Origin of the sequence: Xanthomonas codiaei (genome assembly GCF_002939785.1) — a bacterium.
Classification (GTDB): Bacteria; Pseudomonadota; Gammaproteobacteria; order Xanthomonadales; family Xanthomonadaceae; genus Xanthomonas; species Xanthomonas codiaei.
Genome location: NZ_MDEC01000004.1, coordinates 114,139 through 171,809 on the forward strand (window position 1 = coordinate 114,139; position 57,671 = coordinate 171,809).

The 57,671-nt window shown below is 66.0% G+C and carries 44 protein-coding genes, 8 tRNA genes, 1 other RNA gene and 1 pseudogene (1 of these 54 running past the window's edge); 18 read left to right on the forward strand and 36 right to left on the reverse strand.

Features of this window, described 5'->3' with window-relative positions; genetic code table 11:
- Positions 1-250 precede the first annotated feature (250 nt).
- The 9 genes from XcodCFBP4690_RS04185 to XcodCFBP4690_RS04225 form a co-directional block, all read right to left on the reverse strand.
- Positions 251-327 (reverse strand) — tRNA-Asp (locus XcodCFBP4690_RS04185).
- 93 nt (positions 328-420) lie between these two features.
- Positions 421-497 (reverse strand) — tRNA-Asp (locus tag XcodCFBP4690_RS04190).
- A 28-nt stretch (positions 498-525) separates the two neighbouring features.
- Positions 526-600, reverse strand: a tRNA-Val gene (locus tag XcodCFBP4690_RS04195).
- An 11-nt stretch (positions 601-611) separates the two neighbouring features.
- Positions 612-884 carry an HU family DNA-binding protein gene (locus XcodCFBP4690_RS04200; RefSeq protein WP_002806049.1) on the reverse strand — a complete coding sequence of 91 codons (273 nt, stop codon included), beginning with the start codon at positions 882-884 and terminating at the stop codon, positions 612-614.
- 214 nt (positions 885-1,098) lie between these two features.
- Complete coding sequence (gene lon / locus XcodCFBP4690_RS04205; protein ID WP_104539795.1) at positions 1,099-3,570, reverse strand: endopeptidase La; 2,472 nt, start codon at positions 3,568-3,570, stop codon at positions 1,099-1,101.
- A gap of 144 nt (positions 3,571-3,714) precedes the next feature.
- Complete coding sequence (gene clpX, locus XcodCFBP4690_RS04210) at positions 3,715-5,001, reverse strand: ATP-dependent Clp protease ATP-binding subunit ClpX (RefSeq protein ID WP_005920420.1); 1,287 nt, start codon at positions 4,999-5,001, stop codon at positions 3,715-3,717.
- 125 nt (positions 5,002-5,126) lie between these two features.
- A complete protein-coding gene (gene clpP / locus XcodCFBP4690_RS04215) occupies positions 5,127-5,753 on the reverse strand; it encodes an ATP-dependent Clp endopeptidase proteolytic subunit ClpP (protein ID WP_002806026.1) in 627 nt (208 codons plus the stop codon).
- A gap of 92 nt (positions 5,754-5,845) precedes the next feature.
- Positions 5,846-7,138: a trigger factor gene (gene tig, locus XcodCFBP4690_RS04220; RefSeq protein WP_104539796.1), complete on the reverse strand. Its 1,293-nt coding sequence runs from the start codon at positions 7,136-7,138 to the stop codon at positions 5,846-5,848.
- A gap of 197 nt (positions 7,139-7,335) precedes the next feature.
- A tRNA-Leu gene (locus XcodCFBP4690_RS04225) sits at positions 7,336-7,420 on the reverse strand.
- 782 nt (positions 7,421-8,202) lie between these two features.
- On the opposite strand from XcodCFBP4690_RS04225, the pseudogene XcodCFBP4690_RS04230 reads away from it, so the two are divergent.
- Positions 8,203-8,391 (forward strand): annotated as a pseudogene (locus XcodCFBP4690_RS04230) (alpha/beta hydrolase); the annotation flags it as partial.
- Between the two features lie 237 nt (positions 8,392-8,628).
- Here the strand turns inward: XcodCFBP4690_RS04230 and XcodCFBP4690_RS04235 are convergent.
- The 4 genes from XcodCFBP4690_RS04235 to XcodCFBP4690_RS04250 form a co-directional block, all read right to left on the reverse strand.
- Positions 8,629-8,704, reverse strand: a tRNA-Lys gene (locus tag XcodCFBP4690_RS04235).
- Between the two features lie 91 nt (positions 8,705-8,795).
- Positions 8,796-8,872 (reverse strand) — tRNA-His (locus tag XcodCFBP4690_RS04240).
- A gap of 32 nt (positions 8,873-8,904) precedes the next feature.
- Positions 8,905-8,981: transfer RNA gene (locus tag XcodCFBP4690_RS04245), tRNA-Arg, on the reverse strand.
- A 42-nt stretch (positions 8,982-9,023) separates the two neighbouring features.
- Positions 9,024-9,100, reverse strand: a tRNA-Pro gene (locus XcodCFBP4690_RS04250).
- Between the two features lie 153 nt (positions 9,101-9,253).
- Between XcodCFBP4690_RS04250 and XcodCFBP4690_RS04255 the strand changes: the two genes are divergently transcribed.
- Positions 9,254-10,015, forward strand: coding sequence for a Bax inhibitor-1/YccA family protein (locus XcodCFBP4690_RS04255; RefSeq protein ID WP_104539797.1), 762 nt, complete (start codon positions 9,254-9,256; stop codon positions 10,013-10,015).
- A 140-nt stretch (positions 10,016-10,155) separates the two neighbouring features.
- On the opposite strand, the gene XcodCFBP4690_RS04260 is transcribed toward XcodCFBP4690_RS04255, so the two are convergent.
- The 3 genes from XcodCFBP4690_RS04260 to grxC all read right to left on the reverse strand — a co-directional run bounded on the left by XcodCFBP4690_RS04260 (position 10,156) and on the right by grxC (position 12,123).
- Entirely contained in the window at positions 10,156-11,163 is a 1,008-nt protein-coding gene (locus XcodCFBP4690_RS04260; protein ID WP_104539798.1) for an isocitrate dehydrogenase, read from the reverse strand.
- A 262-nt stretch (positions 11,164-11,425) separates the two neighbouring features.
- Positions 11,426-11,821 (reverse strand): carboxymuconolactone decarboxylase family protein, encoded by a 396-nt coding sequence (locus XcodCFBP4690_RS04265; protein ID WP_104539799.1) that lies wholly within the window; start codon positions 11,819-11,821, stop codon positions 11,426-11,428.
- On the reverse strand, positions 11,818-12,123 hold the full coding sequence (gene grxC, locus XcodCFBP4690_RS04270) for a glutaredoxin 3 (RefSeq protein WP_104539800.1): 306 nt from the start codon (positions 12,121-12,123) through the stop codon (positions 11,818-11,820). Before grxC ends, XcodCFBP4690_RS04265 begins: the two co-directional genes overlap by 4 nt.
- A gap of 149 nt (positions 12,124-12,272) precedes the next feature.
- On the opposite strand from grxC, the gene XcodCFBP4690_RS04275 reads away from it, so the two are divergent.
- The 8 genes from XcodCFBP4690_RS04275 to lpxH all read left to right on the forward strand — a co-directional run bounded on the left by XcodCFBP4690_RS04275 (position 12,273) and on the right by lpxH (position 23,482).
- A complete protein-coding gene (locus XcodCFBP4690_RS04275; RefSeq protein ID WP_104539887.1) occupies positions 12,273-13,919 on the forward strand; it encodes a M48 family metalloprotease in 1,647 nt (548 codons plus the stop codon).
- Between the two features lie 200 nt (positions 13,920-14,119).
- Positions 14,120-14,809, forward strand: coding sequence for a phosphate regulon transcriptional regulator PhoB (gene phoB, locus XcodCFBP4690_RS04280; protein WP_104539801.1), 690 nt, complete (start codon positions 14,120-14,122; stop codon positions 14,807-14,809).
- Between the two features lie 79 nt (positions 14,810-14,888).
- Positions 14,889-16,217: a phosphate regulon sensor histidine kinase PhoR gene (gene phoR / locus XcodCFBP4690_RS04285; protein ID WP_167394468.1), complete on the forward strand. Its 1,329-nt coding sequence runs from the start codon at positions 14,889-14,891 to the stop codon at positions 16,215-16,217.
- 121 nt (positions 16,218-16,338) lie between these two features.
- A complete protein-coding gene (gene ppk1 / locus XcodCFBP4690_RS04290) occupies positions 16,339-18,441 on the forward strand; it encodes a polyphosphate kinase 1 (RefSeq protein ID WP_104539888.1) in 2,103 nt (700 codons plus the stop codon).
- Positions 18,442-18,499: 58 nt separating this feature from the next.
- Positions 18,500-20,026, forward strand: coding sequence for an exopolyphosphatase (gene ppx / locus XcodCFBP4690_RS04295; RefSeq protein ID WP_104539803.1), 1,527 nt, complete (start codon positions 18,500-18,502; stop codon positions 20,024-20,026).
- A 775-nt stretch (positions 20,027-20,801) separates the two neighbouring features.
- Positions 20,802-21,944 (forward strand): glycosyltransferase family 4 protein, encoded by a 1,143-nt coding sequence (locus XcodCFBP4690_RS04300; RefSeq protein ID WP_104539804.1) that lies wholly within the window; start codon positions 20,802-20,804, stop codon positions 21,942-21,944.
- Positions 21,925-22,467, forward strand: coding sequence for a phosphatase PAP2 family protein (locus XcodCFBP4690_RS04305; protein WP_104539805.1), 543 nt, complete (start codon positions 21,925-21,927; stop codon positions 22,465-22,467). The genes XcodCFBP4690_RS04300 and XcodCFBP4690_RS04305 overlap by 20 nt, the downstream gene beginning before the upstream one ends.
- Positions 22,468-22,738: 271 nt before the next feature.
- Positions 22,739-23,482 carry a UDP-2,3-diacylglucosamine diphosphatase gene (lpxH, locus tag XcodCFBP4690_RS04310; protein ID WP_104539806.1) on the forward strand — a complete coding sequence of 248 codons (744 nt, stop codon included), beginning with the start codon at positions 22,739-22,741 and terminating at the stop codon, positions 23,480-23,482.
- A gap of 124 nt (positions 23,483-23,606) precedes the next feature.
- Here lpxH and XcodCFBP4690_RS04315 read toward each other — a convergent pair whose 3' ends face one another.
- The 11 genes from XcodCFBP4690_RS04315 to XcodCFBP4690_RS04370 all read right to left on the reverse strand — a co-directional run bounded on the left by XcodCFBP4690_RS04315 (position 23,607) and on the right by XcodCFBP4690_RS04370 (position 35,760).
- On the reverse strand, positions 23,607-24,026 hold the full coding sequence (locus tag XcodCFBP4690_RS04315) for a hypothetical protein (RefSeq protein WP_104539807.1): 420 nt from the start codon (positions 24,024-24,026) through the stop codon (positions 23,607-23,609).
- Between the two features lie 130 nt (positions 24,027-24,156).
- A complete protein-coding gene (locus XcodCFBP4690_RS04320; protein WP_104539808.1) occupies positions 24,157-25,410 on the reverse strand; it encodes a zinc-dependent metalloprotease in 1,254 nt (417 codons plus the stop codon).
- Positions 25,411-25,952: 542 nt separating this feature from the next.
- Positions 25,953-26,759 (reverse strand): ferritin-like domain-containing protein, encoded by an 807-nt coding sequence (locus tag XcodCFBP4690_RS04330; RefSeq protein WP_104539810.1) that lies wholly within the window; start codon positions 26,757-26,759, stop codon positions 25,953-25,955.
- On the reverse strand, positions 26,756-27,307 hold the full coding sequence (locus tag XcodCFBP4690_RS04335; RefSeq protein ID WP_104539811.1) for a hypothetical protein: 552 nt from the start codon (positions 27,305-27,307) through the stop codon (positions 26,756-26,758). Before XcodCFBP4690_RS04335 ends, XcodCFBP4690_RS04330 begins: the two co-directional genes overlap by 4 nt.
- A gap of 28 nt (positions 27,308-27,335) precedes the next feature.
- On the reverse strand, positions 27,336-28,802 hold the full coding sequence (gene purF / locus XcodCFBP4690_RS04340; RefSeq protein ID WP_104539812.1) for an amidophosphoribosyltransferase: 1,467 nt from the start codon (positions 28,800-28,802) through the stop codon (positions 27,336-27,338).
- Positions 28,803-28,832: 30 nt separating this feature from the next.
- A complete protein-coding gene (locus tag XcodCFBP4690_RS04345; protein ID WP_104539813.1) occupies positions 28,833-29,582 on the reverse strand; it encodes a CvpA family protein in 750 nt (249 codons plus the stop codon).
- 227 nt (positions 29,583-29,809) lie between these two features.
- Complete coding sequence (locus XcodCFBP4690_RS04350) at positions 29,810-30,874, reverse strand: SPOR domain-containing protein (RefSeq protein WP_104539814.1); 1,065 nt, start codon at positions 30,872-30,874, stop codon at positions 29,810-29,812.
- Between the two features lie 68 nt (positions 30,875-30,942).
- Positions 30,943-32,211: a bifunctional tetrahydrofolate synthase/dihydrofolate synthase gene (gene folC, locus XcodCFBP4690_RS04355; protein WP_104539815.1), complete on the reverse strand. Its 1,269-nt coding sequence runs from the start codon at positions 32,209-32,211 to the stop codon at positions 30,943-30,945.
- Positions 32,212-32,551: 340 nt separating this feature from the next.
- Positions 32,552-32,623, reverse strand: a non-coding RNA gene (locus XcodCFBP4690_RS04360) — sX9 sRNA.
- Between the two features lie 60 nt (positions 32,624-32,683).
- Positions 32,684-33,328, reverse strand: coding sequence for a histidine phosphatase family protein (locus tag XcodCFBP4690_RS04365; protein WP_104539816.1), 645 nt, complete (start codon positions 33,326-33,328; stop codon positions 32,684-32,686).
- 350 nt (positions 33,329-33,678) lie between these two features.
- Complete coding sequence (locus XcodCFBP4690_RS04370; protein WP_104539817.1) at positions 33,679-35,760, reverse strand: phosphocholine-specific phospholipase C; 2,082 nt, start codon at positions 35,758-35,760, stop codon at positions 33,679-33,681.
- A gap of 104 nt (positions 35,761-35,864) precedes the next feature.
- Here XcodCFBP4690_RS04370 and XcodCFBP4690_RS04375 point away from each other — a divergent pair, with 104 nt between their 5' ends.
- Both XcodCFBP4690_RS04375 and tdh read left to right on the forward strand, forming a co-directional pair.
- Entirely contained in the window at positions 35,865-38,279 is a 2,415-nt protein-coding gene (locus tag XcodCFBP4690_RS04375; protein ID WP_104539818.1) for a TonB-dependent receptor, read from the forward strand.
- Between the two features lie 745 nt (positions 38,280-39,024).
- Positions 39,025-40,059 (forward strand): L-threonine 3-dehydrogenase, encoded by a 1,035-nt coding sequence (gene tdh, locus XcodCFBP4690_RS04380; protein ID WP_167394470.1) that lies wholly within the window; start codon positions 39,025-39,027, stop codon positions 40,057-40,059.
- A gap of 159 nt (positions 40,060-40,218) precedes the next feature.
- On the opposite strand, the gene XcodCFBP4690_RS04385 is transcribed toward tdh, so the two are convergent.
- The 5 genes from XcodCFBP4690_RS04385 to XcodCFBP4690_RS04405 all read right to left on the reverse strand — a co-directional run bounded on the left by XcodCFBP4690_RS04385 (position 40,219) and on the right by XcodCFBP4690_RS04405 (position 45,267).
- Positions 40,219-40,935 carry a TorF family putative porin gene (locus tag XcodCFBP4690_RS04385; protein WP_104539819.1) on the reverse strand — a complete coding sequence of 239 codons (717 nt, stop codon included), beginning with the start codon at positions 40,933-40,935 and terminating at the stop codon, positions 40,219-40,221.
- Positions 40,936-41,395: 460 nt separating this feature from the next.
- Positions 41,396-42,427 (reverse strand): sulfate/molybdate ABC transporter ATP-binding protein, encoded by a 1,032-nt coding sequence (locus tag XcodCFBP4690_RS04390; protein WP_104539820.1) that lies wholly within the window; start codon positions 42,425-42,427, stop codon positions 41,396-41,398.
- 7 nt (positions 42,428-42,434) lie between these two features.
- Positions 42,435-43,388, reverse strand: a complete 954-nt coding sequence (gene cysW, locus XcodCFBP4690_RS04395) for a sulfate ABC transporter permease subunit CysW (protein ID WP_104539821.1) — start codon at positions 43,386-43,388, stop codon at positions 42,435-42,437.
- Positions 43,385-44,248, reverse strand: coding sequence for a sulfate ABC transporter permease subunit CysT (cysT, locus tag XcodCFBP4690_RS04400; protein WP_104539822.1), 864 nt, complete (start codon positions 44,246-44,248; stop codon positions 43,385-43,387). Before cysT ends, cysW begins: the two co-directional genes overlap by 4 nt.
- A 2-nt stretch (positions 44,249-44,250) precedes the next feature.
- Positions 44,251-45,267 (reverse strand): sulfate ABC transporter substrate-binding protein, encoded by a 1,017-nt coding sequence (locus XcodCFBP4690_RS04405; protein WP_104539890.1) that lies wholly within the window; start codon positions 45,265-45,267, stop codon positions 44,251-44,253.
- Positions 45,268-45,437: 170 nt separating this feature from the next.
- Between XcodCFBP4690_RS04405 and kbl the strand changes: the two genes are divergently transcribed.
- The gene (gene kbl / locus XcodCFBP4690_RS04410; protein WP_104539891.1) at positions 45,438-46,646 is read left to right on the forward strand and encodes a glycine C-acetyltransferase; all 1,209 of its coding nucleotides are present in this window, start codon (positions 45,438-45,440) and stop codon (positions 46,644-46,646) included.
- A 2-nt stretch (positions 46,647-46,648) separates the two neighbouring features.
- Positions 46,649-47,053 (forward strand): HNH endonuclease, encoded by a 405-nt coding sequence (locus tag XcodCFBP4690_RS04415; protein WP_104539823.1) that lies wholly within the window; start codon positions 46,649-46,651, stop codon positions 47,051-47,053.
- Here XcodCFBP4690_RS04415 and XcodCFBP4690_RS04420 read toward each other — a convergent pair.
- The 3 genes from XcodCFBP4690_RS04420 to XcodCFBP4690_RS04430 all read right to left on the reverse strand — a co-directional run bounded on the left by XcodCFBP4690_RS04420 (position 46,992) and on the right by XcodCFBP4690_RS04430 (position 49,676).
- Positions 46,992-47,852, reverse strand: a complete 861-nt coding sequence (locus tag XcodCFBP4690_RS04420) for a pseudouridine synthase (protein ID WP_104539824.1) — start codon at positions 47,850-47,852, stop codon at positions 46,992-46,994. The genes XcodCFBP4690_RS04415 and XcodCFBP4690_RS04420 overlap by 62 nt on opposite strands.
- 19 nt (positions 47,853-47,871) lie before the next feature.
- Positions 47,872-48,378, reverse strand: a complete 507-nt coding sequence (locus tag XcodCFBP4690_RS04425) for a hypothetical protein (protein ID WP_104539825.1) — start codon at positions 48,376-48,378, stop codon at positions 47,872-47,874.
- 200 nt (positions 48,379-48,578) lie between these two features.
- Positions 48,579-49,676, reverse strand: a complete 1,098-nt coding sequence (locus tag XcodCFBP4690_RS04430) for an OmpA family protein (protein ID WP_104539826.1) — start codon at positions 49,674-49,676, stop codon at positions 48,579-48,581.
- 414 nt (positions 49,677-50,090) lie between these two features.
- On the opposite strand from XcodCFBP4690_RS04430, the gene XcodCFBP4690_RS04435 reads away from it, so the two are divergent.
- The 4 genes from XcodCFBP4690_RS04435 (at position 50,091) to XcodCFBP4690_RS04450 (ending at position 56,327) form a co-directional block, all read left to right on the forward strand.
- On the forward strand, positions 50,091-51,113 hold the full coding sequence (locus XcodCFBP4690_RS04435) for a zinc-binding alcohol dehydrogenase family protein (protein ID WP_104539827.1): 1,023 nt from the start codon (positions 50,091-50,093) through the stop codon (positions 51,111-51,113).
- 291 nt (positions 51,114-51,404) lie between these two features.
- Positions 51,405-53,444 carry an NADPH-dependent 2,4-dienoyl-CoA reductase gene (locus XcodCFBP4690_RS04440; RefSeq protein WP_104539828.1) on the forward strand — a complete coding sequence of 680 codons (2,040 nt, stop codon included), beginning with the start codon at positions 51,405-51,407 and terminating at the stop codon, positions 53,442-53,444.
- A 362-nt stretch (positions 53,445-53,806) separates the two neighbouring features.
- Positions 53,807-55,117 (forward strand): MFS transporter, encoded by a 1,311-nt coding sequence (locus tag XcodCFBP4690_RS04445; RefSeq protein WP_104539829.1) that lies wholly within the window; start codon positions 53,807-53,809, stop codon positions 55,115-55,117.
- Between the two features lie 748 nt (positions 55,118-55,865).
- On the forward strand, positions 55,866-56,327 hold the full coding sequence (locus XcodCFBP4690_RS04450; RefSeq protein ID WP_064508663.1) for a cell wall hydrolase: 462 nt from the start codon (positions 55,866-55,868) through the stop codon (positions 56,325-56,327).
- Positions 56,328-56,370: 43 nt separating this feature from the next.
- On the opposite strand, the gene XcodCFBP4690_RS04455 is transcribed toward XcodCFBP4690_RS04450, so the two are convergent.
- On the reverse strand, positions 56,371-57,671 hold the 3' portion of the coding sequence (locus XcodCFBP4690_RS04455; protein WP_104539892.1) for a chloride channel protein. The gene runs 493 nt beyond the window's last position; 1,301 of the gene's 1,794 nt are visible here — the last part of the coding sequence; its start codon lies off the right edge, out of view — the gene reads right to left on this strand; its stop codon occupies positions 56,371-56,373.

Consider the following 57,671-nt stretch of genomic DNA (forward strand, 5'->3'; position numbering starts at 1 on the left):
CCGCGCAGTGTAACCCGCCTGACGCCACGCACCCAGCCCGGGGCCGGTCACTACGGGCCCGCAGTACAAAAACCGCCGATCCGGAGCGATGCAGGCGCATTCGGCGCATCGAGACGGACGCGCGCCCACCGTATGGTCGAGCGATGCCACTGCCGATTTCCAAATGCGGCGCTGCACACCGTCTGGCTTGGAGCGCTGCCCGAAGGCCAAAAAAAAGCCCCCGGCACAAGGCCAGGGGCTTTGGTGTAACTGGCGGAGCGGACGGGACTCGAACCCGCGACCTCCGGCGTGACAGGCCAGCATTCTAACCAGCTGAACTACCGCTCCGCTTTAAACTTGGACATCTGCCCCACGACATTCGCAGCACGAATGTGGTGGAGAAAGCGAAGCCCCCAATCGCTCAGGGGCTTTGCGTGTAACTGGCGGAGCGGACGGGACTCGAACCCGCGACCTCCGGCGTGACAGGCCAGCATTCTAACCAGCTGAACTACCGCTCCGCGCTTGAAACTTTTGCCTGGTGCTTAGTGGTGGGTGCTGAGGGTTTCGAACCCCCGACCCTCTCCGTGTAAGGGAGACGCTCTACCGCTGAGCTAAGCACCCTAGCGAGTCGATTAGTTTACTGCATCCTTCAGGGCTTTACCAGCCTTGAATGCAGGATTCTTCGAAGCGGCGATCTTGATGCTGTCGCCCGTCTTCGGATTACGGCCGGTACGCTCGGCGCGCTCGCGGACCTGGAAGGTGCCGAAGCCAACGAGGGTGACGGCGTCGCCCTTCTTCAGCGCCTTGGTGATTTCGCTCACAACCGCGTCGACAGCACGGCCAGCTTCAGCCTTGGAGATGTCAGCGGCAGCGGCAACGCCATCGATCAATTCGGTTTTATTCATTCTTGAAACTCCCTTTGCGGCAGATGCCGCGGAATCGACAATCGGCGCTCTTGCCGTTAGCGAAGAACCCGACACAAGTGGTATCGCGTGACGCATCACATTTTGCCGCGCCCACGAGTCGTGCATTTATACCAGCGCCCCCAACAGCACGCAAGCCAAAACCCAATAACGACGCGGGTTTTGGCTTGTTTCGGGACGTCTTAGACAGCGCACGTTAGTGCTTGACGCGGGCTCCTGGAGTGGTGCGCGACTTGCCGCGGACAGCCACGCGCGAAGCGGTCTTGCGCGCCTTTTCCTTGCCGACCTTCTTGGGCGCCAGCGGCCGCTCCAGCGCCAGATCCAGCACTTCGTCGATCCACTTCACCGGTACGATCTTCAGGTCGCGGGTGACGTTGGCAGGAATGTCGGCCAGGTCCTTGCGGTTCTCATCCGGAATCAGCACCGTGCGGATACCGCCACGCAGCGCAGCCAGCAACTTTTCCTTCAGCCCACCGATGGCCGACACGCGGCCGCGTAAGGTGATTTCGCCAGTCATCGCCACATCGGCCCGGATCGGCACGCGGGTCAGGATCGACACCAGCGAGGTCACCATCGCGATACCTGCGCTGGGGCCGTCCTTCGGCGTAGCGCCGTCGGGAACGTGCACGTGCACGTCCTGCTTCTGCAGGAAATCCACGTCGATGCCCAAGCGCTCGGCGCGCGAGCGCACCACCGACAGCGCCGCCGATGCGGATTCCTTCATGACATTGCCGAGCTGGCCGGTGAGGATCAGGTTGCCCTTGCCCGGCACCAGCGTGGATTCGATCTGCAGCAATTCGCCACCGACCTCGGTCCAGGCCAGACCGGTCACCAGGCCGATCTCGTTTTCTTCCTCGGCGCGCCCGAAGTCGAAGCGACGCACACCGAGATACTTGTCGAGATTCTTCGAGCCCACCGTCACCAGCGCCTTCGGCTTGCCCTTCTTGGCGACCGCTTTCTTGACGGCCGGCTGCGGGCCGGCCAGCGCGATTTCCTTCACCACCTTGCGGCAGATCTTGGCGATTTCGCGCTCCAGATTACGCACACCCGATTCGCGCGTGTAGTAGCGCACGACGTCCTGGATGGCGTCGCCGCCGATCTCGATCTCTTCGGGCTTCAAGCCATTGGCCTTGATCTGCTTGGGCACCAGATAACGCATGGCGATGTTGAGCTTTTCGTCCTCGGTATAGCCGGGGATGCGAATGACCTCCATGCGATCCAGCAGCGGGCCGGGGATGTTGAGCGAGTTGGACGTGGCGACGAACATCACCTCCGACAGGTCCAGATCCACTTCCAGATAGTGATCGTTGAAGGAGTTGTTCTGCTCGGGGTCGAGCACCTCCAGCAGCGCCGACGACGGGTCGCCACGGAAGTCCATCGACATCTTGTCGATTTCGTCCAGCAGGAACAGCGGATTCTTGCTGCCGACCTTGTTGAGGTTCTGCACCAGGCGGCCGGGCATGGACCCGACATAGGTCCGGCGATGGCCGCGGATCTCGGCCTCGTCGCGGATGCCGCCCAGGCTCATGCGCACGAACTTGCGATTGGTGGCCTTGGCGATCGACTGCCCGAGCGAGGTCTTGCCCACGCCCGGCGGCCCGACCAGGCACAGGATCGGCCCCTTCATCTGCTTCACGCGTGACTGCACCGCCAGGTATTCGAGGATGCGTTCCTTGACCTTGTCCAGGCCGTAGTGATCGGCGTCCAGGGTGTCCTCGGCCACCTTCAGATCCTTGCGGACCTTGGTGCGCTTCTTCCACGGCACGCCCAGCAACCAGTCCAGATAGTTGCGCACCACCGCCGCCTCAGCGGACATCGGCGACATCTGCTTGAGCTTGTTGAGTTCGGCCTTGGCCTTGGTTTCCACCGGCTTGGGCATGCCCGCCTCGGCGATCTTGCGGGCCAGCTCCTCCAGTTCGCCCGGCGCGTCGTCCAGGTCGCCCAGCTCCTTCTGGATCGCCTTCATCTGCTCGTTGAGGTAGTACTCGCGCTGGCTCTTTTCCATCTGTGACTTCACGCGGCCACGGATGCGCTTTTCCAGCTGCTGCACGTCGATTTCGCCGTCCACCAGTCCGACCAGCAACTCCAGCCGCTCGCCGATGTCGGTGATCTCCAGCAGACGCTGCTTGTCGGCCAGGCGCACGCCGATATGCGCGGCAATGGTGTCGGCCAGGCGACCCGGCTCGTCGATACCGGCCAGGGTCTGGAGCAGTTCGGGCGGCAGCTTGCGGTTGGTCTTGACGTATTGCTCGAACAGCGACATCAAGGAGCGCGCGATCGCCTCCACTTCGCGCGGCTCGCGCGCATCGCTGGCTTCCACCTCGATGCCCTGGCCCTGCAACGCGCCATCCAGCTCGACCACCTTGTCGACGGTAACGCGCGACAGGCCTTCGACCAGCACCTTGATGGTGCCGTCGGGAAGCTTGAGCAGCTGCAGCACCTGCGCCAGGGTGCCGACGGTATACAGATCGGCCGCCGCAGGGTCGTCGGTTTCGGCCGACTTCTGCGCCACCAGCAGGATGCGCTTGTCCGCCTCCATGGCCTTTTCCAGCGCGCGCATCGACTTGTCACGGCCGACGAACAGCGGGATCACCATGTGCGGAAACACCACCACGTCGCGCAGCGGCAACACCGGCAGATCGAGAACTTCTGGTTGGGACTGGGCCATGGGGCGCTCCGCAGGAATGGGAATTCAAGGCGTAAAAAAAGCCGATGGCCCCGTTATGGGGCCATCGGCTGGACGTTGCAAGTAGCGCTCGGAAACCCTTTAGCCGCCAGCGAGGACACCGCCTGGCTGGCTGGCTGGCGGGGCTCAGTCCCCGGACGCAGCCTTGGCCGGCGCCGGTTGCGCCTGGTAGATCAGATACGGCTCGGACTTGTGCTCGATCACCGACTCGTCCACCACCACCTTGCTGACATTTTCCTGCGACGGCAGCTCGTACATGGTGTCCAGCAGCACCGATTCGACGATGGTACGCAGGCCGCGGGCGCCGGTCTTGCGCTTGAGCGCCTTCTTGGCGATCGCCGACAGCGCGTCGGGGCGGAACTCCAGCTCCACGCCTTCCATGTCGAACAACTTCCTGAACTGCTTGGTGATGGCGTTCTTGGGCTCGGTCAGGATCTTGATCAGCGCCGGCTCGTCCAGCTCCTCCAGCGTGGCGACCACCGGCAGGCGACCGACGAATTCCGGAATCAGGCCGAACTTGATCAGATCTTCCGGCTCGACCTCGGCCAGGATCTTGCCCACTTCCTGCTTGCGCTCGCTGCTCTTGACCTTGGCACCGAAGCCAATGCCGCCGGCATCGTTGGACCGCTGCTGGATCACCTTGTCCAGCCCGGCGAACGCGCCGCCGCAAATGAACAGGATGTTCTTGGTGTCCACCTGCAGGAATTCCTGCTGCGGATGCTTGCGGCCGCCCTGCGGCGGTACCGACGCCACCGTGCCTTCGATCAGCTTCAGCAGCGCCTGCTGCACGCCTTCGCCGGACACATCGCGGGTGATCGACGGGTTCTCGCTCTTGCGCGAGATCTTGTCGATTTCATCGATGTAGACGATGCCCTGCTGCGCCTTCTCGACGTCGTAGTCGCACTTCTGCAGCAGCTTCTGGATGATGTTTTCCACGTCCTCGCCGACATAGCCGGCTTCGGTCAGCGTGGTGGCATCGGCGATGGTGAACGGCACATTGAGCAGGCGCGCCAGCGTCTCGGCCAGCAGGGTCTTGCCCGAACCGGTCGGACCGACCAGCAGGATGTTGGACTTCGCCAGCTCGACGTCGTCGTTCTTGCTGCGGCTCTCGATGCGCTTGTAGTGGTTGTACACCGCCACCGCGAGCGTGCGCTTGGCACGCAGCTGTCCGATCACGTACTGGTCCAGCACCTCGAGGATCTCGCGCGGCTTGGGCAGGCTGGACCGCGCCGACTGCGCCTTCTCTTCGAGCTCCTCACGGATGATGTCGTTGCATAACTCAACGCACTCATCGCAGATGAATACGCTGGGACCGGCAATCAGCTTGCGGACCTCATGCTGACTCTTACCGCAGAACGAGCAGTAGAGAATCTTGTTGCTGTCGCCGGAACGACCTTGGCGGTCTTCGCTCATGCTTCTGTTACCCAGTTACCCCACCCGATGCACGGGGGTTCGATTTCGAGAATAGCACAGGGCCGGGAGGACATTCGCCCTGCCCGACCCTGCCGGATTTTCCTGCAATTTCAGCGACCTGGCGATCAAGACGGCTGGATCGACTCTTCCGGACGACGCTCCAGCACCTGATCGACCAGGCCATAGGCCTGGGCGTCGACGGCACTCTTGAAGTTGTCGCGCTCGGTGTCGCGTGCGATGGTCTCCAGCGACTGGCCGGTATGCTTGGCGAGGATCTCGTTCAGACGCGAACGCAGGGTCAGGATCTCGCGGGCGTGGATGTCGATATCCGTCGCCTGACCCTGGAAGCCGCCCAGCGGCTGGTGGATCATCACGCGCGAATTCGGCAGCGCATAGCGCTTGCCCGCCGCACCCGAGGCCAGCAGCAGCGCGCCCATGGAGGCCGCCTGGCCGACGCAGATGGTGCTCACGTCCGGCTTGATGTACTGCATGGTGTCGTAGATCGCCATACCGGCGGTGACCACGCCGCCTGGCGAATTGATGTAGATGCTGATGTCCTTCTCCGGATTGTCCGCTTCCAGGAACAGCAGCTGGGCCACGATCACATTGGCCATATGGTCGTCGATGGGACCGACCAGGAAGATCAGACGCTCCTTCAGCAGACGCGAGTAGATGTCGTACGCACGCTCGCCACGGCTGGTCTGTTCGACCACCATCGGCACCAGGTTCAGGGCTTTGGTCACAATGCTCATCAGTCTTCCTGTTGTGGCAACGGCCTGTGCCGCTGCCCGTGTTCGATATCCGCGCCCCGACGACGGCGGGTCGCGGTTCTCTTGCTACCGCCTCAGACCCGGATGGCGTCCTGGAACGACAGCGACTGCTCGGTGTGCTGGGCGCGCTCGGCGATCCAGTCGATCACCTGCTCTTCCATCACACGGCTCTGCAGCCCACCCATCAACTGGGGATCGTTGCGGTACATCTCAATGACCTGCTCGGGCTCTTCGTAGGTCGAGGCGATCAGACGCAGCGTTTCGCTGACGCGCTTGGATTCCAGGCGCAGCTCGTTGCGACGGGCCACCTCGCCCACCAGCAGGCCGACCAGCACGCGCTTGGCGGCGGCGTCCATGAAACCCTGATAGGCGTCGTCCGGCACCTGGCCCGGATCGCGGCCACTGCGGCGCACCTGCTCGACCTGCTGGGCCAGCATCGAACGCGCTTCGTTCTCGACCAGGCGCGGCGGCATTTCGACATGCGCGTAGGCGGCGATCAGCTGCTCGCCCACTTCGCGGCGCAGGCGGTTCATCAGCGCGCCCTTGAGCTCGCGCTCCAGGTTGGTGCGAATGTCGGCGCGGAACTGCTCGGCATCGCCACTCTTCACCCCGAAGCTCTTGATGAACTCCTTGTCCACCGCCGGCAACACCGGTTCGGACACTTCGACCGCCTTGACGTGCACCTGCACGGTCTTGCCGGCCAGCTGCGGCACGCGCCATTCGGCCGGAAAATCCACGCTCAGAGTCTTTTCTTCACCCTTGGACAGCCCTTCCAGCCCCTTTTCGATCTGGTCGAACATCACGCCCGAGCCCAACACGCTGCTGCCGGTCTCCACGCCTTCGGCGGGCAAACGCTCGTCGCCGGCCTGCGACCAGGTCTCCAGCGCCACCAGGTCGCCGACCTGCGCGCCGCGCGCGACCGGGTTCCAGGTACGGCGCTGCAGACGCAGGTTTTCGATCATCTGGTCGATGTCGGCATCGGTCACTTCGGCGGTGTGACGCACCACCGACAGCTTACTCACATCGATGTCGCCGAAATCCGGCACCACTTCGAAGGTGGCGACGAAATCGAAGTCGCTTTCGCCCTGGTCGATGCGCGGGTTGCCGGCCAGGCGCAACGAGTGCTCACGCACCGCCGAATCGAAGGTCTCACGCAGCAGGCCTTCCATCGCTTCGGCACGCACCTGCTGCCCGAAACGCTGCTCGATCACCTTCGGCGGCACCTTGCCCGGACGGAAGCCCTTGATGCGCGTGGTCCGCGCAAGCTCGCGCAGGCGGCCACCGACATGCGTCTCCAGGCGCTCCTGCGGCAGGGTGAAGGTCAGGCGGCGTTCCAGATTGCCGGTGGATTCGATCGAAGCTTGCATGTTGACTCCTGCCACCGACAGCGCATGGCGTCGGCACGAGATGGAAGATGCGGGTTGACGGATGGCGAGAAAGCCGCCGAGCCTTGTAGTTTCGCCGATAACGGCGGCCGCTGCCAGCGGGGCGGGCGCCCCAGAGAGCAAAAAGCGAGGGTATGACGGGCGCTGCAGCGGCCGGAGTGCTCACGGCCGCACTGCAGTGGTGCGAAAGGGGGGACTCGAACCCCCACGCCTTGCGGCGTCAGAACCTAAATCTGGTGCGTCTACCAATTCCGCCACTTTCGCAATGCCGCAGGCACCCAACTATTGTTACAGGGACGCCGACAAAGAAAAAGCACCACTGCCTTCCGGGGCCCGGCTGCCCCTGCTGCGCCACTCAGCGGAGCCTGGCGCTTCCTCGCGCCGCTGCTGACGGCGAACCCGGCACTGGAACCCGGTGAACGGTTCATTGTCGAGCCCGCATCAGGCGGTACCCGCAGATCGCGGCCTTGCCGCGGGACTGCCCCGGAGACATCGACCTCGAAGAGCGGATCATGTCAGTCAACGCCGATGGCTTGACACCTACCCTTGTCGCCCGCCACCAGGAGATGCTGGCGCACGCGCAAGCATGGCCTACCGACCGCATCGCACACCCAGCGCGCTCTGCAAGAGCGCACCGAAGGCGATCTAGACGTCGTGGGCGCAGCGCAGGACGTTGCGGAAAAGAACGCCGATAGGCGCAAAGGGGCGATGTGGCCCGACAACTCCTGGCCTGCGTCGTTCACGATTGCGCTGCGACATGCTGGACCAGAAGACAGCGCCCCACCGCCACCATCGGATGAATCGACGTCTGCGATGGTGTGCGGGACGTTCGCGCGGAGAGCGTGCGCTTCGTTGTTGCCGAATGCCGCCCCGATCTACAGGCACATAGTCTGCCCACCCGCACAGCCAGGGCTTCGCCAGCACCCATCTACTGGCTGTTGCCGCGCAATCCGCCGTCACGCGCGCCTTGATCCACGCGCCTTGTGGATTGCCTGCAGCCAACACCTTCAAGCGCCTCACCACTCCCCCACACAGCCGCATTCGCCGACGCTACCGTCCCGTTGAAGAACGCAACCACGGCCATCGCCGCCTTCAAACGTCGCGGCGGCACGCAGGTGTCGGTAGTGGATGTGGGAAGCGGCAACCCTGCCGACAACGATGCCCTGGTACATCTGGCCAGCAAGGAAAGCTGCATGATCGCCGTGCGCCAGCAGTTGCTGGACAAGCAGCGCTAAGAGGACCGACGACACCAAAGACGGCGCGCAGGATGTTGCCGCCGTCTGCAGGAGTGCGGGCCACAGAAGATCTGTAGCTCCATTGCGCAGCTGAGAGGACGCCGCCAGTGTCTGGCGCAAGACGCGCCCCACTTGCACTGGCAACAGAAGAACGCACTGGTCACGACTGCTTCGCCGGAAACACACATCAGCACAAATAAAAACAGCCACTCAACTTGCGCTGAGTGGCTGCCTGTCTGGTGGGCCGTCAAGGATTCGAACCTTGGACCTATTGATTAAGAGTCAACTGCTCTACCAACTGAGCTAACGGCCCTGAAACTGGTCGCACATTGTATGCGCGTTTTTGCTTCGTTGCAACACCCGCGACGCGTCGGGTCAAACTTTCCTGCAATCGCCTGTTTCAGTGGGGTGGCTGAGGGGACTCGAACCCCCGACATCTGGAATCACAATCCAGTACTCTAACCAGCTGAGCTACAGCCACCACTGAAAACCTGCTTCCTACCGTACCGCCGATGGCGCGCCCGACAGGACTCGAACCTGTAACCGCCGGCTTAGAAGGCCGGTGCTCTATCCGGTTGAGCTACGGGCGCCCGGACCGAACTTCGCATTCCCACGCCGCAAGGAGCTCGGAATGGTCGGGGTAGAGGGATTCGAACCCCCGACATCCTGCTCCCAAAGCAGGCGCGCTACCAGACTGCGCTATACCCCGGCGGGACCTTTCAATCCCGAAGGCTGGAAAGGCCGGCTATTTTGGGAATGATTGGCTTCGCTGTCAATCACCCTGTGTAAATTGGGAGATCACGTATCCTCCCACTATCGCTCGCCGGCAAGGCGGGCACCCTTTAACATATGGAGAACGCGCATGCGTAGCGGTAACCCGGCTCTTCGGGAATCCACTTTCCTCGACCTCGGCTCCGGCTCGGTGGTCACCCGCGACGGCCAGGCGATGACCCTCAATGGCACCGTCAACAAGATCGGGCTGCTGTTGTTGATGGCGGTGGTCACCGCTGCGTTCGCGTGGTCGCAATCGATCGGCGCCGACGGCACACCGCTGCCGGCGGCACGCCTGTACATGATCGCCGGCGCGATCGGCGGGCTGGTGTTCGCAATCGCGACCTGCTTCAAGCCGACCTGGTCACCGGTCACCGCGCCGCTGTACGCACTGGTGGAGGGCCTCTTCCTGGGCTCGATCTCGGCGGTCTACGAGGCGCGTTTCGACGGCATCGTGTTCCAGGCGGTACTGCTGACGTTCGGCACCATGTTCGCGCTGTTGTTCGCGTATCGCAGCGGATTGATCAAGGCTACCGAGAACTTCAAGCTCGGCGTCGTCGCAGCCACCGGCGGCATCGCACTGGTGTATCTGGCGACCATCGTGCTGGGCATGTTCGGCGTGCGCATTCCCTTTATCCACGACTCGGGCCTGATCGGTATCGGCTTCAGCCTGTTCGTGGTGGTTGTGGCTGCGCTGAACCTGGTACTGGACTTCGACTTCATCGAAAGCGGGGTCGCGCAGGGCGCGCCCAAGCACATGGAGTGGTATGGCGCGTTCGGCCTGATGGTCACGCTGGTGTGGCTGTACATCGAGTTCCTGCGCTTGCTGTCGAAGCTGCAGTCGCGGAATTGAGCTGGGAGTCGGGAATCGGGATTGGGGAATCGTAAAAGCGGTTTTCTGCAGTCGATGAGCGGATGCGGCTTCTCAGCAACTTCCGAGCAAAACAAAAGGCGCCTAGGCGCCTTTTGTTTTTGTGCATTCGACCCGCCCACTCAGAGGCGGCTGGCGATGGCCTTGGCGAAGCCCATGGTGTTGCCGGTGCCGCCTAGGTCGGGGGTCAGCGAATCCTTGGCTTCCAGGGTAGCCACGATAGCCTCGCGCAGGCGCTCGGCGTTCTGCGGCTGGCCGATATGGTCCAGCATCTGCGCCGCGCCCAGCAGCAGCGCACACGGGTTGGCCTTGCCCTGCCCGGCGATATCCGGCGCCGAGCCGTGCACGGCCTCGAAGATGGCCGCGTCGACACCGATATTGGCGCCCGGCGCCAGACCCAGACCGCCCACCAGACCGGCGCACAGGTCGGAGATGATGTCGCCGAAAAGGTTGGTGGTCACGATGATGTCGAACTGCTCCGGACGCATCACCAGCTGCATGCAGGTGTTGTCGACGATCATTTCCTGGAATTCGATTTCCGGGTATTGCGCGGCCACATCGCGGGCCACCTTCAGGAACAGGCCCGAGGTGGACTTGATGATGTTGGCCTTGTGCACCGCGGTGACCTTCTTACGGCCGGTGGCGCGCGCCAGGTCGAAGGCGTAGCGCACTATGCGCTCGGAGCCCTTGCGGGTGATGCGGGTGCCGGAGAACGCGGTCTCGCCATCCTCGGACACGGTCTGGCCTTCGCTCAGGTACGCGCCTTCGGTGTTCTCGCGCACGGTGATCAGGTCCACGCCATCGGCGAAGCGCGACTTGGTGTTCGGGAATGACTTGGCCGGACGCACATTGGCGTACAGGTCGAACTTGCGACGCATGGCCACGTTGATCGAGCTGAAACCCTCGCCGACCGGCGTGGTCAGCGGGCTCTTCAGGGCGACCTTGTTCTTGGTGATCGAGGCCAGGGTGGACTCGGGCAGCAGATCGCCATGCTTTTCCAGCGCGACCAGGCCGGCATCGGCGTATTCGTAGGTCAGGCCAGCCTGCAGCGCGTCGAGCACGAACAGCGTGGCATCCATGATCTCCGGGCCAATACCGTCGCCGCGGATGACCGTGATTGTCTGCGTCATAACGTTGGGTTTCCGAACTTGAAGGGGGGAGCGCCAGCCGGAAGCCCGGCTCACCGGCGCAAGGAGGTTTCACAGGCAATTATGCCCGATGCCGGTGAAGGCGCCCAAACCGACCTTGGTCTAAGGCATGGACGGCATGCGGGCAGCCCGCCCGGGACCGACCATCCAAACGCAACGCGCCGCCTCGACTGCGGCGCGATCGGCCCTTCGCGAATCCCCAATTCCCAATCCCGAACGTCAGTCACCCGCTCAGCCGCAGCCATCAACCATGCGCGTGCTGGACCGGTGGCGGTGCGCCGCCTTCGAGCTGGTCGAGGAAATCCACCGCGCGGCGCAGGTGCGGGATCACGATCGAACCGCCTACCACCAGGCCGACCGAGAAGGTCTCGAAGAACTCCTCACGGCTCACCCCGGCCTCCTTGCACTGGGCGACGTGATAGCTGATGCAGTCATCGCAGCGCAGCACCATCGAAGCGACCAGGCCAAGCAGTTCCTTGGTCTTCACGTCCAGCGCGCCGGCCTGGTAGGTCTGGGTGTCAAGCGCGAAGAAGCGCCGCACGACCTGATTGGGCTCGGCCAGGATGCGCTGGTTCATGCGCTGGCGGAACTCGGTGAACTCGCGCAGGCGGTCGGCGCTGCCGTCGTCGGAACCACTCATGCCTGACCGCCCGTGCCGGTGAACAGCGGCTCCAGCTTGCCGGCGCGATGCATGGCCATCATGTCGTCGTAGCCGCCCACGTGGACGTCGCCGACGAAGATCTGCGGCACGCTGGTGCGCCGCGCCAGCGCGACCATCTTCTCGCGCTCGGCCGGGTCCAGGTCGATCCGCACCTCGGTCCAGGTCTGGCCCTTGCTCTTGAGGAAATTCTTGGCCGCCACGCAGTACGGGCAGATGGCGGTGGAATACAAGGTGATCTGCGGGCCGGCGGCCGCGTCCTGCCCGGTGTGGTCTTGGCTCACAGGAAACTCCGTGGTTGGTCTGAGGTCTGACACATGGTAACGGGCGACTGGAATTTCCACCTCGCCACCGCAACACTGTGGATTAATAGCCGATTCACGCCGCCGTGCCTGCTGCCCCGCATGCTCCGCGCACCACCTGGGAGTTCTACTTGCGCCTGCTTCCGCTCGCTACCGCCCTGACCCTGGCCGTCGCCATGGGCGTGGCACCCGCGCAGGAGAACCGCCTGCCCGATATCGGTTCGTCGGCCGGCGAACTGCTGACGCCGGCGCGCCAGGCCGAGTACGGCAAGATGATGCTGGCCGAGCTGCGCAACTACGACTACGTGCTGGACGACCCGTTGATCAGCGACTGGCTGCAGACCATGGGCACCCGCCTGGGCGCCAACAGCGATCAGCCGCAGCAGCCGTTCACCTTCTTCATGCTGCGCGACCGCCAGATCAACGCGTTCGCCACGCTGGGCGGCTACATCGCGGTCAACGCCGGGCTGGTGCTGACCGCCGAGCGCGAGGACGAAGTGGCGGCGGTGCTGTCGCACGAAATCGCCCATGTCACCCAGCAGCACGTACTGCGCGGGGTGGAACGCGCGCAGCGCGACCAGATTCCGATCCTGCTCGGCATGCTGGCCGCGGTGGTGGCGGCGCAGCAGGCCGGTGGCAACTCCAAGGGCGATGCCACCATGGCCACCATCACCAGCGCCATGGGGCTGATGCAGCAGCGCCAGATCGACTACACCCGCTCCAATGAATCCGAGGCCGACCGACTGGGCATCCGCACCCTGGTACGCAGCGGCTACGACGTCGATGCGATGGCCGGCTTCTTCGAACGCATGTCGGTGGCGATGCGCGCCAACGAGGGCGGCTACAGCGCACCGGATTTCCTGCAGACCCACCCGGTCACCACCACCCGCATCAGCGAAGCCAAGGCGCGCGCCGAGCAGATGAAAAAGAACACCGTGGTGCTGACCACCTCGGTACCGGGCGGCACGCGCCATGAACGCGTGGACCCGGCCGACCCGTCGCTATCGGAGCCGTTGAGCCGCAACGGCAACGCACTGCTGCCCTACGCGCTGCGGTTGCCGGTGGACGCGCTCAGCCGCGGCGGCGACCAGCAGGGCTTCGATTGGGCCAAGGAGCGCCTGCGCGTGCTCAGCGCCACCACGCCGGATGCGGCCATCCGCGAATACGAGAACCTGCGCCGCAGCGCCAAGCATGGCCTGAGCGATGCGCAGCGCTATGGGCTGGCGCTGGCCAGGCTGCGCAACAGCGGCGGCCGGCCCGGCGAACCGGTGTCCGAACTGACCAGCCTGCTGGAGACGCACCCGGACAATCTGTGGCTGGCGCTGGGCCTGAGCGAGGCGCAGGCACGCGTCGGCCAGCGCGAGGCGGCCAATGCGCGTTTCGATGCCTTGCTCAAGCGGTTGCCGAACAATCGCGCGGTGGCGCTGACCTACGCCGGCGCGCTCAACGAGCAGGCCAACAAGCAATCCGGCCAGCGCGCACGCCAGGTGCTGGAGCCGCTGCTGCATCGCAGTGGCGAGGACCCGTTGCTGCAGCAGACCTATGCCCGCGCCTGCGAGCTGGCCGGGGACCATCTGCGCGCCAGCGAGGCCTATGCCGAGTCCGCGTATCTGAACGGGCGCCCGGAGCAGGCCTTGCTGCAGCTAGAGGCGCTGAAGAAGAAGGATCTGGACTATGTGACACGGGCGCGGGTGGATGCGCGCATCGCCGCGATCACGCCCACGGTGCTGGAACTGCGCCGGCAGGGAATTCGCGACCCGGATCTGTCGACGCAGTGACGCTTTGGCGGGATTTGGGATTTGGGATTTGGGATTCGGATGACAGTGTGCCGTGCGACGTACTGGACCTTGTCACGCTTTTCCAGTCCAGTTTGTTTGCTAGGGCCGTGCGCCGCCCATAGGCTGCGCCGACCATGTCACATTAGAGTCACAAAACCGTAGTCTACTGGCGACCACCAAAGCCAGACGGTACGCCCCGCGTGCAGAAACGCATTCTGATCGTCGATGACGAACCCGCGATTCGCGACATGGTGGCGTTCGCGCTGCGCAAAGGCGAGTTCGAGCCCATCCATGCCGGCGACGCGCGCGAGGCGCAGACCGCCATCGCCGACCGGGTGCCGGATCTGATCTTGCTGGACTGGATGCTGCCCGGCACCAGCGGCCTGGACCTGGCACGGCGCTGGCGCAAGGAACAGCTGACGCGCGAGATTCCGATCATCATGCTGACCGCGCGCGGCGAAGAGAACGACCGTGTCGGCGGCCTGGAAGCCGGCGTCGACGACTATGTGGTCAAGCCGTTCTCGGCCCGTGAGTTGCTGGCACGTATCCGTGCGGTGATGCGGCGTACCCGCGATGACGATGAGGACGGCAGCGTGGCAGTGGGCCGCCTGCGGATCGATGGCGCGGCGCACCGCGTGTTCGCCGGCGATGCGCCGGTGCCGATCGGCCCGACCGAATACCGCCTGCTGCACTTCTTCATGACCCATCCCGAGCGCGTGTATACGCGTACCCAGCTGCTGGACCATGTCTGGGGCGGCAGCGTGTACGTGGAAGAGCGCACCATCGACGTGCACATCCGCCGCCTGCGCAAGACGCTGGAACCGTTCGGCCTGGAAAACATGGTGCAGACCGTGCGTGGCTCGGGCTATCGCTTTTCCTCGGCAACCTGATCGTTGCCGCACAGCCGCCGGGCCGCCACATTGGATGGCCGGGCAGCTGCCTACCTGACGCTTCGTGGTAACGCCTTCCATGCCTCAACATATCCGTTCCGCCTGGCTCAAGACGCTCGGCACCCTTGCGCTGTTGTTGGGCGCTGCCGTCGTGGTGGGCGTGTTGATCGAGCATGTGTGGATGGCACTGACGCTCACCGCGCTGGGCGTGCTGAGCTGGCATTACTGGCGGCTGCGCCAGGTGCTGCGCCGGCTCACTGCGCGCCAGCGCGCCGAACCCGCCGCCGGCGTCGGCGCCTGGAACGAACTGGACCGCCTGCTGTACCGCAGCCAGGCCGAAATGCGCGGGCGCAAGCGGCGCCTGATCGACATGCTGCGCACCTACCGCGCCGCCGCGCAGGCGCTGCCCGATGCGGTGGTGGTGGTAGACCGCAACAGCCAGCGCGTGCAGTGGTTCAACAAGGCCGCCGGCGGCCTGCTTGGCCTGCACCATCCCGGCGACATGGGCGTGTCGGTGGTGGAACGCCTGCAACCGCTGCCGCTGGCACATTGGCTGGCGGCCGGGCGCAATGCAGAACCAATGCTCGATGCGGCCTCGCCGGTGGATCCGGACCTGCGCCTGAACCTGCGACTGATCCCTTATTCGGACGATTACTGGCTGCTGGTGGCGCGCGATGTCAGCAAGCTGCTGCGCCTGGAGCAGGTCCGCCGCGACTTCGTGGCCAATGTCTCGCACGAGCTGCGCACCCCGCTGACGGTGGTGCACGGCTACCTGGACATGCTCGACCCGGAGGACTTCCCGGACTCGGGCCCGATGCTGGCGGAGATGCGCAAGCAGTCCCAGCGCATGGCGCAGCTGGTGGAAGACCTGCTGACCCTGTCGCGACTGGAATCGCAGGAAGAACTCGGCGAAGAACACGTGGCGATGGCGCCGATGCTGTCCACCCTGCGCCGCGAGGCCGAGGCGCACAGCCAGGGCCGGCACACGGTGGAAGTGATCGACGAGGCCGGCGTGGATCTGCTCGGCTCCAACAAGGAACTGCACAGCGCTTTCTCCAACCTGGTGACCAACGCGGTGCGCTACACGCCCGGCGGCGGCACGGTCACGATCCATTTCCTGCGCGAAGGCGACGGCGCGGCGCTGGCGGTGCGCGACACCGGCTACGGCATCCCCGCCTCGCATCTTCCGCGCATCACCGAACGCTTCTATCGCGTCTCCAGCAGCCGCTCGCGCGAGAGCGGCGGCACCGGGCTGGGGCTGTCGATCGTCAAGCACATCCTGGGCCTGCACCAGGCGCGGCTGGAGATCGAAAGCGAGGTGGGACGCGGCAGCGAATTCTCGTGCCATTTCGTGGCCGCCCGTGTCGTGCAACGCGAACAGTCCCTGCCACTGTCACGCTCGGCGTGATATGTAAGAGGTGCAGGCCGCAGCGCGGCGCGATGCACCGGCGTCATCCGTGTCGCATCGCCTGCGCCGCGGCCCGCGCGCCGCACACAACGCACACCCATTCGCCTTGATGACCGACTCCATGGGACACGCCAAAGAACTGCACGACGTCACACCCGGTGACGACATCGCCACCGATCCGCTGCGTGATCCGGCGCTGTACATCAATCGCGAGCTGTCGCAGCTGGACTTCAATTTCCGGGTATTGGCGCAGGCGCTGGACGAACAGGTACCGCTGCTGGAACGCCTGCGTTTCCTGTGCATTTCCTGCACCAACCTGGACGAATTCTTCGAGATCCGCGCGGCCACCGTGCGGCATGCGCAGGAGTTCGGCCTGCCGCCGGCACCGGATGGCCTGAGCCCCACCGCCATCCTCAATGCCGTGCACGATCGCGCGGCCAAGCTGGTGGAGCAGCAGTACCACGCCTGGAACGAGGTACTGCGCCCGGCGATGGAAGAGGCCGGCGTGGCGGTGCTCAGCCGTACCGCATGGACGGCGCGGCAGAAGCGCTGGCTGCGCGCCTATTTCCGCAACGAGATCATGCCGGTGCTCTCGCCGCTGGGGCTGGACCCGGCGCATCCGTTTCCGAAGATCCTCAACAAGACACTGAACATCGTGGTGGTGCTGGAAGGACAGGATGCGTTCGGACGCGCCGGCCACCTTGCCATCGTGCGGGCGCCGCGTTCGTTGCCGCGCATCATCCAGTTGCCGTCCAGCCTGTCGCCGGAAGGCGCGCAGAGTTTCGTGTTCCTGTCCTCGGTGCTGTCCGAGTTCGTGGACGAGCTGTTCCCGGGCATGCAGGTCAAGGGGTCCTACCAGTTCCGCGTCACCCGCAATTCCGAGTTGGTGGTGGACGAGGAAGAGGTCGAAAATCTTGCGCTCGCCCTGCGCGATGAGCTGGTCACGCGCGGCTACCGGCCGGCGGTCCGCCTGGAAATCGCGCACGATTGTCCGGCGCCGATCATGCGCACCCTGCTGCAGAACTTCGGCCTGAACGAGAACGCCGTGTACCGCATCGTCGGCCCGGTCAACCTCAGCCGCGTCACCCAGGTCTACGACCTGGTGCAGCGCCCCGAACTGAAGTATCCCTCGTTCAATCCGCGCACCCTGCGCGACAGCGAGGGCATCTTCGATATCGTCGGCAAGGGCGATGTGCTGCTGCACCACCCCTTCGACGCGTTCACCGCGGTGCTGGACGTGATCCGGCAGGCGGCGGTCGATCCGAACGTACTGGCCATCAAGCAGACCCTCTACCGTACCGGCAAGGATTCGTTGATCGTCGATGCGCTGATCCTGGCCGCGCGCAACGGCAAGGACGTCACCGTGGTGGTGGAGCTGCGCGCGCGCTTCGACGAAGAGGCCAACCTGGGGCTGGCCGACAAGTTGCAGGAAGCCGGTGTGCAGGTGGTCTACGGCGTGGTCGGCTACAAGACCCATGCCAAGATGCTGCTGATCGTGCGCCGCGAGGGACGCAAGCTCAAACGCTATGTGCATCTGGGCACCGGCAATTACCACAGCGGCACCGCGCGGATATACACCGACATCAGCCTGATCACCGCCGATGCGGAGATCGGCAACGATGTGCACATGCTGTTCCAGCAACTGTCCGGGCTGGCCCCGCGCATGAAGCTGGATCAGCTGCTGCAATCGCCGTTCACCCTGCATGCCGGCGTGCTGAAACGCATCGAACGCGAAACCCGCCTGGCCCGCAACGGCCGCCCGGGCCGCATCATCGCCAAGATGAACGCACTCAACGAACCGCAGGTGGTGCGTGCCCTGTATGCCGCGTCGCAAGCCGGCGTGCAGATCGACCTGATCATCCGCGGGGCGTGCACGCTGCGGCCGGGCGTGCCGGGCGTGTCCGACAATATCCGCGTGCGTTCGATCGTGGGGCGTTTTCTCGAACACAGCCGCGTGTACTGGTTCGGCAACGACGGCGCGGCCGAGCTGTATTGCGCCAGCGCCGACTGGCTGGAACGCAACCTGTTGCGCCGGGTGGAAACCTGTTTCCCGATCCTGGAGCCGGATCTGGCCAGGCGCGTGTATCGCGAGGTGCTGCAGAACTATCTGGACGACAACGTCAGCGCCTGGGAACTGGATGCCGAGGGCGTCTACCACAAGCGCACCCCTGCGCCCGGAGAACCGCCACATTCGGCGCAGATGACGCTGCTCGATCGGATCTGAGAACGCCGCGGCCGGGGCCTCTCACGTAGCCAACGGCCCATCGGCTACCATGCGGCCCATGCCAACATCCTCCCCCACGATTGCCCCCCTGCGTGATGGCGATTTTCTTGCCGCCATCGATCTAGGTTCCAACAGTTTCCACATGGTCATCGCGCGCTACCTGATGGGTCAGCTGCGCGTCGTGGACCGCCTGCGCGAAACCGTGCGCATGGCCGATGGTCTGGATGGCAAGGGCGGCCTGTCCAACGAGGCGCGTCAGCGCGCGCTGGAGTGTCTGGCGCGCTTCGGGCAGCGCATCCGCGACGTGCCTTCGCTGCGCGTGCGCGCCCTGGCCACCAATACGGTGCGTCAGCTGCGCTCGCCGCAGACGTTTCTGATGCCGGCCGAAACCGCGCTCGGGCATGCGATCGAAGTGGTGAGCGGCCGCGAGGAGGCGCGCCTGATCTATCTCGGCGTCACCCACGCACAACCGCCCAAGCCCGACCAGCGCCGGCTGGTGATCGACATCGGCGGCGGCTCCACGGAATTCATCATCGGCCGCGGCTTCCAGACCCTGGAGCGCGAAAGCCTGCAGGCAGGCTGCATCGCCAGCACCCGGCGGTTCTTTCCCGGCGGCAAGTTGTCCAAGAAGAAATGGAAGGACGCGCTGACCGAGATCGGTGCCGAATTCCAGCAGTTCGCCGGCCAGTACAAGGCGTTGGGTTGGCACGAAGCGATCGGTTCGTCGGGCACGCACAAGGCCATCGGCGAGATCTGCGCGGCGATGAAGCTCACCAAGGGCGCGATCACCGCGCAGGCGCTGCCGGCACTGCGCGAGGAGCTGCTCAAGGCCAAACGCATCGAAGACATCCAGCTGCCCGGGCTGGCCGCCGAACGCCGGCCGATCATTGCCGGCGGCATCCTGGTGCTCGAAGCGGCCTTCCAGGCGCTGGGGCTGGAGAAGCTGATGGTCAGCAAGGCGGCGATGCGCGAAGGCATCCTGTACGACATGCTTGGCCGCGCCGGCCAGAACGACCCGCGCGACAGTTCGGTGGCCTCGCTGGTGCAGCGCTATGGCATCGACGAAGTGCAGGCGCAGCGCGTGGAGGCCACCGCCTGCCGCCTGTTCGACCAGGTGTGCGACTCCTGGCAACTGGACGGCGACGATGCGCAGGTGCTGCGTCGCGCCGCGCGCCTGCACGAACTGGGCCTGATCATCGCGCACAGCCAGTACCACGTACACGGCAGCTACATCCTGGAGCACTCCGATATCGCCGGCTTCTCGCGGCAGGAACAGCAGGTGCTGGCTGCGCTGGTGCGCACGCATCGGCGCAACGTGCCCAAGACCGCCTTCGACGCCCTGCCCGACCGCCTGCTGCTGCCCACCCGCCGCAAGGCCGCGCTGCTGCGCCTGGCAGTGCTGCTGCACCGCGCGCACGAAGCGGACCCGATTCCGACCCTGGAACTCACCGCCGAAGACACACGGCTGTCATTGATCCTGTCGCAAAGCTGGATCGACTCACGCCCGCTGCTGCGCGCCGACCTGATCGGCGAAGTGGAAAGCATGGCCGGCCTGGGTATCGTCTTCAAACCGTTTGTGACCTGAGGCCGGAGGCCTCAGGTGGGATTCGGGATTCGGGATTTGGGATTTGGGATTTGGGATTTGGGATTTGGGATTCGGGATTCGGGATTCGGGATTCGGGATTCGGGATTCGGGATTAGTTTGGCATGGGCTCTGATGTCTTTGCCTGACAGCCAGCGGTCACGTTAAACGCTGGCAGTGCACCGCTTCTGCGAATCTCCAATCCCGAATCTCGAATCCCGAATTCCCAATCCCGTCGCGCTTGTCACTACCGCGACTTGTCGGCACACCATCGGTATCGCGTTCAAACCGTTTGTGACCTGAGGCCGGAGGCCTCAGGCGGGATTCGGGATTCGGGATTCGGGATTCGGGATTAGTTTGGCATTGGGCTCTGATGTCTTTGCCTGACAGCCAGCGGTCGCGTTAAACGCTGGCAGTGCACCGCTTCTGCGAATCTCCAATCCCAAATCTCGAATCTCCAATCCCGAATTCCCATCCCGTCGCGCTTGTCACTATCGCGACTTGTCGGCACACCATCGGTATCGCCTTCAAAACATTTGTGACCTGAGGCCGGAGGCCTCAGGTGGGATTTGGGAGTGGGGATTCGGGATTTGTTTGGCATGGGCTCTGATGTCTTTGCCTGACAGCCAGCGGTCGCGTTAAACGCTGGCAGCGCACCGCTTTTGCGAATCTCGAATCTCGAATCCCCACTCCCGTCGCGCTTGTCACTACCGCGACTTGTCGGCGCAACATCAATGCCATCGCGCTCCCGGAAGCTAGCGAAAACGGGAGAACGGGCATGCGCTACGCGATCGTTACCGAAACCTATCCCCCCGAAGTCAACGGCGTGGCACTCACGGTGCATGGCCTGGAAACCGGGCTGCGCGCGCGCGGGCACCAGGTGGACGTGGTGCGGCCACGCCAGAACAACGATTCGGCCGAGGCCGCCGCCGATGCCTTGCTGGTGCGTGGCGCTGCGCTGCCGCGTTATCCGGGGCTGAAGTTCGGGTTGCCGGCCACCCAGCGCCTGGTCCGCCACTGGCGCACGAGCCAACCGGATGCGATCTACATCGCCACCGAAGGCCCGTTGGGCTGGTCGGCGATGCGGGCCGCGCGCCGGCTGGGCATTCCGGTGGCCAGTGGCTTCCATACCCGCTTCGACGAATACCTGCCCGACTACGGCGCGGCCTGGCTGCAAGGCGCCGCACTGCGCTGGATGCGGCGCTTCCACAACCAGGCCGAAGCCACCCTGGTACCCACCCGCGAGCTGCAGCAGACCCTGCGCGATGACGGCTTCCAGCACGTGCAGGTGCTGGCGCGCGCGGTCGACAGCCAGCAGTTCGATCCGGCACGGCGCGATCCGGTGTTGCGGGCGCAATGGGGGATCGAAGGCGAAGGGTTTGCGGCGATCTATGTCGGGCGCATCGCCAACGAAAAGAACCTGCCGTTGGCCGTGCATGCATTCCGCAAGCTACAGCAGGTCCGCCCGAAGGCGCGCTTCGTCTGGGTAGGCGATGGCCCGGCGCGCGAGAAGATCGCGCATGAAAACCCCGACTTCATCTTCAGCGGCATCCAGCGCGGCGACGCGCTGGCGCGCCACTTCGCCAGCGGCGATCTGTTCCTGTTTCCCAGCCGCAGCGAGACCTTCGGCAATGTGACCCTGGAGGCCATGGCCAGCGGTGTGGCCACGGTCGCCTTCGACTACGGCGCCGCACGCGAGTACCTGCGCAATGGCCAGAACGGCGCGGCGGTGGAGACCGATGAGGCCTTCGTCCAGGCCGCCGTGGCGCTGGCCCAGGACGATGCACTGCGCCAGCGCCTGGGTATGGCCGCCGCGCAGGCGATGAAGAAACTGCACCCGGACACTGTGGTGTCGGACTTCGAAGCCCTGCTGCTGGGCATCACCGCTGCACGGGGGCGCTATGTCGTCGACGCGGCTTGAGGTATGGCGCGGTCACGAAGCGCGCTGGTGCCGGCGCGCCAACCACTGGTGCCGTCGCCACCCGGTGCGGCGCACGTTTGCCGCGATCAGCCGGCTGGGCGACGGCGTGTTCTGGTACAGCCTGATGGGGCTGCTGGTGCTGCTCGACGGCATGGACGGCGTGCGTGCCTCCGCGCACATGGCCGCGACCGGCGTGCTGGCGCTGACGCTGTACAAGGCGCTCAAGCGCTGGACCCGCCGCCCGCGCCCCTACGCGGCCGACGTGCGCATCCGCGCCTGGGTGGCGCCGCTGGACGAGTTCAGCTTTCCGTCCGGGCACACCCTGCACGCGGTGTCCTTCAGCATCGTGGCACTGGCCTACTACCCGTGGCTGGCTCCGCTGCTGGTGCCGTTCTCTGCAGGTGTTGCGCTGTCGCGCGTGGTGCTGGGGCTGCATTATCCCAGCGACGTGCTGGCCGCCACCGCGATCGGTGTGGTGCTGGCCAGCCTGTCACTGTGGGGGCTGCCTGCGCTGCTGGGGTAAGCGATAGAGGCTTGCGTGAGAACCGGTTTTCTGACCGACCGGCGCAATGCGGGCGAACAGGGAGCCAAGACGAACCCAGCAAATTTCAGAGCGTCCCCGCTGTTCCTTCTCCCTGCGGGAGAAGGTGCCCCACAGGGGCGGATGAGGGTGCGTGCGAGGCCTGGTGTTATCGATTGCCGAGTGGCTTCGCCCGTACCTCACCCCAACCCCTCTCCCGCAGGAGAGGGGCTTGCTGCATTCCCGTCCCGCGCTCCCGCCGTACAATGACGCGATGACGACCCTGTTCATTTCCGATCTGCATCTGGATCCGGCCCGGCCGGCGATCACCGAGTTGTTCCTGGAGTTCCTGCGCACGCAGGTGCCCGGCAGCGATGCGCTGTACATCCTCGGCGACCTGTTCGAAGCCTGGATCGGCGACGACACCCCGTCGACTGCGGCTGATGCGATCGCGCTGGCGCTGCATGCGGTGGCCGATGCAGGCGTACCGGTGTTCTTCATGGCCGGCAATCGCGACTTCCTGGTTGGCGAACACTATGCGCAGCGCGCAGGTTTCCGCATCCTGCCCGACCCCACGGTGATCGACCTGTACGGGCACACCACCTTGTTGATGCACGGCGACCTGTTGTGCACCGACGACACCGCGTACCAGGCCTTCCGCGCGCAAACGCGCGACCCGGTATTTCAGGCGCAATTCCTGTCGCAACCGCTGGCAGCGCGCGTGGCCTTTGCACAGCAGGCGCGTGCCGCAAGCCAGGCCCGCTACGCCGAACTCCAGCAAGGCGATCAGGCACAGCTGGAAACCGTCACCGATGTCTCCCAGACCGAAGTGGAGACCACCTTCGTGCGTTACGGTGTGGATCGCCTGATCCATGGGCATACCCACCGCCCCGCCATCCATACCGTGCAGGCCGGCGATCGCACCTGCACGCGCATCGTGCTGGGCGACTGGTACGAACAGGGCTCGGTGCTGCGCGTGGATGCCGACGGCGTTGCGCTGGAACAACTGCCACTGTAGTTGCGCCGCCGGTGTGTTGCCAGCGGCCGACATGCCGCTCACGTATCAGCGAGCACTACTTTCGCGCTGCGGCCGGGAATCGGCACCGGCCGGTATTGAAGACGCGTGTGGTGAGCGCAAGGCGCTACTGCAGGCTGCGCGCGCGCTCGGCGTAGTCGACGAAATCGGCGTTGACCACGTCGTACCACTGCACCGTGCCGTCGGCCTGCACGCGGAAGCGATCGCGCACCGGGCTGGTCTGCGGGTCGCCGGGGCAGCCGTTGCCATGGCGCTCGTGGACGGCAAATTCAAATGTACCCGCAGCAGGCGCATCGCCGGCTTCGGTGAGAATGCTGATGCAGTTGTCCGGATAGGCGTGATCGCGCTGCAGCTGCGCTTCGAGCACGTGCAGCGCGCGGGCCTCGGCATCGTTGCCGGTCACGGCCGCCGGCGCTGACGCGGCAGGCGTGGGCGTGGTGGCAGCGGGCTCGGCCGGCTGCTGCCGGCAGCCGAGCACCGCCAGCGCAACCAGGCACGCGACGGCATAACGCGAGGATGTAGACATGAGGACTCCGCTCGACAGGACGTGGCCGGCTGGCGCCGGCGGTGCCTCTAGTCTGCGCGATCATCGCGTGCGGGAGTAGCGCCCCGTCCCGGCACCTGACGGTGTCGGGACGGGAGCTGCAGGCACGGCCTCAGCGGAAGCCGGCGATCGTGGCCTTAGTGTTGACCAGCACGCGCTGGTTGTCGGCGGTGCTGGCATTGCCCATCGGCACGCCGTTGTAGCTGATGTTGGGATTGGACCAGTAGTTCAGGCGCGGGCAACCACTGTTGCAGTCGTAGGCCATGATGGTGCGCCAGCTGTTGCCGTAGCGATACCCGTGGCCGTAGGCGTACGGCGAAGTGCTCGGGTCGTTGGTGGCATCGTGACGCGCGCTCTGCAAGTGGCCGATTTCATGCGCGAAACTGTAGTAGCCGGTGGCGCAATCCCAGTACACCGAGGCGAATGCACTGGCCGCATTCGAACCGATGCCCGAGGCCAGGCCGCAGTAACTGCTGTTGTCCAGCACGATCACGCCCACGTCCGCGGTGTAGGTATTGCGGCTTGTGTGGATGCTGTCCATGTAACCGTCGTTGGTCACGCGGAAGCGTTGCAGATCGGTGGTGAAGTTGCCGGATTCGGTGTAACTGGTGGTCTCGTAGCGCGCCAGCTGCAAGGCGATGCCGACGTTGCTGTTGATATAGCCCTGGTTGGCTTCGGCCACCGCCAGCTGCACCAGCGATTGCATGTTGCCGCCGTACGCATTGACCGCCTTGTTGGTGGCGACCACCAGCACGCGAATGGTGGCCGGGCTACCGGACGAGGCAGCCGCAGTGGTGACGCGCCCGTCGCCCGGCATGTCGAACTTGGGCAACAGGCTGTACTCGGCCGGATGCTCCTGCGGCATGCGCTGCTCGTCGACCTGCACCAGCACGTGGCGGCCATCGGCCAGCGGACGCAGGCGATACAGCTTGCCGGCATAGCGGATGGTGCCGGTGACGGTGTCGCCACTACGCACCAGGATGGCCGAGTTCAGCGGATCCACGCCGGACAACGTGCGCGCACGGGTGCCGGCACGCGGGCCGAGATTGCCGTACCAGACGCTGTCGCCGCCTTCCAGCGCGTCCACCTTGGCCTGGGTGGCGGTGATGATCTGCCCATCCAGCTGCAATTCCAGCAGCTTCTCGCCCGCTGCCACCGCGCCGGCATCGAGCTGGACCACCTGGGCATTGGCGGTGGACGGTGCGCTCAACAGGCGTTGCAGCGAGGGTTCGGTGGTGACCGTGGCAGCGGCGCTGCGGCTGAGCGCCGGACCGGCCTGGTATAGCGGCTTGCCCGCAGCGGCGGCGGTGCCGGCCAGGCACATGGCAATCAGGCCCACCGTGGTGCACATCGACTTCGACTTCATCGTCTCTCTCTCCTAAGACATGGAAGTAACGGATGCAAAGCACCGGGCCCCTGTCCCCGGAACGCCATTAGGGCGCGCACGAATGTATTTTTTGCAAGTTGTTACAAAAGAAGATTACGTTTATGTGATGAATAGCGACCACTGGATGCGATTCCGGCGGCGCCAGGAAGGGAACCAGCGCACAGTCCGGTCCGGCAGGCCGCGCTCGTCGCATGACAGAGCGGCCGGGCGGCGCGCGATCAGGCAGCACGCAATCGCAGCGGGCAGCGGCCACACCGGCAGCGGTCTCGTCTTCGTGCCGGGCAGCTGGCGAGCGAGGCCCGGTGCAATGCCGCGTGCGCGTTGCCACGCGGCACCATCGCGATCCGGCGCGTGGTCCCGCACTCCGGCCTGCCCGTCGCACGGTCCCGCGGCGCCACCACCGCGCGCAGCCGAAGCCGAATCGCCCTCGATCGTCGGCCTGCAGCAGGCGCAGCGCCGCAGCCGATTCATCCACGCAGCGGACCGGCGTCGACCGCACGAAGGCCAGTCGCTTCGCGTCGCTAGCCGGCCTGCTCCACCAGGCTGGCCAACTCGTCCTCGTCGAAGCCGGCAAGTAGGCGTGCCTGGATATTGAACGGACCATGCAGATAGCCGCCGGCATACTCGCGCAGCAACGTCTTGAAGCGGGCACGCGGCTCGATGCCGGCCCGCTCGCAATACCAGCGGTACCAGCGCGAGCCGGCCGCCACATGCGCCACTTCTTCGCGCAGGATGACGTCGAGCACATCGGCAGTGTCGGCATCGCCCAAGGAGCGCAGCTTGACGATCATCGCTGGTGTCACATCCAGCCCGCGCGCCTCCAGCACGCGCGGCACCAGCGCCATCCGCGCCAGTCCGTCGTGTGCGGTCTTCTCGCACATTTCCCACAGCCCGTTATGCGCGGCGAAGTCGCCGTAGTCGCGAGCGTGCGCCTGCAATCGCGCGCGCAGCAGCATGAAATGCCGCGATTCGTCGTCGGCCACCGCCACCCAATCGGCGTAGAACGCGTCGGGCAGCCCGCGGAAGCGGTACACCGCATCCCAGGCCAGATCGATCGCATTGAGTTCGATATGCGCAATGGCGTGGATGAAGGCCGCACGCCCGTCCGGCGTGCCCAGCCCGCGCCGCGGCAGCTCGCGCGGGTGCACCAGGATCGGCGTGGCAGGACGGCCCGGCATGCGGATCGGCGCCGGCGGCGGCGCTGCCGGATCGATCCTCAATTGGCCTTCGCGAAACGCCGCTGCGTAGTGCTGCGTCAACGCGACTTTTTGCAGCGGATCGGCAGCGTCCAGGCATGCGCATGCGGCGTCGAACAGATCCGTGATCATTTTGCCTGCCGCAGTGATGGCTGGCTCAGCGCTGCGAGCGATGCGGCACGTACCCGCTCGCACGCGTTTGCCTTGATCCGCAACTCGCAGGCGGTGCGGTTGGCACACACCAGCCCGAACAGACGCGTGCGATCGGCCTGCGCAGGCGCCGGCACCGATGGAGACAACGCGCCGGGCAGGCCTGCGCCAATACCGATTCCTGCACCGAGCAAGCGCGTCCGCTGGCTGCGGCAATCCACCGCGTACGTCCATTCCGCCAGGCCCGCTGGCGCTGCGCCCGCGGCCGCCGCCTCGCGCAGACGCACCACCACGATCGCCTCGCCCACGCGTGTGGCGCCGGCAAGATCCAGCCGCCGCGCGCCTGCAGGCGTGGCGAATGCGGGATCCAGCGCGGCCTGCTGCTGCCAATCCAGTTGCATGTCCAGCGTGGTGCTCAGCGCCACGGGCGGTTGTCCGTTGCCCAGGCGATGGTCGTCTACCGAGCGCACTGCCGCCGTGTCGTTGGCCGCGCAACCCACCAGCTGCGCCGCCACTCCAGCCGCGAGCACGGCCAGCCGGCGACAGCGCCGCTGGGATTCATGCGCGGCGACGCTTCTTGGCATCGTCCGAGCGCAGCTGCTGGATGCGTTCGAAATATCCCGGCTCGATGCCGGTGATGTACTCGCCGTTGAAGCACGAGGAATCGAACTGCTTGATGTCCGGGTTGCCTTCGCGCACCGCCACTTCCAGGTCTTCCAGGTCCTGGTAGATCAGCCAGTCGCAGCCCAAAAAGTCCTGGATCTCCTGCTCGCTGCGGCCATGCGCGATCAGTTCTTCGGCGGCCGGCATGTCGATGCCGTAGATGTTGGGATAGCGCACCGGCGGCGCGGCCGAGGCCAGATACACCTTGCGCGCACCGGCATCGCGCGCCATCTGCACGATCTGCCGGCTGGTGGTGCCGCGCACGATGGAATCGTCCACCAGCAGCACCACGCGGTTGCGGAATTCCAGGTGGATCGGATTGAGCTTGCGGCGTACCGATTTCTGCCGTTCGCCCTGCCCCGGCATGATGAAGGTGCGGCCCACGTAGCGATTCTTGACGAAGCCTTCGCGGTACTTCACGCCGAGCACGTTGGACATCTCCAGCGCCACGTCGCGCGAGGTGTCCGGAATCGGGATGATGGTGTCGATGTCGTGATCCGGACGCAGGCGCAGGATCTTTTCGCCCAGCTTCAGGCCCATGCGCATGCGCGCCTTGTGCACCGAGATGTTGTCGATCATCGAATCGGGACGCGCGAAGTACACGTACTCGAAAATGCACGGCGCATGGTCGGTGGGCGCGGCGCAGACTTCCGAGAACAGCTCGCCGCGCGCGGTGATCACCAGCGCCTCGCCCGGGCGCACGTCGCGCACGCGCTGATAGCCGAGGATGTCCAGCGCTGCCGACTCGGACGACACGATGTATTCGGTGCCTTCGGCGTGTTCGCGCTTGCCCAGCACCAGCGGGCGAATGCCGTGCGGGTCGCGGAACGCGACCAGGCCCAGGCCCAGCACCACGCTGACCACCGCATAGCCGCCCTTGCAGCGGCGGTGCACGCCGGCCACGGCACGGATCGCCGCTTCCGGGGTGAGCATGCGCTGCGCGTCCAGCTCGTAGGCGAACACGTTCAACAGCACTTCGCTGTCCGAATCGGTGTTGATGTTGCGGCGGTCGGCTTCGAACACCTGCTGGCGCAGCGCCTCGGTATTGATCAGGTTGCCGTTGTGCGCCAGCGCGATTCCGTAGGGCGAATTGACGTAGAACGGCTGCGCTTCGTCCATGCCTTCCGACCCGGCGGTGGGGTAGCGGCAATGCGCGATGCCGACACGGCCCTCAAGCACCGCCATCTTCCTTTCGTCGAAGACATCGCGTACCAGGCCGTTGGCCTTCTGCACGCGCAACCGCGTGCCGTCGGCGGTGGCGATGCCTGCGGCGTCCTGCCCACGATGCTGCAGGACGGTCAAGCCGTCATACAGCTGCCCGGCGACGTTCTGGTTGCCGACAATACCGACGATGCCACACATGGTGCGTGTTCTCCGCTTCGGCTTGCGCCGTTACTGTGAAGGTGGCCGTGCCTGGCCTTGGGACTCGACCCGCGCGGGGTCGCTTTCTCCGCCGCGAACCTGCGCCGGATCGATATTGGCCGGCATCGCCTGCGCCGGATCGCGTCCGTCGCTGGCGGCCTTGCCGGGCTGCTTGCCGAGCGCACGCGTGATGGTGTCGCTCAGCCCGGAGCCGGCAAGCGCCTTGCCCAGGTCGGCATTATCGCCTGCCGAGGGCAACTTCCCCAACTCCGCTGGCAGGTTGCGCAGTTCCATCGACGGCATCTCCATCGATGGCATCCGCCAGCCCGGCAGCTGCGCCCGCATCCAGCCCGCACCGGGCTCCAGCACCGGCAACAGCACCGACTGGCGCCATGCCGGTTCGCGCGGCAGCGGGGTGAACCCCATCAGCAACACCAGCACGCTGGCCAGGAATGCGCCGCGCACTACGCCCAGCCCGAACCCGAGCATACGATCGGTACCGCCCAGCTTGACCGCGTCGACGCCGGCGCGGATCACCATGCCGGTCACTGCCACAGTGATCAGCACGCCGACGAACACCATGGCGTAACCGCCGAACGATTCGGTCGCAGACGGATGCTTGCCATCGGCCAGCCAGCGCGCGGCCGCCGCGCCGAACTGGAACGTGGCCCAACCGGCAAGCAACCACGACAAGGTTCCCACCACGATCGCGACGAAGCCGCGCAGCAGCCCCAGCAGGGCCGACACCAGGATGATGACGCCCAGCACCATGTCGATCATTGGCGAGGTCTCCGCGCGGCATGCGGGCCGCTTGTGCAACGTGGCGAGCTGATCATGGCCTTCCCCTCCCTGGGCGTGAGGCTGTCGAACGATTCGGTGCAACAGATGCGTGCTGAACGCATGCATTGGTCAAGACGGCGTCTGCTTTACGTGGATAGCGTAGACAGCATGCTACGCCCTCGTGCCGCCGCAACCGCCGGGCGACGGCGCGACGCATTGCGCTGATCTCAAGGATGCGGGCGCACCATGCCGGAAATGCCGACCTTGGCCGCTACCTGCGCACGCAACTGTTCGGCATCGCCGCGGTTGGCCACCGGACCGACGCGCACGCGATTGAGCGCACCCTTGTCGGTGCGGACCTGTTCGACGAACGCGCTGAAGCCGGCGGCGCGCACACGGTCGCGCAGCGCATTGGCGTCTTCGGCGCGGCCGAAGGCGCCCAGCTGTACCGCAAACCCGACGCCGCTGGCAGCCGGCGCTGCCGGAGCGGTGGGGGCAGGCGCAGCGGGTTTGGCCGGTGCCGGCGTTGCCGGGGTGGTCTTGGCGACCTCGGGCTTGGCCGGTGCCGGCTTCGCGGTCTCGACCGGCTTGGGCGCGGCGGCGACCGGCTTGGCTGGCTCCGGCGGCAGGCTTTCGGTCCTGGTAGCGGCAAGCGTGCCAGCGGCGGTGCCGCTGCTGGCCGGCTTGGGCGCCGCCGCCGGGGTCGGGGCTGCCACCGGCGGCGGCGCGCTGGCGCTCGCATCCAGTGTCACTACCTGGGCATTGACGTCGCTGCGGACCTTCACCGCCTGCAGCCGGGCCGATTCGGCCTGGGCCTGATCGGCATACGGGCCCACGCGCACGCGCCAGGCCTCACGGCCACTGATCTGGGTCTTCTCGCTGAAGCCGGGCAACTGCGCCTGCTTGAGCCGGGCGATCACCGCATCGGCATCGGCGCTGGTGGCGTAGGCGCCGAAATTGACCGCGTAGTTGCCGGCCGCCACTTCCGGCGCGGACGGTGCGCTGGACGGCGTGGCCAGATCGGCGGCGTCGGGGTTGTCCTGCACCGCTGCCGGGGCGCCGGGAGCGCCGGCCATGCCCAGCGCACCACCGGCTGGGGCATCGCCCGGCGTCACCAACGGCAGCTCACGGGTTTCGAATTCGCCCTTGCCGGGCGCGGCGGGCGCCTCCAACGGAACGTCGGCCACGCCGCTGGACGGCGCAGGGCCCTTGACCAGCATCGGCAGGAAGATCACGGCAAGCGCCACCAGAACGATGGCGCCAATCAATCGCTGTTTCAGAGCAGTGTCCACAGAAGAGAGCTAGAGGCGGCGTGGCGGGGTGCCGCGGCGATTATAAGGCCGGCGCCCGCTCGCCGACCCTAACGGGCTGAACGAAGTGCGCTCAGCGCGTCGGCAACGGTATGGAACGAGCCGAACACCAGTATCCGATCGCCGGCCTGGGCGGCGGCCAGCACCGCCTGCAGCGCGCCAGCAACGTCGGCGTGGCAAGCGGCCTGGGCGGCGGCGGTGCCGTGCAGGCGTTGCTGCAGGGCCTGGGCCGATTGACCGCGCGCACCGTCCAATCCTGTCAGCGTCCAGTGGTCGACCTGCGCCGCCAGGGCCTCGACCACGCCTGGCGCATCCTTGTCGGCCAGCGCGGCGTAGACGGCGTAGGTGCTGCCGGCGACAGGCTGCGCGGCCAGCGCCTGGGCCAGCGCGCGCGCCGCCTGCGGGTTGTGCCCCACATCCAGCAAGACTTCCACGCCGGCCACATCCAGGCGCTGCAAACGCCCTGCCACCTGCGCCGCGACGATTCCCTGCGCCCACGCCGCCTGCGGCACCTCCACCGGCAGCGCCTGCAAGGCAGCAATCGCTGCGGCCGCATTGGCCAGCTGCACCGGCGCCTGCAGCGCAGGCATCGGCAATTCCAGGCTCACCGCCACATCGCGCCAGCGCCAGTGCTGCGCATCGACCGGTTCATGGAAATAATCGCTGCCGGCACGGATCGCATTGGCGCCCAGCAGGTAGGCGCGGCGCAGCACGCTCGACGGCGGGTCGATCTCGCCCAGCACCACCGGCTTCCACGCGCGGATGATGCCGGCCTTCTCGGCGCCGATCGCTTCGCGGTCCTCGCCCAGCCAGTCGGTGTGGTCGATATCGACCGTGGTGATCACCGCCACATCCGAGTCGACGAGATTGACCGCATCCAGCCGTCCGCCCAGGCCGACTTCCAGCACCGCCAGATCCAGCGCTGCGCGCTGGAACAGCCACAAGGCCGCCAGCGTGCCGAATTCGAAATAGGTCAGCGCGGTGTCGCCACGCGCGGCCTCTACAGCAGCAAACGCATCGACCAGCTGCGCATCGCCGGCCTCCTCGCCATCGATGCGCACGCGCTCGTTGTAGCGCAGCAGATGCGGCGAGGTGTAGGCACCCACCTTCCACCCGGCAGCACGCCCGATCGCCTCGATGAAGGCCACCGTCGAGCCCTTGCCGTTGGTGCCGCCCACCACGATGACGTGCCTGGCCGGCGTCTCCAGCTGCAGACGCGCGGCAACCTCGCGTACGCGTTCCAGACCCATCGCGATGGCGCTGGGATGCTGCTGCTCGATGTAGGCGAGCCAGTCGGAGAGTGTGGTGGGAGTGGTCACGGGGTTACCTGATGTCGTGCGTCGCGCCGCGCATTATCGCGCTTGCGATGCCGCTGTGGTCTTTGAATCACCACAGCGGTTACTGCATCGGAGTCGCGTGGCGCCAACGATGCAATCCACTTCGATTGACGCGTCTGTCGGCAGAGAAAACTGATATCTGGCACGCACGCAATGTCAGGAAGATCGACAGACTTTTGAGTTCCACCCGATGGCATCGCCGGTTGCCGGTGCGCTGACTCCTTCGATGCTGGGCCGGAGACCGAGCCCTCTCAACGCCGTGACTTAGCACGCACGCGGTTGCTTCCTGCCGGACGCGCTACCCGTCAGATCGCCTTCGAGCGGCTATCAACACGTAAAGAGCGGGCGTCAGGTGCGTACGCCGCGGAGGAACCGGCGTGCATGCGTGGCACATGAGGATTCGAGCACCGGCGGCGCCCGCCTGGCAGCCGCCGAGTCGTTTTTCTAGCTGCTCTTATAGCGCCCGATGCTTGGCCTCACCGAAGAACGGCGTGTGGTGGGCGCAGTCGTTGAGACGCACCACGTCCAGATGATCGACGTCGTCGCCTTCGAGCAGGTTGAGCGTGGTCGGGGCCTGGCGGAAGGTCCACAGCCTGGACAACGGCAGGCCCAGGATCTTGCACAGGATGACGCGATTGACCGCGTCGTGCGCGACCACCAGCAGGGTGTCGTCGGCGCCCAGTCTGTCGGCGGCGCGCGCAAGACCGCGCCAGCTGCGGTCCAGCACCTGGCGCAGCGATTCGCCGCCGGGCATCAGCACGGTATCGGGTTCCTCGCGCCAGGCGCGCAGGCGTGCCGGGTCCTTGTCGTGGATTTCGCTTGCAAGCAACCCTTCCCATTCGCCGTGCGCGATTTCCTGCAGGTCGGCATCGGTCTGCAGCAGCGATGCGCGCGACGCGCCAAGGGCGGCCTTGGCCGTGGCCTGCGCGCGTGACAGCGGCGAGGCGACCGCGCGTGTGATCTGCAAGGTCTGCAGCCGTTCGCCCAATGCACGCGCCTGGTCTTCGCCGACCGGCGACAGCGGAATATCGATCTGGCCCTGATAACGGCCTTCGGCGTTCCACGGCGTCTCGCCGTGACGAGCAAGCAGGATGCGCATGCGCTGAGAGTTCCTTGGGGGAGGGGCCGGCTCGCAGCAGCGAAACCGGACCGCATCATAACCGCTCCTCGCCCCGCGCCCGGCCGACTCAGCGCACGCCCAGCTCCTACAGCAGCTGCGGCGCTGGCGCCACCTCGGTCATGATCCGGCACAGGCCGCGGCTGTCCACGGCGATCGCGCAAAGCACGGCCGGGGCGACCATTCCCTTGCCGCTGCCCCACTCGCACCGCCATCCAGGCCCCGCCCGCATGTTCCGCATGTCCCGCGCGTCCATTGCCGAGGAGCCAGAGTTGCCGTTGGCGATCTGCGGTTGAAGCGCAACTGGAAGCGCGCGATGCGGCCGTCGTGGCTCAGGCGCGCCCGAAGCTGGGGTCGCTGCGACTGGGTCGCCCGGTTTCCAGGTGGCCGGCCAGGCGGCGGCGGAAGGCCGCACCCGGCTGCTCGACCATCAGGTCGTACCAGTGATCGCTCGCCGCCAGCGGCAGGCGGATGCTCTGCCGCTGACCGGCGGCCAGGTGCAGCGGCCGCGGAGTCGGGTCGCCATGGTCCAGCGCGCGCAATTGCAGCGCGCAGGACTGTGGCCCGGCGTTGCCGATCTCCAGCACCAGCGCCTCGCCGTCCTGTCGCGCTTGAACCCAGGGCCCGGCCTGCTGCGCCGCATCGGGGTGGAGTTCGCCGGCGAACTCGCGCAGGAAACCGTTGGGCCCATGCACGCGCAGCGCGTACGTCCCCTCGTGCAGCGCACCTGGCGGGACATCGTCGAGCTGCGTGCCCGGCAGCACGGTGTAATACCAGGGGCCACCGCTGGGCTTGCTGGTGTAGACGTTGAACGCCACCGCCGCGGTGCCGCTGTTGACGAACTGCAACTGCAGCGCGTTGCCGGCGTGCACGCGCGCATGCACCTGCAGGGCGTATGGCAACGCGCGCGCGGGGCGTTGGCCCGGCTCCTGCCGCGGCATGCCGGGGTCGCTCGGCGGCACCGGTAGCGGCTTGTTGCGCAACGCAGCGGTACGCGCGCGGTAGTCGTCGATCGCTGGCAACGCGCTCAGCGCCGAATCGTCCGGCTTGCGGAAATCGAACACGCTGGTCAGATCGCCGCTGACCGCGCGGCGCCACGGGCTGATGTTCGGCTCGGCCACGCCGAAGCGGCGCTCCAGCAGGCGCAGCACCGAGGTGTGGTCGAACACCTGCGAGTTGACCCAGCCACCGCGGGTCCACGGCGAGATCACCAGCATCGGCACGCGGATGCCCAGACCGACCGGCACGCCGTCATGGGCTTCGCCGCGCACATCGACATTGCTGCGCCCCATGCGCGCATCCAGCGCCGGCAACGGCGCCGGCACATGATCGAAGAAGCCGTCGTTCTCGTCGTAGTTGATGATCAGCGCGGTCCTGGCCCAGACCTGCGGATTGGAGGTCAACGCATCGATCAGCCGCGCCACCAGCGACTCACCGTAGGCCGGCGGCGCTTCGGGATGTTCGCAGTACGCGGTGGGTGGAATGATCCACGACACCTGCGGCAGGCGATTGCCCTGCACGTCGGCCGCAATCGCGGCGATCAGATGATCGGCCTGAGTGGTGGCCGCGTTGTCTGCGCTGGACCCCGGCACATAGGCACGTGCGCGCCGATAACGTTCGTCGGCGGGATCGAGCCCACGGTAATGGGAAAAATACGCCAGCGAGTTGCAGCCGAAGTTGTCGTATTCCTGGTACACGCGCCAGTCGATGCCGGCCGCCTGCAAGCGCTGCGCATAGGTGGTCCAGCCCATCGCCGCGTAACCGGGTTTGTCGCGCGCCATGTCGGCGGTCCAGTTGCCGTCGTCGGCGTTGCTGACCACCTGTGCGCGGGTGTCGCCCACGGTCAGCCCGCTGGTACCGGTAAACAGATACATGCGATTGGGATTGGTGGGCCCATGCATGGAACAGAAGTAGCCGTCGCAGATGGTGAAGGCGTCGGCAAGCGCGTGGTAGTACGGGATGTCCTGGCGCTGGAAATAGCCCATCGTCAGCTCGCCCTTGTACGGCACCCAGGCATCGTATTCGGCCCAGCGTGTCGGGTCCTGCCCATGGCCGGCCTTCCAGGAGTGATCCAGGCTCTTGATCAACGGCGCGCTGGTGTTGTGCGAATCGAACGCGAACGGCAACAGCCGGCGTCCATCGGCGGCAGGCTGGCTCCAGACCGGGTTGCCGTCGCGCAGCTGCAGCGCGTGCGGGTCGCCGAAGCCGCGCACGCCGCGCAGCGCGCCGAAGTAATGATCGAACGAGCGGTTTTCCTGCATCAGGATCACCACATGCTCGATGTCGCGCAGCGTGCCGGTGCGCGCATTGGCAGGCAGCGCCAGCGCGCGACCGATCGACGACGGTAGCGCGCCGGCGGCGGTAAGCGCGGCAACCCGCTTGAGGAAATCGCGGCGCGAAGAAGAAGACGTCATGACCAAAGCCTTGCCGAAGTCAGTGCGATGCAGCGCGTGTCGCGATGCGCAGCGCACACGTATAGCCGCCGTGCACGACAGTTTTGCGACAGCGGCCGTCATCAATGTTTCATGAGCCGTTGACACCCTGCGTCGCGAAACGCCGGTCTTGCGCCGCGCGTCCGCCCCCAGCCGTGCTCGAACAGGATTCCCCCATGACTTCCGCTCGTCGTTTTGATGTCACTCCGTTGGCGCTGGCCCTGACTGCGCTGCTTCCCGTCGTCGCGCTTGCCGCCGAGCCGGTTGCTGCCGGCGGTGCAGATGCCCCGGCCGCAGTGGCCGATGCCGCCGGCAACCCGACCCAACTGGATGCCATCAACGTGGTGTCGCAAGGCAGCACGCGCCAGGTACAGCGCATCAGCCGGCAGGACATCGAGCAGCTGACGCCGGGCAGCAGTGCCCTCAAGGCGGTGGAAAAACTGCCAGGCGTGCAGTTCCAGTCCGCCGATCCGTTCGGTACCTACGAGTGGTCCACGCAGGTCACCCTGCACGGCTTCGATCAGAGCCGCCTGGGTTACACGCTGGATGGTATTCCGCTGGGCAACATGAGCTACGGCGTCACCAACGGCCTGCACATCACCCGCGCCATCATTTCCGAAAACCTCGGCTCGGTGGAGATCGCGCAAGGCGCCGGCGCGCTGGGCACCGCCTCCAACACCAATCTCGGCGGCACCATGCAGTTCTACTCGGCCGATCCGCAGACCACGCCCGGTGCGCGGCTGGTGCAGACGGTGGGCAGCGATGCGACGCGCCGCACCTTCGTGCGCGCCGACACCGGCGATCGCAATGGACTGTCGGCGTACCTGTCCTACGCCAACGCCAGTACCGACAAGTGGAAGGGCTTCGGCGACCAGACCTCCGAACAGGCCAACCTCAAGACCGTGTACCAGTGGGGCGACGGCAATCGCCTGAGCCTGTTCCTGGATACCTCGCGGCGCAAGGAATACGACTACATGGACCTGTCCTTGACCAGCCAGCGCGTGCTGGGCTGGGACTTCGACTACCTGCAGCCGGATTGGGCCACCGCGGTGCAGATGGCGCGTGCCTACCAGAGCACCGGCGCCACCAGCGGTGTGGCCAACGGGTATCCGCAATCGCTGGCAAGCCTGCCCAGCGACTACAGCTGGCTGGATGCCAGCTACTACGCCGGTGGTGGCCTGCGTCGCGACAATCTGGCCGGCCTGTCCGGCACCTTCGTGTTCGGAGGCGCCACCCTGGATGCCACCGGCTACTACCACGCCAATCGTGGCGAAGGCCAATGGGTGACCCCGTACGTTGTCACCTCGGCGCAGATTCCTCTCTCCATGCGTACCACCGACTACGGGCTGGATCGTTTTGGCGGCACCAGCGCCCTGAAGTGGTCGTGGGGCAATCACGATCTGGAAGTGGGCCTATGGGCCGAGAATGCGCGCACCACGCAGGGCCGCAACTATTTCGCGCTCGGCAACGAGGGCTATACCTCGCTGTACAACGTGTACGAAGCGCAGACCCCGTTCCGCCGCGACTTCCTGCAGCGCTACACCACCCAGATGCGCATGCTCTACCTGCAGGACACCGTGCGCCTGCTCGATGACCGCCTCGCGTTGAACTACGGCGCAAAAGCGCTCGACACCACCACGCGCGCGCAATCGCTGGTGTCGACCACCGCGCTGGCGCAAGGCCGCATCCGCGCCGAAGACGGCTTCCTGCCGCAGGTGGGCATCAACTACAAGCTCGACGAGCGCCAGGACCTGTACGCCTCCTACAGCAAGAACATCGCCGCATTCGGGTTCACCCCGTTCGCCACCTCGCAGGCCGCCTTCGACCGCAGCCGCGCCACGCTGGAGCCGGAACAATCGCAGACCGTGCAGGTGGGCTACCGTGTGCAGGACGCGCAGTTCCAGCTCTCGGCCGATGCCTACTTCACCAAATTCTCCAACCGCCTGCTGACCACCTCGCCGTGTACTGCGGTGCAGACCTGCGCGGCGATCCTGAGCAACGTCGGCGCCGTGCATAGCGCCGGTGCCGATCTGGCGCTGATGTGGCGCCCGGTGGAAGGCCTGAGCTGGTTGAACTCGCTGTCGTGGAATCGCTCGCGCTACCAGGACGATTACCTCAACAATGGCGTGGTCGCCACCTCGGGCAAGGACGTGGTCGGCATCCCGGCGCTGATGTTCTCCTCCAGCGCCAGCTATCAGATCGGCAACCTGCGCCTGGACCTGGACGGCAAGTACGTCGACAAGCGCTACATCACCTTCCTCAACGATTCGCAGGTGCCTTCGTACTGGCTGTTCAACGCCGGCGCGCGTTACGACTTCGGCCGCCTCGGCGGGGTGGCGGACGTGGCCCTGGCGCTCAACATCACCAACCTCACCGACAAGCGCTACTTCGCCAGCACCGGCACCAACGGCTACGTCGCCTCCGATCCGGATGGCTACAACCAGACCATGGTGGTTGGCGCACCGCGGCAGACCTTCCTGAGCCTGGATGTGAAGTTCTGAGCGTCTGCCGGCGGCGCCCCTCATCCGGCGCTGCGCGCCACCTTCTCCCGCATGCGAGAAAAGGGTGAAGAAGGAAGTGATGACCTCCATCCGGCGCTGCGCCCCCCTTTCCCCGCCCGCGGGGGAAGGTGCCCGAAGGGCGGATGGGGGCAGCGGCGAACGTGGCCCTGGCGCTCGACATCACCAACCTCACCGACAGATGTGAAGTTCTGAGCACCTGCCCGTGGCGCCCCTCATCCGGCGCTGCGCGCCACCTTCTCCCGCAAGCGGGAGAAGGGTGAAGAAGGCAGTGATGACTTCCATCAGGCGCTGCACACTCCTTCCCCCGCACGCGGGGGAAGATGCCCGAAGGGCAGATGGGGGCAGCGGCGAACGTAGCCCTGGCGCTCAACATCACCAACCTCACCGACAGATGTGAAGTTCTGAGCACCTGCCGGTGGCGCCCCTCATCCGGCGCTGCGCGCCACCTTCTCCCGCAAGCGGGAGAAGGGTGAAGGCGGTGATGAGCTCCATCCGGCGCTGCGCCCCCGCTTCCCCCGCACGCGGGGGAAGGTGCCCGAAGGGCGGATGGGGGCAGCGCGCGAAGTAGCCCCCTGCCCGGCTCGTGATTGCCCGCTCGTGCACCGCCTGCTCCCGCCTCCCGGCAGGCGCCGGAGCAAGGTGGCGGCCGTCCTGCACTGCCGCATGGCGGATGCGGCATCGAGCATATAATTGCCGACTTATTTCACTTAGCAGGCCTCGCCACATGGCGCAGACGATGAAGGCGCTGGTCAAGCGCGATGCGGGAAAAGGGATCTGGATGGAGCAGGTACCGGTTCCCACCCCCGGCCCCAACGAGGTGCTGATCAAGCTGGAAAAGACCGCCATCTGTGGCACCGATCTGCACATCTACCTGTGGGACGAGTGGAGCCAGCGCACCATCAAACCCGGCCTGACCATTGGCCATGAATTCGTCGGCCGCGTGGCCGAGCTCGGTTCGGCAGTGACCGGCTACCAGGTGGGCCAGCGCGTCTCGGCCGAAGGCCATATCGTCTGCGGCCATTGCCGCAACTGTCGCGGTGGCCGCCCGCACCTGTGCCCGAACACGGTGGGCATCGGCGTCAACGTCAACGGCGCCTTTGCCGAATACATGGTGATGCCGGCCTCCAACCTGTGGCCGATCCCGGACCAGATCCCGTCCGAACTGGCGGCATTCTTCGACCCGTACGGCAACGCCGCCCATTGCGCGCTGGAATTCGACGTCATCGGCGAGGACGTGCTGATCACCGGCGCCGGGCCGATCGGCATCATTGCGGCAGGCATCTGCAAACACATCGGTGCGCGCAACGTGGTGGTCACCGACGTCAACGATTTCCGTCTCAAGCTGGCCGCCGACATGGGCGCCACCCGCGTGGTCAACGTGTCCAACACTTCGTTGAAGGACGTGATGAAGGACCTGCACATGGAGGGCTTCGACGTCGGCCTGGAGATGAGCGGCAACCCGCGCGCGTTCAACGACATGCTCGATTGCATGTACCACGGCGGCAAGATCGCCATGCTCGGCATCATGCCGCGCGGCGCCGGTTGCGACTGGGACAAGATCATCTTCAAGGGCCTGACCGTGCAGGGCATCTACGGCCGCAAGATGTACGAGACCTGGTACAAGATGACCCAGCTGGTGCTGTCGGGTTTCCCATTGCAAAAGGTGCTGACCCACCAGCTGCCGATCGACGACTTCCAGAAGGGCTTCGACCTGATGGAAGAAGGCAAGGCCGGCAAGGTCGTGTTGAGCTGGAACTGATCGGCTGATCCTGCAGATACGCAAAAGGCGCCGCGAGGCGCCTTTTGTATGTCCATTGCCTGACGTCGCCTGGATGCAGGGACCGAAGACGCTGCGCACGACGCTTCGCTACGCACGGCGACGCAGCGAAGGTGAGGGAGTCGCTTCAGCCAATCGCACTTACGGCCAGGTGACCGTTGCCGTCGCCACCAGGTGGTTCTGCGAATTCTGCTGCCCGAAGCCGAATTCGGCCGCTTCGCTGGTGTCGTAATACCCAACGCTCAAGCCCAGCGGGCCGAAGGTCTTGCCGACATTCACGCCGAAATCGTTGTAGTCGTGATCCACCTGCCTGAGCGCCGAGGTATAGATGCTGTGCCCGGCGTGCGCCCCGATGGTGAAGTTGTGCGGCAGTGACCAGTTGGCATCCAGCGCGTAGTAATACCCATCCGTCTTCGAGCCGTACAGATCGTTGGTGTACGCCAGGGTCAGGCTATAGGTTTTCAGGAACGTGGTCTTGGTGATCAGCTCGGCGTAGTTGGAGGCACCGGCACCGAGGTAGTGATAGCGGTTGACCATCACGTCCAGATTGAAATTCGCGCTGAGGTCGGTGTTGTAGCCGACAAACCCATCCACCTCCCAGTCCGGATCGCCCGCGCCGAAGTCGACGTTGGAGCCCCAGGTCCCGACGTAGAAACCATACGGCAGCTTGTAGGTCAGGCCCGCCTGGAACGCAGGCTCTTCGTTGGTCTGCGAGATGCCGCGGAACAGGTAATCGCTGGTCAGCGCGAACGTGCCGCTGAGCGGCGGCGCGGGCGCCTCTTCGTCCTGCGCCTGTGCCAGCGGCACGACGCCAGACAACAGCAACGACAGACAACAAGCGAGCGAGGACGGCTTCATGGGGCTTCTCCTGGAGCGGCGGGCGGTCGGATGGCGCGAAGCGGGGGCTGCAATGAATTCTTAGTCGGACTGTCGCTGCAGCGCAACATAAAAGTCGCGCTCGCTTGATCCAGCGCACATCCTTCGCCTGGCGATGCGCCGATCCGATAGGCGTTTCATCGACCACTGCTGTGGAATCTTGATGTTGGAGATTCGGGATTCGGGATTCGGGATTCGGGAGTCGGGAGTCCGCGTCCGGGACCTGGCGTCTGGAATGCGTACTGACAGTCTCGGGCAGGCCTGTAGAGATGTGTCGTTCGCAAAGCGCCCCCGCTCCGCACGCAGCGCGGCCAGCTGGCGTCGATCGCTTGCCGGTCGGTCCTTGGGATTTCGTATTCACAGGCACGGCAAGCCGGGGGCTCTCTCAGCGATCCCCGGCACTTGCATCACGCACTGAGTGAGACGCCCCCGAGGCGGCTTCTCAGGCCGGAAACACCCCGTAGTGGCGTGCGGCCAGTCGCAGCTGTTGGCCGGGCTGGAAATTGCCGGCCGAGGCCGGCAGTTCCACTTCCACCTCGTTGCCCGCCGGCTGCAGGGTGGCGCGCAGCCGCAGCCGTGGGCCGCTGCGCTGCGACCAGGCCACCGTGGCCGGCCAGCCGGCGTCATCGGGTACAAGATCCTCGGGGCGCACGTAGACTTCCACCGGACCGGCGGCCAATGCCGCATTGGCCACCGGCAAGGCATGACCGGCCACCTGGATCTGCCCCTGCTCCAGCACGCCGGGGATGCGGTTGACTGCCCCCACGAAGGAATACACGAACGGCGAGGCCGGTGTGTCGTAGATCGCCGCCGGGGTGTCGAGCTGTTCGATGCGTCCGCGGTTGAGGATGGCGACCCGGTCTGCCAGTTCCAGCGCTTCTTCCTGGTCGTGGGTCACGAACACCGTGGTCAGGCCGGTGCGCTCGTGCAACTCGCGCAACCAGCGCCGCAGGTCGCGGCGCACCTGCGCATCCAGCGCGCCGAAGGGTTCGTCCAGCAACAGCACGCGCGGTTCGATCGCCAGCGCCCGCGCCAGCGCCACGCGCTGTCGCTGGCCGCCGGAGAGCTGGGTGGGATAACGCTGCTCCAGTCCCTGCAACTGCACCAGCGCCAGCAGCTCTTCCACCCGCGCACGGATGCGCGCTTCGGCCCAGCGTTCGTTGCCGCGCCGCACGCGCAGCCCGAAGGCGATGTTCTCGAATACGTCCATGTGCTTGAACAGCGCGTAATGCTGGAACACGAAGCCGACCCGGCGCGACTGCACGCTCATGCCGGTGGCGTCCTCGTCGCCGAACAGCACCTGGCCGCCGTCGGCGTGCTCCAGCCCGGCCATGATCCGCAACAAGGTGGTCTTGCCCGACCCGGACGGCCCCAGCAGCGCCAGCAGCTCGCCCTGGCGCACGTCCAGGCTGATGTCGTCCAGCGCGGTGAAATTCTCGAACTGCTTGCGCAGGCGGTGGATACGGATGCCCATGGTGACCTCAGTGGCGGTGGTTGGCGGCCAGCGAATCGCCGTGCCGCCATTCCAGATACGTCTTCAGCGCCAGCGTCAGCAGCGCGGTCAGAGCCAGCAACGAGGCGCACGCGAATGCCGCGCTGTAGGCGTATTCGTTGTAGAGAATTTCCACATGCAGCGGCAGCGTATTGGTGCGCCCGCGGATATGCCCGGACACCACCGACACCGCGCCGAACTCGCCCATCGCCCGCGCCGCGCACAACAGCACCCCATACAGCAGGCCCCAACGGATATTGGGCAGGGTCACCCGCCAGAACATCTGCCAGCCATTGGCGCCCAGGCTCAGCGCAGCCAGCTCCTCGTCGCTGCCCTGCTGCTCCATCAACGGCATCAGTTCGCGCGCGATGAACGGGAAAGTGACAAACGTCGTTGCCAGCACGATGCCCGGCAACGCGAACACGATGCGTGGCAGCTGGATCAGCGTCTCGCCCAGCAGCGGCAACTGCACGCGCCAGCCCTCGTCGATCAGCGGCCAAGCCCAGCCGTTGCGGCCGAAAATCAGCACGAAGATCAGCCCGGCCACCACCGGCGACACCGAGAACGGCAGGTCAATCAGGCTGACTAGCAGGCGCTTGCCGCGGAACTGGTGCTTGCTCACTGCCCAGGCAGCGGCCACCCCGAAGACCAGGTTCAACGGCAGCACGAAGGCCGTCACCAGCAGCGTCAGCTTGATCGCCGACAGCGCATCCGGGTCGACCACCGCACGCAGGAAGGTCTCCCAGCCGCCGCGCAGCGCTTCGGCGAACACCAGCACCAACGGCAGCAACAAGAACGCCAGCAGAAATCCCAGTGCGCCCAGGATCATCAGCCACTGCACCCAGCGCGGCTCGTTGGTGGCCGAATCGGTGATGCGGCGCGCCTGCTCGGTCATCGCACGGGTCTGCAGCATCGAGGGCAGCGAGGAAACAGCATCAGTCATGCCGGCCTCCGTTGATAGCGCAACAGGCGTGCCTGCAACGTGTTGACCACCAACAGGATCACCAGCGACAGCAACAGCATTGCCGCGGCGATCGCGGTGGCGCCGGCATAGTCGAACTCTTCCAGCCGGATGGTGATCAGCAACGGCGCGATCTCGGTGGCGTTGGGCAGGTTGCCGGCGATGAAGATCACCGAACCGTACTCCCCCACCCCGCGCGCGAACGCCAGCGCAAACCCTGTCAGCACCGCCGGCCACAGCCCCGGCAACACCACCCGCCAGACCGTCTGCCAGCGCGAGGCGCCCAGCGTGGCGGCAGCAGCCTCCATTTCACGATCGCTTTCGGCCAGCACCGGCTGCACCACCCGCACCACGAAGGGCAGGCCCACGAACACCAGCGCGATCACGATGCCGAGCTGGGTATAGGCCACCTTGATGCCGGCCGCCTCCAGCCAGCGCCCGATCCAGCCGTTGCCGCCATACAACGCGGTCAGCGCAATACCGGCCACCGCGGTAGGCAACGCGAACGGCAGGTCGATCACCGCGTCGAAGAAGCGTTTGGCCGGGAAGCGATAGCGCACGAATACCCAGGCCACCCAGGTCCCCATCACCGCATTGAAGGCACCTGCCGCCAGCGCGGTGCCGAAGCTCAACCGCAACGCCGCCAGCACGCGCGGTTCGCTCCAGACCTTCCACAACCCTTCCCAGCCCAGCCCGCTGGTCTTGATGAAGGTGCCCAGCAACGGGATCAGCACGATCAGGCCGAGCCAGGTCAGGGTGATGCCCAGACTCAGGCCCAGTCCGGGCATCACACGGCGGCGGCGCGCTGGCGACACCGGGCGGGGTGCAACCGAGGTCTGCATGCCTACTTCTTGGCCTGGATCTGGTCGAACAGGCCGCCGTCGGCGAAGTGTTCCTGCTGCGCCTTGTCCCAGGACCCGAACGCCTGCTGGATGGTCACCAGCTTGATGTCCGGGAAGCGGGCCAGATCCGCGGGGTCGGCAAACTCCCGATGCCGCGGGCGATAGAAATGCCTGGCCGCCAGTTTCTGCCCTTCCGGCGCATACAGATAGCGCAGATAGGCCTCAGCCACCTCGCGGGTGCCGTGCCTGTCGACGTTCTTGTCCACCAGCGCCACCGAGGGCTCGGCCAGGATCGACAGCTTCGGCACCACGATCTCGAACTTGTCCTTGCCCAGTTCCTCGCGCGCCAGCAGCGCCTCGTTCTCCCAGGCCAGCAGCACGTCGCCGATACCGCGCTGGACGAAGGTGGTGGTGGCGCCGCGCGCGCCGGTATCGAGCACCGGCACATTGCGGAACAGCGCCTGCATGTAGCGCAGGATGCGCTCGCGGTCGCCCTTGAAGATGTGGTCGGCATACGCCCAGGCGGCCAGGTAGTTCCAACGCGCCCCGCCGGAGGTCTTGGGGTTGGGCGTCACCACCGCCACGCCCGAGCGCAGCAGGTCCGGCCAGTCCTTGATGTTCTTCGGGTTGCCCTTGCGGACCAGGAACACGATGGTGGAGGTGTACGGCGCGCTGTTGTCCGGCAGCCGCTTTTCCCAATCGCTGTCGATCAGCTTGGCCTTCTGCGCGATCGCATCCACGTCGTAGGCCAGCGCCAGGGTCACCACGTCCGCCTCGATGCCGTCGATGACCGCGCGCGCCTGCTTGCCGGAACCACCGTGCGAGGTCTCCACGGTGACCGTGTCCTGCGGGTGCTGCTGCTTCCACTGCGCCGCGAAGGCGGTGTTGAAATCGCGATAGAACTCGCGGGTCGGGTCGTAGCTCACATTGAGCAAGCCGATATCGCGTGCAGCCGCCGGGCCGGCCAGGGCCAGCAGGATGCACACGAGGGAAACAAGGCGGAAGCGGGGGTGTGTCACAACGATCTCCTGGCCGGGGGCACAGCTGAACAGCAAGCATGCCATGCTGCGCAGCGGCACGCAGGCGGTGAAATGACATCCGCGCTGCTGCTTATGCCGATATTGCATGACGTAGTGGTATGCCATGGTGATCGTTAAGATTGCGCTTCTTCCATGCCACTGCGACCGCCATGACCCGTCCGCCTACCGCGCTCACCGCCCACTACGCCGCCGAACTGGATGCCATCCAGTCCCAGGGCCTGTTCAAGTCCGAGCGCATCATCACCGGCCCGCAGTCGGCACGGATCACGCTGGCCGACGGCCGCAGCGTGCTGAACTTCTGCGCCAACAACTATCTTGGCCTGGCCGACCATCCGGACATCATCCAGGCCGCCAAGGATGCGCTGGACAGCCATGGCTTCGGCATGGCCTCGGTGCGCTTCATCTGCGGCACCCAGGACCTGCACAAGCAGCTCGAGCGCACCATCGCCGCGTTCTTCGGCACCGAAGACACCATCCTCTACGCGGCCTGCTTCGACGCCAACGGCGGCCTGTTCGAACCGTTGCTCGGCGAGCACGATGCGATCATTTCCGACGCGCTGAACCACGCCTCCATCATCGACGGCGTGCGCCTGTGCAAGGCCAGGCGCTTCCGCTACGCCAACTGCGACATGGCCGACCTGGAGGCGCAGCTGCAGGCCGCCGATGCGGCCGGCTGCAAGACCAAGCTGATCACCAGCGATGGCGTGTTCTCGATGGACGGCTTCATCGCGCCGCTGGACGAGATCACCGCCCTGGCCCGCAAGTACAACGCGCTGGTGCATATCGACGAATGCCATGCCACCGGCTTCCTGGGCGCCACCGGGCGCGGCTCGGCCGAGGTCAAGGGCGTACTGGACCAGATCGACATCTTCACCGGCACGCTGGGCAAGGCCATGGGCGGTGCACTGGGCGGCTTCACCACCGCCAGGCGCGAGGTGATCGAGCTGCTGCGCCAGCGTTCGCGCCCCTACCTGTTCTCCAATTCGTTGCCGCCGCACGTGGTGGCTGCCGGCATCAAGGCCTTCGAGATGCTGGACGCGGCCGGCGAGCTGCGCACGCAACTGGTGGAAAACACCCGCTACTTCCGCGAACGCATGACCGCCGCCGGCTTCGACCTCAAGCCCGGCGTGCACCCGATCAGCCCGGTGATGCTCTACGACGCACCGCTGGCGCAGAAGTTCGCCGAGCGGCTGCTGGAAGAAGGCATCTACGCGATCGGCTTCTTCTTCCCGGTGGTGCCCAAGGGCCAGGCGCGCATCCGTACCCAGATCAGCGCCGCGCATACCCGCGCGCAGCTGGATCAGGCGATCGACGCCTTCATCAAGATCGGCCAAGAACTGGACGTCATCAAGGCCTGAGCATGCGGACAGTGCTGCGCCAACGGCTCCTGCTCGCGGCGCACACCGATGCCCAGGCGCGGCTGCTGGATGGCAGCTGGGAAACCCGCTGCCTGCATTGCCGGCGGCGCCTGCACGTCGGCATCGACGGCGAACCGCTGGGGCACACCACGCTGGAACACGTGGTACCGCAGGCCTGGTTCGGCCGGCGTGCGGCCGCCGCGCTCTGCGCGCTGGTGGGTGACGACCCCAACGACGCGCGCAATCTGGCGCTGGCCTGTGCCAGCTGCAATCACGCCAAGGGCCGGCGCCATGACGCCAACGGCGCCGGCGACGCGCGCGCGGTGGAAGTGGTGAGTGCCTTGCTCAGCGCGCGCCTGGCGCGCTGGCGCGAGCCGGCGTCAGCGCCAGGACTTCCGCCGCACTGAGCATCCGCCAGGCGCCCTTGCCCAGCTCGCCGATTGCCAGCGGCCCGATCGCCACGCGCACCAGCCGCAGCACGCCGATGTCCAGCGCCGCCAGCAACCGGCGGATCTGCCGGTTACGGCCTTCGTCCAGCACGATTTCCAGCCAGGCATTGCGCTCGCCTTCGCGCAGCACCTCGACCCGCTTGGCGCGCAGCAACCCACCCTCGCCTTGCGGATCGGGATCGATCACGCCGGCCTGCAGCTGCGCCAGTTGCGCAGCGCTCGGGCGGCAATCGATCTGCACGTGATAGGTCTTGTCCGGCCCGCTGGCAGGATCGGTCACCGCCGCCGCCCATTGCGGATCGTTGCTGAACAGCAGCAGGCCTTCGCTGGCCTTGTCCAGCCGCCCCACCGGTGCGAGCCACGGCAGGCCCGCGCCATCGAAACAGCGGTACACGGTGTCCCTGCCCTGCTCGTCGCGCACCGTGGTGAGCACGCCGCGCGGCTTGTTGAGCATCAGATACAGCCGCGAAGGTCCAGCCAGGGGTTGGCCATCGATGGCGATGGCCGCGTGCTGCTCGGTGCGGATCGGACATTCGGGGTCGCGGATCACCCGTCCATCGACGCTGACCCGCCCATCGGCGATCCAGCGGGCCGCCTCGGTGCGCGAGCACACACCCAGCTTGGACAGCACCCGCGCCAGTCCGTGTCGCGGCGCGGAATTGCCCTGTGCGGCAGTGGACGCGCGCGCGGCGCGCGCCGGCGGTGCCGGGCCGCGCGTGCGAGGCCGGGACGTCGCCGGCGTAGGCCGCCGGGTCATGCCGTCCCGACCGCGTGGATTACTTGTTCTCGACCGGCTTGGCGTCGGCTGCCGGCGCCGCTGCAGCAGGAGCCGCAGCGGGGGCCGGACGCGCCTTGACCACGCGCACGCCGCGCGCCTTCATCCAGGCGTCGAATTCTTCGGCCGTCATGCGCTTGCCGTTCTGGCTCATGTCGAAGCGCCACGGAGTGTTGTCGAAGGCGGTGGTGGCCTTGTAGGCGGCCGGATCGTTCGGGTTGACCGCGCCACCCGGCGGAATCACCTTGGCCACGTCCTGGCAGCCTTCCACGCGCAGGCGCAGCAGCACGCGGTCCACCGACTGATCGCTGCTGTAGGGCTGGGCCAGCACGCCGGTCGGCATGCCCAGCTGCACGCTGCGGGTGTAGAACTCGGCGGCCGCCGGCGCAATCACGGTGGCGGGCAACGGCAGCGGCTGGGACACCATGCTGCCGGCGCAGTTCGGAGCGGCGTAGGCGGCGGGAATCAGAGCGAGACAGAGCAGTCCTGCCGTAGCGGTACGCAGCATCGTTGGTTCTTCCAATAAGAGTATGTGTCGACGCGGCGAGTGTAGGCAGCGATGAACGCTGTTTCAACAGGAACCGTGCCGGAAGGGCAACACAGACAGCATCGCAGCCTGTATGCGAAGGAATCGGGGGACGTTCGGTGCACACATAGACAAAACCCGGCGCAAGGCCGGGTTTTGTATGAAGCAGACTGGCGGTCCGATTAGTTCTGGACGTTCAGCTCGGTACGACGGTTCTTCGCACGGCCTTCCGGATTGTCGGAACCATCCGGGTTGGCGTTCGGAGCGATCGGACGGCTCTCGCCGTAGCCGATCGGGCCGACCAGACGCGACGCATCGACGCCGTTCTTGGTCAGGTAGTCGTACACGGTGGTCGCACGACGCTCGGACAGCTTCTGGTTGTACGCGTCGGTACCCTTCGAGTCGGTGTGACCGGCAACCTCGACCTTCAGGTCGGGGTAGCGCTTCAGGATCTCGGTCGCTTCGCTCAGGATCGACACGGCATCCGGACGCAGGGTCGACTTGTTGAAGTCGAAGTTCACGCCCTTCAGGTCGATCGACACCGGCACCGGGCAGCCGTCCGGACCGATGGTCTGGCCAGGCTGCGAAGCCGGGCACTTGTCGTCGCAGTTGTTGACGCCGTCACCGTCGTCATCCAGGTCTGCGCAGCTCGGGGCAACCGGAGCCGGAGCCGGCGGCGGAGCGGTCGACGGAGCAGGTCCCAGCGGGATCACGACGCCGACCGAAGCCAGCACGTCGCCGAACCAGTCTTCCTGCGGAGCGGCAACGCTCTGGTCGTTGAAGTCAGCGCGGTAAGCCACTTCGGCACGCACGGCAACGCGCTTGTCGAAGGTGGTCTGCAGACCCACACCAGCCTTGGCGGCAAAGTTGCCGTCCTTCTGCTGGCCCGGCGACACCGGGTTCGGGGTGGCGTCGAACTCTTCTTCCGAGCGCTGGTAGCCCAGGCCGAACAGCAGGTACGGGTTCCAGCCGCGGCCTTCCTGGATGAAGTGACGACGCAGATCGAACGAGATGCCGTACTGGCTCCAGTTCTGGTCCTGGTTGGCGTCGAAGTTCGGGTTCTGGTAGTTCAGCTCACCGTCGATCGACCAGTTCGGGCTGACGAACTTGCCCAGGCCCAGGGTGACGAACGGAGCATCATTGGTCAGACGGTCGTTGTCCTGGAAGTTGAAGCCAGCGCCACCGGTCAGGTACCAACGGTCATCGAACTCCTGCGCGGAAGCAGCCTGGGCCACTGCCAGACCGCCGAGCAACGCGGCAGTGAGAATTTTCTTGTTCATTTATACAGCTCCTTCTTTGGGAGATAAAACCGATAGAGGCGGTGTTCTTGGTAAAGATGCTCGTCACATCCAGAGCCATCGGGGCGCAGATTAAGCCGGCCTCAGTGAAGATCGCGTTAACGGTCATATAACATGTGAAAGCAATCGCCAGGGCTGCAAACCCTAGCCAATACTACGTATACAGTTTCATGAAGAAAAGGACCGGGCACCCACTTCTGCCGATCACGCGATATGAACGAGAGCCGAATCGAGCACATTGGAGACGGTTACAACACGGTCCGGTTTTGACCTTGCTGAGCGCTGGAAAAACCACATTGGTGAATGCCAGGCCCCGTCCGAGCTGAATTGTGGGGTCCATGGTTGCAGCCAACTTGCTTCACAACGCACCCTGAACTCCCCACCAGGAGCGTCCCGATGAAAGCTGTGGTCCTCACCCGTTATCTTCCGATCGACGATCCGGCGTCGTTGCTCGACATGGAGCTTCCGGCTCCCGGAGCGCCGTCGGGGTATGACTTGTTGGTACGAGTGGAAGCGATCTCGGTGAATCCGGTCGACACCAAGGTCCGCGCGCCCAAGCCGCAAACCCTGGAAGCACCTAAGATCCTGGGCTACGACGCTGCCGGCGTGATCGAGGCAGTGGGTCCGGACGTCACGGCGTTTGCGGTGGGCGACGAGGTCTATTACGCCGGCGACATCAGCCGGCCGGGCAGCAACGCGCAGTACCAATGGGTAGATGCACGCATCGCCGGCTGCAAACCCACCTCACTGAGCTTTGCCCAGGCCGCGGCGCTGCCGTTGACCACGCTCACCGCGTGGGAGCTGCTGTTCCAGCGCATGCCGTTCGCCTTCGACGGCGCACGCAACCGCGGCCGGCATCTGCTGATCATCGGCGGCGCCGGCGGGGTTGGCTCCATCGCGATCCAGCTGGCGCGGCATGCCGGCTTCACGGTGATCGCCACCGCATCGCGGCCGGAGAGCATCGAATGGGTGCGGCAGATGGGCGCCCAGCATGTGATCGACCATCACCAGCCGCTGCACCCACAGTTGCAGGCGCTGGGCCTGCACAGCGTGGATGCGGCGCTGAACCTGGCCGACACCGATCGCTACTGGCAACCGCTGGGCGAGATCCTGGCGCCGCAGGGGCATGTCGGCCTGATCGTCGAGCCCCGCGGTCCGTTGCCGATCGGCGACCCATACAAGTCCAAGTGCATCGGCATTCATTGGGAGCTGATGTTCGCCCGCTCGCGCTACGCCACCGACGACATCGTGGAACAGCATCGCATCCTCAACCGTGCGGCGAGCCTGATCGACGCGGGCGAGTTGCGCACGACACATACCGAAACGCTGTCGCCGATCAATGCCGGCACCTTGCGTGAAGCGCACCGTCGGCTGGAAAGCGGCAGCACCATCGGCAAGCTAACCTTGGCCGGCTGGTAGCCGTGGCAGGTCGCGTTTCGCTGCCGCCCCGGCACTGAAGCGGCCATCGGCCTGCAGCGAAACAGCAACGGCACCGAGGCTCGCGCCTCGGGCTCATTGCACCTCGAAACCAACTGCCACAACGGGCATGGGCCGGCACTGCGCCGGACAGCTCCTGGCATGGCAGGCGGTGTCACCTCGGCGATCCGGCAGCGGCGGCGCAGCCGGCACCCCGGACTTGGGCACCGGGGACTTGCCGCCACGCCCGTTTGCCTGCATCGTGCGCACTCCGTACGCCAGCGTATCCACATCATGTCGCCCGCCACCGGCCCTTCGCCCTCGCCCTTCCCGCACCTGTTCACGCCGCTCGATCTGGGCTTCACCCAACTGCGCAACCGCGTCCTGATGGGCTCGATGCACACCGGGCTGGAAGACCGTGCACGCGATTTTCCCAAGCTGGCGGCGTATTTCGCCGAGCGCGCGGCCGGTGGGGTTGGCCTGATCGTCACCGGCGGCTTTTCTCCGAACGTGGTGGGCTGGCTCAAGCCGTTCGGTGGCAAGCTGTCCTGGCCCTGGGAAGTGCGCCCGCACCGCCAGGTCACCCGCGCCGCGCACGAGCATGGCGCCAAGATCTGCCTGCAGTTGCTGCATGCCGGGCGCTACGCCTATCACCCGCTGTCGGTGGCGCCGTCCAGGTTGCAGGCGCCGATCAATCCGTTCACCCCGCGTGCCCTGTCTGCGGCAGCGGTGGACCGCCAGATCGCCGCCTACGCGCGGTCGGCGCGGCTGGCGCGCGAAGCCGGCTACGACGGTGTGGAGGTGATGGGTTCGGAAGGCTATCTGATCAACGAGTTCACCGCCGCACGCACCAACCAGCGCAGCGATGCCTGGGGCGGCGATGCGGCAAAGCGCATGCGCTTTGCGGTGGAGATCGTGCGCCGCATCCGCGAGGCCTGCGGACCGGACTTCATCATCATCTACCGGCTGTCGCTGGTGGACCTGGTCGAAGACGGCAACCAGTGGCAGGAGATCCTGGCACAGGCGCAGGCGATCGAAGCGGCCGGCGCGACCATCATCAACTCCGGCATCGGCTGGCACGAGGCGCGCATCCCCACCATTGCCACCTCGGTACCACGCGCCGCATTCGCCAGCGTGACCGCCAAACTCAAACCGCACCTGCGCATTCCCGTGGTGGCCAGCAACCGCATCAACATGCCGGAGGTGGCCGAGCGCATCCTCGCCGACGGCGCGGCGGACATGGTGTCGCTGGCGCGACCGCTGCTGGCCGACCCGCAGTGGACCAACAAGTCGCGCGCCGGGCAATCGCACACCATCAATACCTGCATCGCCTGCAACCAGGCCTGCCTGGATCATGTGTTCGAGAACAAGCTGGCCACCTGCCTGGTCAACCCGCGTGCGGTCCACGAGACCGAGCTGGTCTACACCCCCGCCGCCACGCCCAAGCGCATCGCCGTGGTCGGCGCCGGCCCGGCGGGGCTGGCCTGCGCCACAGTCGCAGCCGAGCGCGGCCACCGGGTGACCCTGTTCGATGCGAGCAGCGCGATCGGCGGGCAGTTCAATGTCGCCAGGCGCATTCCCGGCAAGGAAGAGTTCACCGAGACGCTGCGCTACTTCAGCCACCGCATCGAGGCGACCGGCGTGCAGTTGCGCCTGGATACCCATGTGCAGGCAGCCGACCTGACCGAGTTCGACGAGGTGGTTCTGGCCACCGGTATCGAGCCGCGCAAGGTCGATTTCCCGGGCGCGGACCATCCGATGGTGGTGAGCTATTTGGACGTGGTGCTGGGCCGCCATGTCGCTGCCGACAAGGTCGCGATCATCGGCGCCGGCGGGATTGGCTTCGATGTCGGCGAATTCCTGGTGCACGAGGGCGAATCGGTGTCGCTAGGCCCGGCGCGCTGGATGGCCGAATGGGGCGTGGATGCCACCTTCGAGACCCGCGGCGCGCTGGTCAGACCGCAGCCCGAGCGCCCTGCCCGCCAGGTCTGGCTGCTGCAACGCAGCCCGGGGCGGCCGGGTGCGCGGCTGGGCAAGACCACCGGCTGGATCCACCGCGCCACGCTCAAGGCCAAGGGCGTGAAGATGCTCGGCGGCGTGGAATACCTGGGCGTGGACGATGCCGGACTGCGGATCCGCGTGGAGGGCAGCGAGCAGTTGCTCGATGTCGGCACGGTGGTGATCTGCGCCGGCCAGGAACCGCGCCGCGAGCTGCAGGCCGCCTTGCTGGCGCTCGGCAAGCAGCCGCACCTGATCGGCGGCGCCGATGTGGCAGCCGAGCTGGATGCCAAGCGCGCGATCAACCAGGCCAGCCGACTCGCCGCAACCTTGTGACGTCTGCGCCGGTGCCGCCGCCCTGCGTTTGACGGCGCGACCGTTGGCGCATACCGGCTGACCAGGCCCGGTCGACGGGCAATCGGCGGAATCCCTTCGTTCTGGAGGGGCACTGGCCTCTGTCGCGCCATCGCCGCTCTGCGGCAATGGCGGCGGGCCGTGCCCCAGGCCGCATGCCGGTCGCGCACGCCCGGCCCGCCGCGGCGAAGCAATTGATAGCGCCAGCGCTGGTGTTGTGGACCGAAACAGATCCAAGCCGCCCCCCCCCTTGCCGACGCCCGAGGCAGGCATTGCAACCGCGCGCGGCGGCGGCATCACGCGGCCTTCTTCTTGTTGTCGCAGAACACGTCTATAACCGGCCCATGCCAGCCTCGACGACAGCGCCGCCGCCCCTCACCCTGCCGCTGTCGGCGATGCTGGCGTACGCGGCTGCGCACTTCGGCAAGAGCCTGCTCTGGTACACCGGCGAGCTGTTGCTGATCTTTGCCCTGACCGAATACGTGCAGCTGAGCGCCACCGCCGCCGGCGTGTCGGTCGCAGCGGGCCTGGTGGTGAGTGCAGTGATGGGCGTGCTCGCTGCACGTCGCTGGCAGGCAAGCAGCAGCCTGGCCTGGGCCGGTCATGCGCAATGGCGCGGCGTGGCCATCGCCGCCGTGGCGATGGCGCTGCTGTTCCTGGTGCCGTGGTTGCCTGCGCCCACGCGCCTGGCCTGCGTGTTGCTCTTCAGCCTGTTGTTCCGCGTGGCATACGCAATGGGAGATGTTGCGCAGAACACCTTGCTTGGCCTGGGCCGTTGGCCATGGCGGGGCGCCAAGGGCGTCAGCGCACTGCGGTTGGTCGGCAGTGGCCTGGCCGCATTGTCGGTCAGTGCGACGATCGGGATGCTGGTGCATTCCAGACCGCATGCAGGCGCCTGCCTCGCGATGGCGGTGGTGGCTGCCGTCAGCACGCTGGCCATGCTGACGGCATGGCGGCTGCGCCAAGCACTATTGCCGCATGCGCAGCTCATTGCAGGCCCGGCAGACATACCGCGTGCAGTCCTGTGCAGCGCATCTGTGCTGCCACTGCTGGTGATCGCAGTGTTATCGCTGGCCCTGCCCACCTTCACCAAACTGGCGCCGTATCTGGCGCAAACGCTGCTCCCTTCGCCACGCTGGGGCAGCGCCGTTCTGATCAGCTACGCCGTCGGTACCGTGGTCATACAGCCGCTTGCGGCGCGGTTGCAGACCGGCGCTGTCCAGCGGCTGGGATGCAGCGGGCTCGCGTTGGTCGTGTTCGGGCTGCTGTTTGCGATGAAGACAACACGCAGCGTATGGCCCGACGCCACGCTGGCATTCGGCATGGGGATGGCAGCCGGCGCAGCCGGGCAGTGGGCGTGGGCACGACATGCCGAACTGGCCACGCACTATGGCCCCGCGCAACAGGCACGCGGCGTCGCAATCCTGACGGCCGTCGCCCAACTCGCGCTTGCATCAGGCAGCGTGCTGATCGGCCTGTTGCTGCACTTGAATAACGATCATGCCGCCGGTCATGCACAGTTGGCATGGTCGATGGCGATCGGCCCTGTGCTCTGCGGTGCGGCATGCGTGTTGCTGGCCTGCGGCAACCCATCCCGCATGACGCCCCGACGGCAGCGGCATCTTGAAAGAGCGAACCTGCCGCAACGAGCCTGAACGCTGCTCGCCAGAGCCGTGCATACCTATCTTTTGACGGCCCGACGCAAGAGCGCGCATCGGTTGCAGCGAGCGGCCAACTCGAACGCATGACTGATCAGAAGACGCAATCGTGGCCGAGTCGCGCCCTGCGCTTCATCTGGTGGTGACGAATTGGTTCAAACTGGGTGCGACGCCGATACAGCGCGAGCGGCGTCGGCGGCTTCTCTGCTCACGCTCGTCAGTCATGCACAGGCATGAATGCGCAGCTGACGGCGTGTGTTGCCAGGCAGCTGCGTGAGGCCGCGCATCGGTTACCCGCTACACCTGTCCCACAACTGTCCAGCCGATACGATCGGCCTGCGACGCTTGGCAGATGCTGCATGCCGTCATGCCTGAATCCCTCCACCCATTGCCATGCGCGTTGCCATTGCAGAGATATGCAGACGGATGCGGCGACGCCACCGGTCCGTCGCTGTGCCGATGCGACGCGGCTGCGCTGCCACAGTGCGTTGTGCACGACTGCGCAAAGCAGGCACAGCAGCCCCTGCGCTGCGTCAACCCCGTCCATTCAGCCTCGATTGTGTGATCGCCGCCTACCTTGCGCCAACTTTTTGACCCACCCACTTGGTGGGCACCTTCGGCAACTCTCTTTCGCCGGAGACCGGGCGGCCCGTGACAGGTCGCCTCCCCATGACGCCAAGCCTTTCGCACTGGTGCATCCACCTTGGATGCCCTGCGGACCGGCCCATACGGAGCAAGGAGTTGTATGAAGATGATTTGGATTTTCTGGCTGGCGCAATTGATGCCGCAGCCAGCTGCAGATTCGCTGTGCTTGAGTACCACCGTGTACCTGGAAGCGCGCGACCAGACCTTGCGCGGCCAGCAGGCTGTCGCCGAAGTCGCATTGCGCCGGCTGGACAGCGGTCTGTGGGGCGATTCGATGTGCGAAGTGGTTACCGCACGCAAGCAGTTCGCACCGACCATCGTGGCGCCGGGCACGCAGCTGAAGAACGATGACGCCTGGAACAAGGCGCTCGGTGTCGCACTGGCTGCAGAACGCAATTGGGCATTGCCGGCTGGTCAGCGCAAGGAAATCGTGCCGGGTGCCAGCCACTTTGCCGCCAGCGCGATTGCAAGCCCGAGCTGGCGCAATGCGTATCAGGTGGCCACCATTGGCGACCACACGTTCTATCGCGTGCAGAAGCTGCGTCCGCGCACAGCGTCGTAAGCGACACACCGCACCATGCTGCGGCGTGTCGCTACCGCCGCCGTCACGCCTCTGGAATTGCCTGCGCTGTCTTTGCCCGCATTGGGCCGCGCGCAGTGCTTCGCACGATTTCCCTGGCGGCGCGCAGGCGGCCGCCATGCGCCGCGAGCAGATCGCTACGCGTGATGATGCCGATGACACGCAAGGTCTGCGGCCCATCCACGACCACCAACCTGCCGACACCGGCATCGCTCATGTGATCGGCGGCTTCGCGGAGCGAGTGCTCTTCGCCGATGACCACCGGAGCACGCTGCAGCAGCGCAGCCAGCGGTACGTCATCGCCCAGACGCAGGTCGAGCAGATCGCGGCGTGTCAGCACGCCACGCAGCACACCCTCCGCGCCGGTGACCGGAAAGCCCTGGTGGCTGACCTCCGCACCGCCACCGCGCAACCACTGGCGCACCTCGCCCAGCGTCTGCGTTGTCTGCAGGCTCACCACGTCGCGACTGCACACCGTGCCTACTGCGATCTGATCCAGATGATCGGCACTGTAGTCGGATGGAACGCGAACGCCGCGGCGCACGATCTTCTCGGTCATGATGGTGTGGCGCATCATCAAACCGGAGACCAGATACGCCGCAGCGCAGCCGCCCAGCAGTGGCAGCAGTCCGTGCGTCTGCTGTGTCGCTTCGAAGGCAAAGATCACCGAGGCCAGGAACGCGCGCGATGCGCCGGCGAACATGGCCGCCATGCAGACCAGCGCTGCCATCCGTGGGTCGACGCCGAGCCAGGGTGCATGGCTCGCCACGGCAATCCCGAGCACGCCACCCAGCGCACCTCCGATGGTGAACAACGGCGCCAGTGTGCCGCCAGAGGTTCCACTGCCCAGCGCCACCGACCACGACACCAGTTTGGCCACGCACAGGATCAACATCGTGCCCAGCCCCACGCCACCGCCCAATACCAGAATGATGTTGTCGTATCCCACGCCCAAGGTCCGCGGCACCCAGTAGCCGACGACGCCCACCACCACGCCACCGATCGCCGGCCACCACATCCAGTGCAGCGGAATCCGTTCGAATGCATCTTCGATGCCGTAAGTCAGGCGTGTCACGCCGACGCTGATCGCGCCGACCACGGCTCCCATCGCCACATAGGCGAACAAGGCACTCAACGCCGCCGGCGGCAGCGTCGGCATGGGAAATACCGGGCCAGTGCCTTCGAACACGCCGTGCATCGCGGCCCCGACCATCGCCGCCAGCGCCACCGGAATCAGCGAGCGCGCGCGGCGTTCGAACAACAGCAGCTCCACCGCCAACACCACCGCCGCGATCGGGGTTGCAAAGATCGCGGCCATGCCGGCGG

Coding starts and splice junctions, on each gene's coding strand:
- XcodCFBP4690_RS04200 (WP_002806049.1), bottom strand. CDS start 884: ATGAATAAAACCGAATTGATCGATGGCGTTGCCGCTGCCGCTGACATC.
- lon (WP_104539795.1), bottom strand. CDS start 3,570: ATGGCCCAGTCCCAACCAGAAGTTCTCGATCTGCCGGTGTTGCCGCTG.
- clpX (WP_005920420.1), bottom strand. CDS start 5,001: ATGAGCGAAGACCGCCAAGGTCGTTCCGGCGACAGCAACAAGATTCTC.
- clpP (WP_002806026.1), bottom strand. CDS start 5,753: ATGAGCATTGTGACCAAAGCCCTGAACCTGGTGCCGATGGTGGTCGAA.
- tig (WP_104539796.1), bottom strand. CDS start 7,138: ATGCAAGCTTCGATCGAATCCACCGGCAATCTGGAACGCCGCCTGACC.
- XcodCFBP4690_RS04255 (WP_104539797.1), top strand. CDS start 9,254: ATGCGTAGCGGTAACCCGGCTCTTCGGGAATCCACTTTCCTCGACCTC.
- XcodCFBP4690_RS04260 (WP_104539798.1), bottom strand. CDS start 11,163: ATGACGCAGACAATCACGGTCATCCGCGGCGACGGTATTGGCCCGGAG.
- XcodCFBP4690_RS04265 (WP_104539799.1), bottom strand. CDS start 11,821: ATGAGTGGTTCCGACGACGGCAGCGCCGACCGCCTGCGCGAGTTCACC.
- phoR (WP_167394468.1), top strand. CDS start 14,889: ATGCCTCAACATATCCGTTCCGCCTGGCTCAAGACGCTCGGCACCCTT.
- ppk1 (WP_104539888.1), top strand. CDS start 16,339: ATGGGACACGCCAAAGAACTGCACGACGTCACACCCGGTGACGACATC.
- ppx (WP_104539803.1), top strand. CDS start 18,500: ATGCCAACATCCTCCCCCACGATTGCCCCCCTGCGTGATGGCGATTTT.
- XcodCFBP4690_RS04300 (WP_104539804.1), top strand. CDS start 20,802: ATGCGCTACGCGATCGTTACCGAAACCTATCCCCCCGAAGTCAACGGC.
- XcodCFBP4690_RS04305 (WP_104539805.1), top strand. CDS start 21,925: ATGTCGTCGACGCGGCTTGAGGTATGGCGCGGTCACGAAGCGCGCTGG.
- lpxH (WP_104539806.1), top strand. CDS start 22,739: ATGACGACCCTGTTCATTTCCGATCTGCATCTGGATCCGGCCCGGCCG.
- XcodCFBP4690_RS04315 (WP_104539807.1), bottom strand. CDS start 24,026: ATGTCTACATCCTCGCGTTATGCCGTCGCGTGCCTGGTTGCGCTGGCG.
- XcodCFBP4690_RS04320 (WP_104539808.1), bottom strand. CDS start 25,410: ATGAAGTCGAAGTCGATGTGCACCACGGTGGGCCTGATTGCCATGTGC.
- XcodCFBP4690_RS04330 (WP_104539810.1), bottom strand. CDS start 26,759: ATGATCACGGATCTGTTCGACGCCGCATGCGCATGCCTGGACGCTGCC.
- purF (WP_104539812.1), bottom strand. CDS start 28,802: ATGTGTGGCATCGTCGGTATTGTCGGCAACCAGAACGTCGCCGGGCAG.
- XcodCFBP4690_RS04345 (WP_104539813.1), bottom strand. CDS start 29,582: ATGATCGACATGGTGCTGGGCGTCATCATCCTGGTGTCGGCCCTGCTG.
- XcodCFBP4690_RS04365 (WP_104539816.1), bottom strand. CDS start 33,328: ATGCGCATCCTGCTTGCTCGTCACGGCGAGACGCCGTGGAACGCCGAA.
- XcodCFBP4690_RS04370 (WP_104539817.1), bottom strand. CDS start 35,760: ATGACGTCTTCTTCTTCGCGCCGCGATTTCCTCAAGCGGGTTGCCGCG.
- XcodCFBP4690_RS04375 (WP_104539818.1), top strand. CDS start 35,865: ATGTTTCATGAGCCGTTGACACCCTGCGTCGCGAAACGCCGGTCTTGC.
- tdh (WP_167394470.1), top strand. CDS start 39,025: ATGGCGCAGACGATGAAGGCGCTGGTCAAGCGCGATGCGGGAAAAGGG.
- XcodCFBP4690_RS04385 (WP_104539819.1), bottom strand. CDS start 40,935: ATGAAGCCGTCCTCGCTCGCTTGTTGTCTGTCGTTGCTGTTGTCTGGC.
- XcodCFBP4690_RS04390 (WP_104539820.1), bottom strand. CDS start 42,427: ATGGGCATCCGTATCCACCGCCTGCGCAAGCAGTTCGAGAATTTCACC.
- cysW (WP_104539821.1), bottom strand. CDS start 43,388: ATGACTGATGCTGTTTCCTCGCTGCCCTCGATGCTGCAGACCCGTGCG.
- cysT (WP_104539822.1), bottom strand. CDS start 44,248: ATGCAGACCTCGGTTGCACCCCGCCCGGTGTCGCCAGCGCGCCGCCGC.
- kbl (WP_104539891.1), top strand. CDS start 45,438: ATGACCCGTCCGCCTACCGCGCTCACCGCCCACTACGCCGCCGAACTG.
- XcodCFBP4690_RS04415 (WP_104539823.1), top strand. CDS start 46,649: ATGCGGACAGTGCTGCGCCAACGGCTCCTGCTCGCGGCGCACACCGAT.
- XcodCFBP4690_RS04420 (WP_104539824.1), bottom strand. CDS start 47,852: ATGACCCGGCGGCCTACGCCGGCGACGTCCCGGCCTCGCACGCGCGGC.
- XcodCFBP4690_RS04425 (WP_104539825.1), bottom strand. CDS start 48,378: ATGCTGCGTACCGCTACGGCAGGACTGCTCTGTCTCGCTCTGATTCCC.
- XcodCFBP4690_RS04430 (WP_104539826.1), bottom strand. CDS start 49,676: ATGAACAAGAAAATTCTCACTGCCGCGTTGCTCGGCGGTCTGGCAGTG.
- XcodCFBP4690_RS04435 (WP_104539827.1), top strand. CDS start 50,091: ATGAAAGCTGTGGTCCTCACCCGTTATCTTCCGATCGACGATCCGGCG.
- XcodCFBP4690_RS04440 (WP_104539828.1), top strand. CDS start 51,405: ATGTCGCCCGCCACCGGCCCTTCGCCCTCGCCCTTCCCGCACCTGTTC.
- XcodCFBP4690_RS04445 (WP_104539829.1), top strand. CDS start 53,807: ATGCCAGCCTCGACGACAGCGCCGCCGCCCCTCACCCTGCCGCTGTCG.
- XcodCFBP4690_RS04450 (WP_064508663.1), top strand. CDS start 55,866: ATGAAGATGATTTGGATTTTCTGGCTGGCGCAATTGATGCCGCAGCCA.